This is a genomic window from Rhizobiaceae bacterium, from assembly GCA_023953845.1.
In the GTDB taxonomy this organism is placed as follows: domain Bacteria; phylum Pseudomonadota; class Alphaproteobacteria; order Rhizobiales; family Rhizobiaceae; genus Arvimicrobium.
The window spans coordinates 3121582-3179252 of record JAMLJC010000001.1; the positions used below are offsets into that span (position 1 = coordinate 3121582).

General features: G+C 63.7%; 51 protein-coding genes. 30 read left to right on the forward strand and 21 right to left on the reverse strand.

Going from position 1 to position 57671, the window contains the following annotated elements:
• Positions 1-252 precede the first annotated feature (252 nt).
• Entirely contained in the window at positions 253-930 is a 678-nt protein-coding gene (locus tag M9955_15160; GenBank protein MCO5082980.1) for a GntR family transcriptional regulator, read from the forward strand.
• A gap of 97 nt (positions 931-1027) precedes the next feature.
• Here M9955_15160 and M9955_15165 read toward each other — a convergent pair whose 3' ends face one another.
• The 5 genes from M9955_15165 to M9955_15185 form a co-directional block, all read right to left on the reverse strand.
• On the reverse strand, positions 1028-2620 hold the full coding sequence (locus tag M9955_15165) for a GMC family oxidoreductase N-terminal domain-containing protein (protein MCO5082981.1): 1593 nt from the start codon (positions 2618-2620) through the stop codon (positions 1028-1030).
• A gap of 73 nt (positions 2621-2693) precedes the next feature.
• Positions 2694-3842, reverse strand: a complete 1149-nt coding sequence (locus M9955_15170; GenBank protein MCO5082982.1) for an extracellular solute-binding protein — start codon at positions 3840-3842, stop codon at positions 2694-2696.
• Positions 3843-3987: 145 nt separating this feature from the next.
• The gene (locus M9955_15175; protein ID MCO5082983.1) at positions 3988-5103 is read right to left on the reverse strand and encodes an ABC transporter ATP-binding protein; all 1116 of its coding nucleotides are present in this window, start codon (positions 5101-5103) and stop codon (positions 3988-3990) included.
• A 10-nt stretch (positions 5104-5113) separates the two neighbouring features.
• Complete coding sequence (locus M9955_15180; protein ID MCO5082984.1) at positions 5114-5902, reverse strand: ABC transporter permease; 789 nt, start codon at positions 5900-5902, stop codon at positions 5114-5116.
• A 3-nt stretch (positions 5903-5905) separates the two neighbouring features.
• Complete coding sequence (locus M9955_15185) at positions 5906-6784, reverse strand: ABC transporter permease (protein MCO5082985.1); 879 nt, start codon at positions 6782-6784, stop codon at positions 5906-5908.
• 589 nt (positions 6785-7373) lie between these two features.
• Here M9955_15185 and M9955_15190 point away from each other — a divergent pair.
• The 5 genes from M9955_15190 to M9955_15210 all read left to right on the forward strand — a co-directional run bounded on the left by M9955_15190 (position 7374) and on the right by M9955_15210 (position 13769).
• The gene (locus tag M9955_15190; GenBank protein MCO5082986.1) at positions 7374-9176 is read left to right on the forward strand and encodes a thiamine pyrophosphate-binding protein; all 1803 of its coding nucleotides are present in this window, start codon (positions 7374-7376) and stop codon (positions 9174-9176) included.
• Between the two features lie 80 nt (positions 9177-9256).
• A complete protein-coding gene (gene hisD, locus M9955_15195; protein MCO5082987.1) occupies positions 9257-10567 on the forward strand; it encodes a histidinol dehydrogenase in 1311 nt (436 codons plus the stop codon).
• A 34-nt stretch (positions 10568-10601) separates the two neighbouring features.
• Positions 10602-12107: a GMC family oxidoreductase gene (locus M9955_15200; protein ID MCO5082988.1), complete on the forward strand. Its 1506-nt coding sequence runs from the start codon at positions 10602-10604 to the stop codon at positions 12105-12107.
• Positions 12108-12177: 70 nt separating this feature from the next.
• The gene (locus tag M9955_15205; protein MCO5082989.1) at positions 12178-12882 is read left to right on the forward strand and encodes a hypothetical protein; all 705 of its coding nucleotides are present in this window, start codon (positions 12178-12180) and stop codon (positions 12880-12882) included.
• Positions 12883-12905: 23 nt separating this feature from the next.
• The gene (locus tag M9955_15210; GenBank protein ID MCO5082990.1) at positions 12906-13769 is read left to right on the forward strand and encodes a sugar phosphate isomerase/epimerase; all 864 of its coding nucleotides are present in this window, start codon (positions 12906-12908) and stop codon (positions 13767-13769) included.
• A 121-nt stretch (positions 13770-13890) separates the two neighbouring features.
• Here the strand turns inward: M9955_15210 and M9955_15215 are convergent, their stop codons facing one another.
• A complete protein-coding gene (locus M9955_15215; GenBank protein ID MCO5082991.1) occupies positions 13891-14772 on the reverse strand; it encodes a sugar phosphate isomerase/epimerase in 882 nt (293 codons plus the stop codon).
• Between the two features lie 72 nt (positions 14773-14844).
• Positions 14845-15804, reverse strand: coding sequence for a Gfo/Idh/MocA family oxidoreductase (locus M9955_15220; protein ID MCO5082992.1), 960 nt, complete (start codon positions 15802-15804; stop codon positions 14845-14847).
• 170 nt (positions 15805-15974) lie between these two features.
• Between M9955_15220 and M9955_15225 the strand changes: the two genes are divergently transcribed.
• From M9955_15225 to M9955_15245, 5 genes are all read left to right on the forward strand, one after another.
• Positions 15975-16799 carry a helix-turn-helix domain-containing protein gene (locus M9955_15225; GenBank protein ID MCO5082993.1) on the forward strand — a complete coding sequence of 275 codons (825 nt, stop codon included), beginning with the start codon at positions 15975-15977 and terminating at the stop codon, positions 16797-16799.
• Positions 16800-17031: 232 nt separating this feature from the next.
• Complete coding sequence (locus tag M9955_15230) at positions 17032-18627, forward strand: GMC family oxidoreductase N-terminal domain-containing protein (GenBank protein ID MCO5082994.1); 1596 nt, start codon at positions 17032-17034, stop codon at positions 18625-18627.
• Between the two features lie 298 nt (positions 18628-18925).
• Positions 18926-20011 (forward strand): HlyD family efflux transporter periplasmic adaptor subunit, encoded by a 1086-nt coding sequence (locus M9955_15235; protein ID MCO5082995.1) that lies wholly within the window; start codon positions 18926-18928, stop codon positions 20009-20011.
• A complete protein-coding gene (gene rbbA, locus M9955_15240; GenBank protein ID MCO5082996.1) occupies positions 20008-22791 on the forward strand; it encodes a ribosome-associated ATPase/putative transporter RbbA in 2784 nt (927 codons plus the stop codon). Before M9955_15235 ends, rbbA begins: the two co-directional genes overlap by 4 nt.
• A gap of 2 nt (positions 22792-22793) precedes the next feature.
• Entirely contained in the window at positions 22794-23906 is a 1113-nt protein-coding gene (locus M9955_15245) for an ABC transporter permease (GenBank protein MCO5082997.1), read from the forward strand.
• 24 nt (positions 23907-23930) lie between these two features.
• Here the strand turns inward: M9955_15245 and M9955_15250 are convergent, their stop codons facing one another.
• Both M9955_15250 and M9955_15255 read right to left on the reverse strand, forming a co-directional pair.
• Positions 23931-24512 carry a UbiX family flavin prenyltransferase gene (locus M9955_15250; protein ID MCO5082998.1) on the reverse strand — a complete coding sequence of 194 codons (582 nt, stop codon included), beginning with the start codon at positions 24510-24512 and terminating at the stop codon, positions 23931-23933.
• Positions 24513-24516: 4 nt separating this feature from the next.
• Entirely contained in the window at positions 24517-26022 is a 1506-nt protein-coding gene (locus tag M9955_15255) for a UbiD family decarboxylase (GenBank protein MCO5082999.1), read from the reverse strand.
• Positions 26023-26216: 194 nt separating this feature from the next.
• Between M9955_15255 and M9955_15260 the strand changes: the two genes are divergently transcribed.
• From M9955_15260 to M9955_15270, 3 genes are read left to right on the forward strand one after another with little or no spacing between them, the layout of a single operon-like run.
• Positions 26217-26759, forward strand: a complete 543-nt coding sequence (locus tag M9955_15260; protein ID MCO5083000.1) for an SCP2 sterol-binding domain-containing protein — start codon at positions 26217-26219, stop codon at positions 26757-26759.
• Positions 26760-26773: 14 nt separating this feature from the next.
• Positions 26774-27757: a U32 family peptidase gene (locus M9955_15265; protein ID MCO5083001.1), complete on the forward strand. Its 984-nt coding sequence runs from the start codon at positions 26774-26776 to the stop codon at positions 27755-27757.
• Between the two features lie 4 nt (positions 27758-27761).
• Positions 27762-28664 (forward strand): U32 family peptidase, encoded by a 903-nt coding sequence (locus M9955_15270; GenBank protein ID MCO5083002.1) that lies wholly within the window; start codon positions 27762-27764, stop codon positions 28662-28664.
• A 46-nt stretch (positions 28665-28710) separates the two neighbouring features.
• Here the strand turns inward: M9955_15270 and M9955_15275 are convergent, their stop codons facing one another.
• The gene (locus tag M9955_15275; protein ID MCO5083003.1) at positions 28711-29454 is read right to left on the reverse strand and encodes a cyclic nucleotide-binding domain-containing protein; all 744 of its coding nucleotides are present in this window, start codon (positions 29452-29454) and stop codon (positions 28711-28713) included.
• A gap of 170 nt (positions 29455-29624) precedes the next feature.
• Between M9955_15275 and M9955_15280 the strand changes: the two genes are divergently transcribed.
• From M9955_15280 to M9955_15315, 8 genes are read left to right on the forward strand one after another with little or no spacing between them, the layout of a single operon-like run.
• Positions 29625-29789, forward strand: a complete 165-nt coding sequence (locus M9955_15280; protein ID MCO5083004.1) for a hypothetical protein — start codon at positions 29625-29627, stop codon at positions 29787-29789.
• Between the two features lie 21 nt (positions 29790-29810).
• A complete protein-coding gene (locus M9955_15285; GenBank protein ID MCO5083005.1) occupies positions 29811-30344 on the forward strand; it encodes a hypothetical protein in 534 nt (177 codons plus the stop codon).
• 12 nt (positions 30345-30356) lie between these two features.
• On the forward strand, positions 30357-32084 hold the full coding sequence (locus M9955_15290; protein MCO5083006.1) for a cbb3-type cytochrome c oxidase subunit I: 1728 nt from the start codon (positions 30357-30359) through the stop codon (positions 32082-32084).
• A gap of 19 nt (positions 32085-32103) precedes the next feature.
• Complete coding sequence (gene cyoE / locus M9955_15295; protein ID MCO5083007.1) at positions 32104-32967, forward strand: heme o synthase; 864 nt, start codon at positions 32104-32106, stop codon at positions 32965-32967.
• A gap of 5 nt (positions 32968-32972) precedes the next feature.
• Positions 32973-33773, forward strand: coding sequence for an SCO family protein (locus M9955_15300; protein MCO5083008.1), 801 nt, complete (start codon positions 32973-32975; stop codon positions 33771-33773).
• A 13-nt stretch (positions 33774-33786) separates the two neighbouring features.
• The gene (locus tag M9955_15305; GenBank protein ID MCO5083009.1) at positions 33787-35397 is read left to right on the forward strand and encodes a cytochrome b N-terminal domain-containing protein; all 1611 of its coding nucleotides are present in this window, start codon (positions 33787-33789) and stop codon (positions 35395-35397) included.
• Complete coding sequence (locus tag M9955_15310) at positions 35394-35894, forward strand: hypothetical protein (GenBank protein MCO5083010.1); 501 nt, start codon at positions 35394-35396, stop codon at positions 35892-35894. Before M9955_15305 ends, M9955_15310 begins: the two co-directional genes overlap by 4 nt.
• A gap of 16 nt (positions 35895-35910) precedes the next feature.
• The gene (locus M9955_15315) at positions 35911-36318 is read left to right on the forward strand and encodes a bacteriohemerythrin (GenBank protein ID MCO5083011.1); all 408 of its coding nucleotides are present in this window, start codon (positions 35911-35913) and stop codon (positions 36316-36318) included.
• Positions 36319-36370: 52 nt separating this feature from the next.
• Here the strand turns inward: M9955_15315 and ehuA are convergent, their stop codons facing one another.
• The 4 genes from ehuA to ehuB (M9955_15335) are packed head-to-tail and all read right to left on the reverse strand — an operon-like array spanning position 36371 to position 39438.
• The gene (ehuA, locus tag M9955_15320; GenBank protein ID MCO5083012.1) at positions 36371-37135 is read right to left on the reverse strand and encodes an ectoine/hydroxyectoine ABC transporter ATP-binding protein EhuA; all 765 of its coding nucleotides are present in this window, start codon (positions 37133-37135) and stop codon (positions 36371-36373) included.
• 11 nt (positions 37136-37146) lie between these two features.
• Positions 37147-37803, reverse strand: coding sequence for an ectoine/hydroxyectoine ABC transporter permease subunit EhuD (gene ehuD / locus M9955_15325; protein ID MCO5083013.1), 657 nt, complete (start codon positions 37801-37803; stop codon positions 37147-37149).
• Positions 37804-38532 carry an ectoine/hydroxyectoine ABC transporter permease subunit EhuC gene (gene ehuC / locus M9955_15330; GenBank protein MCO5083014.1) on the reverse strand — a complete coding sequence of 243 codons (729 nt, stop codon included), beginning with the start codon at positions 38530-38532 and terminating at the stop codon, positions 37804-37806.
• 54 nt (positions 38533-38586) lie between these two features.
• Entirely contained in the window at positions 38587-39438 is an 852-nt protein-coding gene (gene ehuB, locus M9955_15335; GenBank protein ID MCO5083015.1) for an ectoine/hydroxyectoine ABC transporter substrate-binding protein EhuB, read from the reverse strand.
• Positions 39439-39770: 332 nt separating this feature from the next.
• On the opposite strand from ehuB (M9955_15335), the gene M9955_15340 reads away from it, so the two are divergent.
• The 5 genes from M9955_15340 (at position 39771) to M9955_15360 (ending at position 45518) form a co-directional block, all read left to right on the forward strand.
• The gene (locus tag M9955_15340; protein MCO5083016.1) at positions 39771-40487 is read left to right on the forward strand and encodes a GntR family transcriptional regulator; all 717 of its coding nucleotides are present in this window, start codon (positions 39771-39773) and stop codon (positions 40485-40487) included.
• A gap of 141 nt (positions 40488-40628) precedes the next feature.
• Complete coding sequence (gene ehuB / locus M9955_15345) at positions 40629-41474, forward strand: ectoine/hydroxyectoine ABC transporter substrate-binding protein EhuB (protein MCO5083017.1); 846 nt, start codon at positions 40629-40631, stop codon at positions 41472-41474.
• Positions 41475-41501: 27 nt separating this feature from the next.
• Positions 41502-42161 carry an amino acid ABC transporter permease gene (locus M9955_15350; GenBank protein ID MCO5083018.1) on the forward strand — a complete coding sequence of 220 codons (660 nt, stop codon included), beginning with the start codon at positions 41502-41504 and terminating at the stop codon, positions 42159-42161.
• Entirely contained in the window at positions 42158-42898 is a 741-nt protein-coding gene (ehuD, locus tag M9955_15355; GenBank protein MCO5083019.1) for an ectoine/hydroxyectoine ABC transporter permease subunit EhuD, read from the forward strand. The genes M9955_15350 and ehuD (M9955_15355) overlap by 4 nt, the downstream gene beginning before the upstream one ends.
• A gap of 154 nt (positions 42899-43052) precedes the next feature.
• On the forward strand, positions 43053-45518 hold the full coding sequence (locus M9955_15360; GenBank protein MCO5083020.1) for an FAD-dependent oxidoreductase: 2466 nt from the start codon (positions 43053-43055) through the stop codon (positions 45516-45518).
• 180 nt (positions 45519-45698) lie between these two features.
• Here M9955_15360 and M9955_15365 read toward each other — a convergent pair whose 3' ends face one another.
• From M9955_15365 to M9955_15395, 7 genes are all read right to left on the reverse strand, one after another.
• A complete protein-coding gene (locus M9955_15365) occupies positions 45699-46499 on the reverse strand; it encodes a FadR family transcriptional regulator (protein ID MCO5083021.1) in 801 nt (266 codons plus the stop codon).
• Between the two features lie 115 nt (positions 46500-46614).
• Positions 46615-48108 (reverse strand): aldehyde dehydrogenase family protein, encoded by a 1494-nt coding sequence (locus M9955_15370; protein ID MCO5083022.1) that lies wholly within the window; start codon positions 48106-48108, stop codon positions 46615-46617.
• Between the two features lie 12 nt (positions 48109-48120).
• Complete coding sequence (locus M9955_15375) at positions 48121-49344, reverse strand: beta-lactamase family protein (GenBank protein ID MCO5083023.1); 1224 nt, start codon at positions 49342-49344, stop codon at positions 48121-48123.
• A 21-nt stretch (positions 49345-49365) separates the two neighbouring features.
• Complete coding sequence (locus M9955_15380) at positions 49366-50997, reverse strand: ABC transporter ATP-binding protein (protein ID MCO5083024.1); 1632 nt, start codon at positions 50995-50997, stop codon at positions 49366-49368.
• Complete coding sequence (locus tag M9955_15385; protein MCO5083025.1) at positions 50994-51845, reverse strand: ABC transporter permease; 852 nt, start codon at positions 51843-51845, stop codon at positions 50994-50996. Before M9955_15385 ends, M9955_15380 begins: the two co-directional genes overlap by 4 nt.
• A complete protein-coding gene (locus M9955_15390; protein MCO5083026.1) occupies positions 51842-52786 on the reverse strand; it encodes an ABC transporter permease in 945 nt (314 codons plus the stop codon). Before M9955_15390 ends, M9955_15385 begins: the two co-directional genes overlap by 4 nt.
• Positions 52787-52873: 87 nt before the next feature.
• The gene (locus M9955_15395) at positions 52874-54367 is read right to left on the reverse strand and encodes an ABC transporter substrate-binding protein (GenBank protein ID MCO5083027.1); all 1494 of its coding nucleotides are present in this window, start codon (positions 54365-54367) and stop codon (positions 52874-52876) included.
• 219 nt (positions 54368-54586) lie between these two features.
• Here M9955_15395 and M9955_15400 point away from each other — a divergent pair, with 219 nt between their 5' ends.
• The 3 genes from M9955_15400 (at position 54587) to M9955_15410 (ending at position 57325) form a co-directional block, all read left to right on the forward strand.
• On the forward strand, positions 54587-55981 hold the full coding sequence (locus M9955_15400) for an amidase (protein ID MCO5083028.1): 1395 nt from the start codon (positions 54587-54589) through the stop codon (positions 55979-55981).
• Positions 55982-55986: 5 nt separating this feature from the next.
• Positions 55987-56256, forward strand: a complete 270-nt coding sequence (locus M9955_15405) for a hypothetical protein (protein MCO5083029.1) — start codon at positions 55987-55989, stop codon at positions 56254-56256.
• Between the two features lie 181 nt (positions 56257-56437).
• Positions 56438-57325 (forward strand): NAD(P)-dependent oxidoreductase, encoded by an 888-nt coding sequence (locus M9955_15410; protein ID MCO5083030.1) that lies wholly within the window; start codon positions 56438-56440, stop codon positions 57323-57325.
• Positions 57326-57671: the final 346 nt, after the last annotated feature.

Consider the following 57671-nt stretch of genomic DNA (forward strand, 5'->3'; position numbering starts at 1 on the left):
AGGCAAAAACTCCGGCAAGCAAAGACAGCTTCCGAATCGTCTGCGTAAATTTCATGAGAGTCCTCCCAGACATCCTGTCGACGCATGACGACGGCGCCCACCACGGAGGCCGTCGCCACGCTCACGATTGAAACCTGCACACTTTTGATCAAAGATCAATAGAATTTCCCACGTCGCGTTGATTGACGGGAGGAATTCGACGCGTCATTTCCTGAGCGGGCACAGAGGGTTCGGAGCGAGGAGACAGGTTGCATGGCGGGGGGCGCATTCAAGGCTGAAGACCTCGCTGCTCTCGCGCTGTCGAAGGACACGCTGCAGGAGCGCGTCTACAATCACGTCCGTGAGCTCATACTCGACGGCAGCATCGTGCCGGGCCAGATGGTCACCGTGCAGAGCCTGGCGAACGTGTTCGGCGTTAGCGCGATGCCGGTGCGCGAGGCGTTGCGCCGCCTGTCCGCCGCAAACGCCCTGACTGTGGTTTCAGGAAGATCCATCGGCATTCCGCCGCTGACCCGGGACCGTCTCGTCGACCTCCGCAACGTCCGCTACGAGATAGAGCCGATCGCCGCGGCATGGGCGGCGGATCGCCGTGAACAGGAAGACATAGAAATCTGTTCGGCAGCGCTACAGCGCCTTCACGACGCCGAGCTTCGCGGTGACAGCAAAGGCTATGTGAAGGCCAACTACGCCTTTCACTTCGCGGTATATCGTGCCGCCCGCTCGAAGAACATTCTCGGCATCATCGAGAATCTGTGGCTTCAGATCAGCCCTTATTTCAACATGCTCCACGGCTCCGGCAACTACACGACGTCGAACGAATGGCACAGGAAGATGCTGGAGGCGTTGATCAAACGGGACAAGCAGGGCCTGACAACCGCTCTCAGGGCGGATATCGACGCCGCCTATGTCGCGCTGGACAAGATTCTCTGACGGATCGGTTGCGCGGAACGCGAGACGGGAATGGTGCCGCCCGAAGCGCCTCTCTTCGCGGCTGACCCTATATCAAGCGCCGCTTCTCTCGGTCGGGCTAGTCGTTGCGGCGCGAGCGGATGAAGTCGGCCGCCCGCTCGCCGACCATGATGGCCGGCGCGTTGGTGTTTCCGGACGGCAGCGACGGCATGATCGACGCGTCGGCGACGCGCAGGCCGGAAAGTCCGTGGACGCGAAGCTGGCTGTCGACGACGGCCATGTCGTCATTGCCGATGCGGCACGTCCCGATCGGATGTATCGCGCCTTGCGCTTCCTGGCGCACATAGTCGCGGTAGTCGTCCTTCGTCTTCAACGGCCGGCCGGGGAGGTGCTCCCGTCTTATCAGCGGCCGCAGCGCCGGCTGGGACATGATCTCCTGTCCGAACCGCACGCCCTCGGCCATCGTGTCGAGATCGTACTGCTCCGCAAGATAGTTGGGTACGATGCGCGGCGGCGCCGCAGGATCGGCCGAGCGAAGCTCCACATAGCCGCGCGAGCGCGGACGGGTCTGGCAGGCGTTCAGCGTGCAGCCGAAACCGCTCGGAACCGGCGTCACGCCTTCCTCGACGCCGGATCCCGCAAGAAATGCATACTGGATGTCGGGATTGGGATCGCCGCCGTTGGCGCGCCAGAATGCGCCCGCCTCGATGACGTTGGAGCAGACCGGTCCGCTGCGGAACAGCGCATATTGCACGCCGGCCCAGGCTTTCCAGCGAAGCGCCTTGTAACGATCATAGCCATGGGGACCTGCAAGCTCGTAGACGAGATAGACGTCCATGTGGTCCTGCAGATTCCGGCCGACGCCGGGCAGGTCGTGCACGACGGGGAAGCCGACCTTTCTCAGATGATCGGCAGGGCCGATGCCGGACAGCATCAGAAGGCGCGGCGAGTTGATGGCGCCAGCCGAGACGACGATTTCGCGCTCGGCCCGGACGGTGACAAGCTTGCCGTCGCGCAGGTATTCGACGCCTGCGGCACGTCCGTTCTCGACCAGAATGCGCACGACGCGGCAGCCGGTCATGACCGTCAGGTTCTTCCGCCGTCTGGCGGGCTTCAGATAGCAGACGGCGGCGCTCGAGCGCCTGCCGTCGCGGAGCGTCATCTGGTAGTAGCCGCAGCCGGACTGGTCGCCGGCGTTGAAATCGGTGACGTAGGGGAGGCCGGCTTCCTGCGCGGCCTTCAGCCATGTCTTCGTCAGCGGGCTGATATGTTCGGGGCTGGAAACGCGCAGCGGTCCGCCGGTCCCATGCGCCTCGCCAGACAGAGTGTCATTGTCCTCGGCGCGCTTGAAGAATGGCAGCACGTCCCGGTAGGCCCAACCCTCCGCGCCGGCCTCGGCCCAGCCGTCGTAGTCGGCCGGGATGCCGCGAACATAGAGCATGGCGTTGACGGAGCTGCCGCCGCCGAGCACGCGCGCCTGCACCATGACCGGCGGCTTCGGCTTGGGGATGCCGGGCGTCGGCTCCTGCTCGAAGCGTTGCAGGAGATTTCCCGTCGCGGTCTTGTAGACCATCACCGGCAGGTGGATCGCGATGCTGCTGTCGCGCGGGCCTTCCTCGAGAAGGAGCACGGAAACGCCGGAATCTTCCGACAGGCGCGAGGCGACGACACAACCGGCGGACCCACCGCCTATGATGATGTAATCCGGCATGGTGGCACCTTCGCAAGAGGACGGCAGCAGCCGGAGGATGTGCTGCCGCCGCCAGGGTCAGGGTTGTTCAGCCTCAGCCGGCCTTGAACTCGTTCCAGGCCGCGACCCAGTCCGCATAGGTCGCGAACTCCGTCGATTCGAGCGGCGGGATGCCGAGCAGCGGAGCCGCCTTGAAGATGCCTTCCACGTCCGCATAGTTGAACAGCGCCTTGGTCTCGGCCGGGAGGAGATCAACCGCCTTGGAAGAGACGACACCGGCCGCGTTGCGGGTGATGACGGCGGCTTGAACCTCGGGCGAGATCGCCATGTTCATGAACTCGTAGGCGGTGTCCTCGTTGTCGACGCCGTTTGGCATGAACCACGCATCGCTCCACGTCGCCGCGCCTTCCTTCGGGATGGTGTAGATCGTCTCGACGCCTTGCTTGGCCGTCTCGGTCGGGATGCCCGTCCAGCCGGCAAAGCAGGCGGCTACCTCGCCCGACACCATCAGCGACACCACGTCGCCATAGGTAAGGCTGATGAGCCGGGCCTGGTCGCGGTAGAGCTTCAGATGCTCGAAGGTCTGCGCCATCTCTTCCTTGGTGAGATTCGGGAAGGTGTTGAAGCCGGCGAGCGTGGCGGCGACCGGCCAGGTGACCAGCGTGTCGTCGACGAGCACGATCTTCCCCTTGAGCTCGGGCTTGAGCAGGTCGGTATAGGAGGTCGGCTTCTCCATCATCTTCGGATTGTAGACGATGGTGTTCAGGCCCCAGGCATACGGAACGCCGTGCAACTGACCGTTGCGGAACCAGGTCGGCTTGTCGAAGAACACGTCGAACAGGTTGTCCTTGTTGTAGTTCGGCAGCTTGGCCAGATCGAGCGGCTTGGTGATCTTGAGCACGTCGATATAGAGATCCGCGTAGCCCTGATTGTATTCGGCCGCGTCGAACGGCGGCGGGCTCGGCGTGTTGAACTTGGTGGTCACGTCGTCCTGGTTGCCCATGGCGCTGACCTCGATGTTGACGCCGTTCTTCTCGCGCCACTCCTTCAGTTCGTCGACGAGTTCCCAGCCCTCCCAGGCCATGATCTGTATGTCGCCGCCGACCGCAGCGCGGGCGGTGTTCGGGAGGAAGGGCGCTGAAAACACCCCGGCTGCGGCAGCCGCCGTGGAGCCGGCCAGGAAGGAGCGGCGACTCATCGTCATCGCATTGAGGATTTCGTCGGTGGACCAGATCTTTTTCATGGCAGAGTTCCCTTTATGAGTTTGCCCCGTCTTGCATCGGTGATTTTCGACGGGAGGGCTGTGGTTACAATTTCGCATCGTATGAATTGACGGCGCGGGCGGATGTTAGGTGTGCGTCACCTTGCGAAGGGTGCGCTTCGGTGCGTCAGGCGGAGGGCAGGACGACGACATTGTCGGCCTCCCAGAAAAGCTGCGTTTCCTCTCCGGTGTGGGGCAGCGCGGCGCGTGCGTTGCGCTGGACCTGAATCCGGGCCTTCGCGCCATCCGCCATGGTGAGGCTGTAGAAGGAACGGCTGCCGATGAAGACGACATCGTCCACCCGCGCCCTCGCGGATTGCGAAGGGGCGTCACTGCTCTCATGGAAGGAGAAGGACTCCGGGCGGATGGAAACGACGACCTTGTCGCCTTGCCGGTTGGCGACGCGCTCGCTGCTGGCGAAGCGCTGGCCCGACGACGTGACGACCACGGTTCCGGCGGCGCCGGTCTCGCCGACGACCCCTTCAAACAGGTTGGTTTCACCGAGGAATTTCGCGGCGAACAGTGTGCGCGGCTTCGCGTACATGTCTTCCGGCCGGTCAATCTGGACGATGTGGCCCTTTTCCATCAGCACCACGCGATCCGACAGGATCATGGCTTCGTCCTGATCGTGCGTGACGTAGACGAAGGTCGCGCCCGTCTCCACATGGATGCGCTTCATCTCCGAGAGCATGTGCTGGCGGATTTTGAGATCGAGTGCGGCCAGCGGCTCGTCCAGCAGAAGGACCTTCGGCTCGTTCACCAGCGCGCGCGCCAGCGCCACGCGCTGGCTTTGCCCGCCCGACAATTCGTCGATGTAGCGATTGGCGAAGCTGTCGAGCTGGACGATGTGCAGCATCCGGTTGACGCGCTGCTTGATCTCGTCGCGCCTCATGCCCTTCACCTTGAGGCCGAAGGCGACATTCTCGAAGACGTCGAGATGCGGAAACAGGGCGTAGCGCTGGAACACCATATTGACCGGGCGCTTTTCCGGCGGCAGGCCGGCGACGTCGGCGCCGTCGATGCGCACCGTGCCGGCGGTCAGCGTCTCGAAGCCGGCGATGAGCCGCATCAGGGTCGTCTTGCCGCACCCGGAAGGCCCGAGCAGCGTCACGATCTCGCCTTCCCGGATCGACAGGTCGATATCGTTCAGCGCGGTGAAGGTGCCGAAAGTCTTCCGGCCGCCGCTTATCTCGATGATGGGCTTGCCCGAAGCGGTCTGGCCGTGGGTCGTGTGTGTGTCCATGGGGCGGCTCCTAGGATGGCGTGCGGTTCGCGACCGCAGAGCGGCGGCGGGCCTGACCGACGATCCAGGCACCGATCAGGATCGCGACGGAGAAGAAGAGGGCGAGCGTCGAGATGGCGTTCACCAGCGGTGTCACCGTGCGGCGCATCATCGACCAGATGTACATCGGCAATGTCGTTTCGGTGCCAGCCACGAAGGACGTCACGACGAATTCGTCGAAGGAAACGGTGAAGGCGAGGATCGCGGACGCGATCAGCGTCGGCATGATCAGCGGCAGGGTCACCCGCCGGAACGTCTGCAACTGCGAGGCGCCGAGATCGCGCGCGGCTTCCTCGAGCGATGGGTCGAATAGCGCGAGGCGCGCGCGCATCGCCACCACGAGGATCGGAATGGCCAGAACGACATGCGCGATGACGATCGTCACGGTGGAAAGCTGGACGCCTGCCTGCGCAAAGAGCGTGAGCAGCGATACGCCGACGAAGAGACCGGGGAGGGCGATTGGCGTCAGGCAGACGGCCTCGATGATGCCGCGCCCGAGCGATTCCAGCCGCAGCCAGGCGAGCGCCACCGCCGCGCCGAGCAGCAGCGTCGCGATCGCGGTGAACAAGGCGATCCATACGCTCTTCAGAACGGCCGCCCCGAGCTGTGCGTTGGAGAAGATCTCCGCGTACCAGCGCAGGCTGAAGCCGGCGAAGGGGAAGGTGAGGGACGTCGACGCGTGGAAGCTGAACAGCACGATGATCACGAGCGGCATGACGAGGAAGGCAAGGATCATCCAGACGGCGATGCGCAACAGCATGACCTAAACCTCCGCTTTCTTGGCTTTGCGACGCTTCGGCACGAGGCCCGTCGCCCGTCCGACGCCGATGACGGCGAGATAGATGGCGAGCGACACCGCGAACATGATGAAGGCCTGCGCCGCGCCGAGGGGCCAGTTTCCGGTCTTGCGGAACTGGTCGGCAATGAGCAGGCCGGTCGTCTGGCCGGACGAGCCGCCCAGCATCTGGGGCGTCACATAATCGCCGGCGACCAGGATGAAGGTCAGCATGAAGGCGCCGACCAGACCGTTCGCGGCGTTCGGCGCGATCACCTTGAAGAAGGCGCCCACCGCCGACGTGCCGAGGTCCCGGGACGCGTCGATCAGCTCGCGCTTGATCTCGGCAAGCGCGGAGACGACCAGCAGGATGCAGAACGGCAGATAGATGTGCACCAGCGTGATCGTCACCGCGAAGGGACTGAAGAGAAACGCGCCGACCGGATGGTCGATGATGCCGAGCTGCAGGAGCACGGTGTTCAGCACGCCGTTGGTGCCGAGCAGCGTGCGCCACGCGTAGATGCGGACGAGGTAGCTGGAGAACCAGGTGATCAGGATCAGATAGAGGATGGTCTGCGAGCGACTGACATAAACGAGATAGTAGCCGACCGGGATCGCCAGTATGAGCGTGATCACCGCTGTCGACAGGCCGATGGTGATCGCGTTCAGCGTCACCTTCAGGAACACAGGCGACGTGATCGAACCGATGTAGTTCGTGAACACGAAGTCGGGCACGATCCTGTAGGAAGCCGATGTCCAGAACGAGTAGACGAACAGGGTCAGCGCCGGCACGATGAAGAAGATCGTCATATAGACGACGGCCGGAGCGGCAAGCAGTCCGCCAGTCACCGTTTTCGACCGTGTCATCGGTTCGCTCCACTGTTGAGCCGATCGAAAGATGCTGGCGCAGCGCCCGGTCAAAGCTTCGCCGGACGGCGGCCCGAGCGGGCCGTCGAACGAGGCGCTGAAGCCAGCGCCCGGTCAGCGAAACGATGCGAGGTTCGGCACACCGTCGATCGGTGGATTGTTCCCTTCAGCACGTTCGAAACGTGTCTTGGACCCTTGCATGCTCGACCCGAAACTATCTATGAAAGCTGTGGACGCTCAATTGCGCAGCGCACAGTTTCACGAAGCGACATTGCGCATTGCATGCGAAGGTCTGCGTCAGATTTTCGCGCGATAGTGGGCTGGCGAACAAATGCGCCTTGCGCTTGTGCCTGCATCGGCCGTCAGCATTTTGCAGGCATTTGTAGAAAAGACCGGCGAAAAAACCCGGCAGCCAACGGTATCCGTTCTCGGCTTCTGCGTGAATGTTCGCATGCCATGCGTCATTCTGCGTCAGCATTCAACATGCTGCGCAATTGTCGCGAGGGCTGCTCTCTTGTGAAGATTTGGGCATCGGCACACCGGCCCGTGGATCGGCGGTGAGCAATCGCAATTTGAGGAGAGTCGGATCATGAAGTTGACCGGTGGGCAGATCGTTGCGCGCGCGCTGAAGGAATATGGCGTCGAATATGTCGCCGGCGTCCCGGGACATGGCATATGGTCGCTGTTCGATGCCTTTCTCGAAAAGGGGTCGGAAATCCCGTTCATACAGGTGATGCACGAACAGAGCGCCGTGCACATGGCCGACGGCTATTTCCGCGCCAGCGGCAAGCCGATGGCGTGCTCGACCTCCATCGGACCCGGCGCCACCAACACGATCATCGGCCTCGCCACCTGCTACACCGACTCCATCCCGGCCTTCTACGTTTCCGGCGGGCCGGCGACGCACATGAAGGGCCATGGCGTTATGCAGGAGCTGGAGCGCCAGCAGGAGAATGCCTTCCCGCGCATCACCGAACAGGTGACGAAGCGCGCCTACAAGGTCGGCCGCGTCGACGAGCTGCCGTTCATCATGCACCGCGCCTTCAACACCATGCTCTCGGGTCGTCCGGGGCCGGTGCATGTCGAGGTGCCGATGGATCTGCAGACCGAGGCCGCCGACGTGACCATCCACCCGCTGGCCTCGCGCATGGCGGTCGGCGTCGCCTATCCGGACCCGGTCGCCGTCGAGAAGGCCGTCGCGCTGCTTCTCAACGCGGAGCGCCCGGTCATCATCGCCGGCGGCGGCGCCATCACCGCCAATGCGTCGGAGGCGCTCACCGCCCTTGCCGAGAAGGTGGGCGCGGCGGTGTCCTCCACCTGGAACGGCAAGGGCGCGATCTCCGAGGACCATCCACTGTCCATCGGCGCCGTCGGCCAGACCGGCACCTCCTGCGGCAACAAGGTCACTGCATCGGCCGATGTGGTGATGTCCGTCGGCTGCCGCTTCACCGACTGGTCGGCATCGAGCTACCGCAAGGGTGCGAGCTTCTCGATCCCGCCCGGCAAGCTGATCCATATCGATCTCGACCACCACGAGATCGGCAAGAACTATCCGACCGAGGTCGGCATCGTCGCCGACGCCCGCGCGACGCTGGAGGCGATGCTGGCCCTGATCTCCGATCAGCAGTCGGCCCGCGCGCTCGCCAGGCGCGACCGCTTCCACGCCGACGTTCGCGCCGCCAAGGAGGAATGGGAGGCGATGCTGGCGCCGCGCCGCGACAGTCATGAAAGCCCGTTCACCTCGCAGCGGCCGCTTGGCGCCCTGCGCAAGATGATGGACCGCAGCGGCATCATCCTTGCCGGCTCCGGCAACACGCAAGGCGCTGTCAAGCAGACCTTTCCGGTCTACGAGCCGCGCACGCACATCACGTCCGGATCGTTCTCGCCGATGGGCTGGGCGGTGCCGGCCGCCCTCGGCGCCAAGCTCGCGCAGCCGGACCGTCAGGTTGTCGCCGTCGTGGGCGACGGCGATTTCATGATGAGCCTGCCGGAGATGGGCACGGCTGTCATGAACGACATACCGGCGGTCTTCCTCGTGCAGAACAATCGCGGCTACATGTCGATCCGCGGCGGCCAGCGCAAGTTCATGGGCCGGCATATCGCCTCGGAATTCAACCACCACAAGGGGAATGGCGAACCCTACACGGCCAACATCTCGGAGGTCGCGAAGAATTTCGGCATGGAATCGTGGAAGGTGGAGGACTCCGCCGATCTCGAGAAAACGCTGAAGGCGGCGCTCGACAGCAAGGCCCCGGCTCTTGTCGAGGTCACCACGTCCCGCGACGCGGCAGGGCCTTTCGTTACCGGCTGGTGGGACTTCCCGTCGCCGGCCTATTACGAGAAGGAACAGGCCGAATATGCCGAGGGGCGCAAGCTCGAACAGCATATGTAGTTCCACTTCGAGATCATCATCCAGTCCGTAGAAAAGGCGGCCTGCCCTGATGGCAGGCCGAAGCGGCGAGGTTCGCGAGCATGATTAGGCATCTGAAGACCGCGAAGCCGGCGGCAGGCATTTCCCAGAATCAATCCCTCAGCAATGCGGTGACCGATCTGCTTTCGGCGGTGGAAAAGGGCGGTGATCGCGTCGTGCGCGAACTTTCGATCAAGTTCGACAAGCTCGACCGCGAATCGTACCTGCTGACGCCTCAGGAAATCCAGGCCTGCCTGGACAGGCTGACGAAACAGCAGCGGGCCGATATCGAGTTCGCGCAGGAGCAGGTGCGCAATTTCGCACAGGCACAGAAGGCAGCGTTGCTCGATATCGAGGTGGAGACGCTGCCCGGAGTCGTTCTGGGCCACCGCAACATCCCCGTCGCCAATGTCGGCTGCTACGTTCCGGGCGGGCAGTATCCGCTGCTTGCCTCGGCGCATATGTCGGTCCTGACCGCCAGGGTGGCGGGCTGCGGCCGGGTGATCACCTGCGCGCCGCCCTTCAAGGGGGGGCTCGCGCCGCTGATCGTCGCGGCGCAGCATCTTGCCGGCGCCGACGAGATCTACTGCCTCGGCGGCGTGCAGGCGATCGCGGCAATGGCCTACGGGACGGAGACGATCCAGCCCGTCGACATGGTGGCAGGTCCGGGCAACGCCTATGTGGCGGAAGCCAAGCGCCTCCTGTTCGGCAAGGTCGGCATCGACCTCTTCGCCGGACCGACGGAAACGCTCCTCATCGCCGACGACTCGGTGGACGGCGAACTTTGCGCCACCGACCTGCTCGGTCAGGCCGAGCACGGCGTCAATTCGCCGGCCGTCCTGATCACCAACTCCGAAAAGCTGGCGAAGGACACGCAGCGCGAGATCGAGCGCCTGCTCAAGATCCTGCCGACGGCGGCTATCGCCGGCAAGGCATGGGAAGAGTGCGGCGAGATCATCCTGTGCGACACGCTCGACGAGATGGTCGCCGAAGCCGACCGGGTCGCGTCGGAGCACGTCCATGTCATGACGGCCGATCCCGACTATTTCCTGGAGCGGATGACCAATTATGGCGCGCTCTTCCTCGGTGCGCGGACCACGGTCGCGTATGGGGACAAGGTCATCGGCACCAACCATACGCTGCCGACCAAGCGTGCGGCCCGCTATACGGGCGGCCTGTGGGTGGGCAAGTTCCTGAAAACCTGCACCTACCAGCGCATCCTGACCGACGAGGCCTCCGCCGCCATCGGGGAGCACTGCTCGCGGCTCTGCATCATGGAAGGTTTCGCCGGACATGCCGAGCAGGCGAACGTGCGGGTGCGCCGTTACGCGCATCGCAATGTCGACTATGCTCAGGCGGTCGAGCCGCTTTGACGGGCAGGCATTCCTGGACCCCTCGGAACACGCCATGGACCAGACTGCAGACATCGTCATCATCGGTTCAGGCATAGGCGGCGCCACCGCGGCCTATGTGCTGGCGCCCACCGGAGCGCGCATCCTGATCATCGAGCGCGGCGAGCGGCTGGTCGATTCGCCGGAGGCGCGCGATGACCGCGCCATCTTCCAGCGCGGCTTCTACCGGACGAAGGAACTCTGGCAGGACGGCGCGGGCGTGCCGTTCAATCCCGGCAATTTCTACAATGTCGGCGGCAACTCGAAATTCTACGGCGCGATCATGTACCGCTATCGCGCCGAGGATTTTTCGCCGATCGAACACATGGAAGGCACGACGCCGGGCTGGCCGATCACCTATGAGGAGATGGAGCCCTGGTATTCGGAAGCCGAGCAGCTTTTTCAGGTGCGCGGCGCAATCGGCGAGGACCCGACGGAGCCGCAGCATTCGAAGCCCTATGCCTATCGTGCCGTTCCCGACGAGCCGTCGGTCGCACACTTGCGCGAGCGCATCCTCAAGACCGGCATACACGCCAGCTCGCTGCCGATCGCCATCGATCATGTCGCCTGGCTGAAGCGCGCCAGGACGACCTGGGACGCCTTTCCGGACACTTTTACAGGCAAGATCGATGCCGAGACGGGACCGCTGACGCTGGCGCTCAGGCACAAGAACGTCTCCCTGATGACGGGTGCGGAAGTTCTGCGGCTGGAAACTGATGGAGCCGGCAAGACGATAACGCACGCCGTGGTTCGCAAGGACGGCGCGGAGGTCCGCATCGCCGCCGGCCGCTTCATCCTCGCCGCGGGTGCGGTGAACTCTGCCGCGTTGCTGCTGCGCTCGGCCGGCGGCGCGCACAAGAAAGGGCTCGCCAACGGCTCCGATCAGGTCGGCCGCAATTTCATGAACCACAATTGCAGCGCGATGATCGCGATCGATCCGCTCATGCGCAACACGTCGGTCCACCAGAAGACGTTCGGATTCAACGATTTCTATCTGCGCGACGACCGCAGCGGATACCCGCTCGGCAATGTGCAGCTGCTTGGCAAGATCACCGGGCCGATCTTCAAGGCCAACATGAAATACGCGCCGGAGTTCGCGACTGCGCTGCTCGCCCGCTACTCTTTCGACTGGTACGTGATGAGCGAGGACCTGCCCGATCCCGACAGCCGCGTGACCGTGAACGACGGCATGATCCGGCTCGACTGGCAGCGGTCGAACCTCGCCTGCCACCGCGCGCTGTCGGAGAGGACGAAGGAAGTGTTCAAGGCGGCGGGATTCCCGATCGTGCTGTCACGCGCCTTCGACCGCCGCACTCCCTCCCATCAATGCGGCACCGCACGGCTTGGCGCCGACGCTGCAACGTCGGTCGTCGATCCGTTCTGCCGGGCGCATGACGTCGGCAACCTCTACATCATGGACGCCAGCGTGCTGCCGACCTCGGCTGCGGTCAATCCCGCGCTGACGGTGGCCGCCGTGGTGCTGCGGGCAGCAGGCCGATTGAAGCGTGAACTGTCAGCATGAACGCGCGGATCACATCAACCATCCGGGCCGCACCGAATTTCGTGACGATTTGACAACAGGATCAACCGACATGGCCGCCACCCACAACACCAGCCGTCGCCTGTCCTTCGCGGACGATTTCATCGAAGCCGTACTGGTCGAGAATGTCCGCGATCTCACGGTCGACAACGGAGTCGTCGTCAACCTGTCGCCGCAGCGCATGATCGTCGGCGGCGACGTCCCGGGCATCGTCCTGCCTTGGAAGTCGACGGCATTGCGCGGCGGGGTCGTCACCAGCGCAGAGAGGGTGGCGGTCCTGACGATGAAGAAGATCACCAATCTGGGTGGTGTCGGCCTGCGCGGCTGGGATTGGCTCGGCAATCGCATCCGCAGCTTCCCGCGCGACACGCCGCTCTACATCTCGTCGCAGGACACGGTCGGCGAGGTGGAAGTCGATCCGCTGGCCTTCACCAACGAGAGCCCGGCCGGCGAGGCCCGCCAGCGTTTCACGCTGAAGCTCAATCTGTGGTGGTCGCCAGGCGAGACGGACTGCTTCATTCACAACGAGCATCCGTTTCTCGAGGTCCACACGCAGATCCACGGACTGGGTCGCATGCAGAAGTTCCGGCAGCGCGACGAGGCGACCGTCTACGAGGATGTGCTGATGCCGGTCGGCTATACGCATGATCCGTTCTGCCGCGTCGCCGGCAAGAACCAGTGGGAATATCCGTGGCATCGATATTACGCGGACACGGATTCCATCTGGCTGGCAATCGAACTGCACCCGCAGGCGTAAGACGGAAAACGAGGAGGCGAAAAATGGCCGGTCGCGTCAACAGCACCATGATGCCATTTTCCAATGTGGCGCATCTGCCGCTCGACGAGAAGCTGCGCGCCACGAGGCTCGCGGGCTTCTCGCAGCTTTCGCTGATGCCGCTTGAGGTTGAAAAGCTGCTCGCCTCGGGCCTGAGCGCGAAGGATATCTCCGCGCGGGCGTCCGACGCAGGCGTGGAGATCACGCGCCTCGATCCGCTGAACACCTGGCCGCGCATCTGGCGGCCGGACAATATGGACGAAGTCTATATCGCCAGCGTCAACACGGAGCCTGATCGCTTCTTCGAGCTCTGCGCGGCGCTGGGGTGCACCTATGCCAGCCTCAACGCAACGTTCCCGCTGAATTCCATGTCCATCGGCGAGATCACCGAGCACTACGCCAATATCTGCAAGCGCGCGGCCGAGCACGGCATGTTCTGCGACCTGGAATTCATTCCGCTCTGGGGCGTGCCGACGCTTTCGATGGCATGGGAGATCGTGTCCGGCGCAGGCGCGAAGAACGGCGGTCTCGTCTTCGACGTATGGCATTTTGTCAGAAGCCACTCCGACATCGAGGTGTTGAAGACTATTCCCGGCGAGATGATCCATTGCGTGCAGCTGAATGACGGGCCGCTGGAGCTCCCGCAGGGCGTGTCCATCAAGGACGATTGCTACGACCGCAAGTTCCCCGGAGACGGCGAGTTCCCCAACACGGAAATCATCTCCGTGCTCGCGCGGAGCGGAGGATTGAACCAGGTCGGACCAGAGGTCTTTTCGCCGATGCTCGCCACGATGAGCGCGGAAGAAGTGGCGGACGTATCGGCTCGCTCGACCCGCGAGGCTCTGGAAAAAGCCGGCATCGCCCTCTGACCGGGGTCGGTTCGAGCGCGGTCCCGGTTCTGCCGCGTTCAACACGGAGAGCGCTGCTGCCAACGAAAAAAGCCGCCCCCGCGAATGCAAAGGGCGGCTTTTCGTTGCGTCCTCGTCGGTGTCAGCCGTTGATCAGCCGGTTCATCAGATCGTGGATTCCCCGGGCGACCTCGTAGCTGTTCTCCTGATGCTGCTTGCGCGAGAACATCTCGCAGCTCCACCAGCCGACATAGCCGGTCGCCTTCACGGCGTCGGTCCACGCCTTGAGATCGATCACGCCGCTGCCGGTCGGAACGTCGCGCAGCACGGCCTCAACGGGAACGCCGCCGTCATGCCGCAGCGAATCGCAGAAATGCACGCCGTAGAGGATGTTCTTGTCGATTTTTGCCACGACGTCCGGCGTATCTCCGGCCACATAGCAGTGCCAGTAGTCGATGAGCAGCCTGACATTGTCGCGGCCGGCGCGGTCGATGATTTCGAGCTGGTCGGCGAGCGTGTTTAGCGGTGTCCAGCCGAGCGCTTCCAGATAAAGCAGAAGGCCCTCTTCCGCGGCGCGATCGGCCAGTTTTGCGAGGTTCTTCGCCGTGATCCTGATCTGCTCGTCGCGCGGCAGGCCGAGCACGCCCTTGTAGAGGGAGGTGCTTCCGGAACTGGTGTAGTCGATCAGCGCCTGTACGTTTGCCGGGCCGGTGAGCACCTGCACCGCCTTCGCGCCGACAAGCTTCGCGAGATGGAAGAATTCTTCCGCGTCGGCCATCAGCGCAGGCTCGTCGGCGCCGGTGCGTTCGATGTCGACCAGAAAACCGAGGCCGGGAATATCGAAGCCGCGCAGGCGATCGCGCAGTTCAGCCTCGGTGAAGCCCGCCTCGAGAAAGGCCTTGAGCTTCAGCTTAGACGCCTCGATGCCGTCGAAACCCACCGTTCTGGCAAGCTCCAGGTCCATGACCAGCGGCTGGAACTTGGCGACCAGCGAGTGGAGGATCAGTCTCTGTTTTTCTTGCATCGAGGAAACTCTCCGTTGGGTTCATAGTCTCGGATGGCCGCCGGTGATGGCCGGCAAGACCGTCTCGGCGGTTCAGGTCGCGACGACGCGGCCCCTCTTTGCCGATTTCATCACCGCCTCGGCGGCGGCCAGCGCCGCATAACCGTCCGCGCCATTCGCGAGCGGCGGCGATCTGCCCTCGACCGCGTCGATGAACTGTTCGAGCGTCGCGAGATATGCGTCGCGCTCGCGGATCGGGATAAACTCGTTGCGGCCTTCGAGGCGCCGCACCAGAGTGCCGGAGCCGCGATGTCCAAGCGTGCCGCTGGCGATGAGGATACCGTCCGAACCGGCGGCGACCACGATGCTCTCCATGTCGGCGGTGGAATAGCTCTCATGCGCCTGGAAGAGCGTTTCGCCCATCCGCAGCACATAGGCCAGATGGTCAGGCATACCCTGGGTCGGGTTGCGGTCGGCGATGGCGAGCGCTTCTCCGGGTTCCTCTCCGGTCAGGAAGCGGGCGAGGTCGATGTCCTCGACGCACATTTCGAGAAAGATGTCAGGGCGATCGACCGGCCGGCTGCTCCACCGTGTCGGTTCCGGGTGATAAGGTCCGCCGCGAAGAATGGTGAGCGACCGCAACGCGCCGATGGCGCCATCGGCGACAAGGCGCTCCATCGTCTGATGCACCGCAGAGGCGCGGGCACGCTGGCTTATCGCCAGCACCACGCCGGCGGCTTCGCATATTCGCGCCAGCTCGGCCGCCGTCCTTGCCGTCGCGGCGATCGGGCCGTCGCAGACGATGTGTTTTCCTGCCGATGCTGCGGCTCGGATGTAAAAGGGCCGCCGTTCGACAGCCGCGGCGATGTAGACGAAGGCGACATGGGGATCGTCGATCGCCCGGTGAGGATCGGTGGTCGACCGCGGAATATCGGCATCCCGGGCGAAGTGGTTGGCGCGGGTCTCGCTGCGGCTCGCCACCCAGAGCGGCGAATGGCCAAGCGCGCGAATGGCCGAAACCATCTGCTCGGCGGCCACGGTGCCTGTGCCCATGACGGCCCAACCGCTTTTCTTTACCGTATCCGGAGGCATGCGTATCTCGTCGCCGATTTGACCGCGATCTTCGACGATCGCTGGCGTGCCGACAATTTCGCAGCCAGTTGAAGGCTTTCGCAATATGAAGTAGATTTCGCGCCACAACGCGCAATAGTCGGGCGGAGCCAATGGATCAGCACACAGGCAGCAACGCGGCCTTCGCGGCCAATTTGCGCACCCTGTGCGACCAGCAGGGCTCCATCGCCGGTCTCTGCCGCAAGATCAACGTGAATCGCCAGCAGTTCAATAAATATCTGTCAGGCGCGCACGTCCCATCATCCTCGAATCTGAGGATGATCGCAAATCACTTCGGCCTGAGCGTACCGATCCTTTTCTCCGACCCGGACGAATTCCGGACGCTTGTCGACGGCAATTTCTTCCATGCGATGACGACCGCCAAGCAGCTGCCCGAATTGTCCGCTTTCATCTCAAGCGTCATTGTCGGCAACGATGCCCAGGAGAGCGAAATCGTCGGCGTCTACGACCGCTATCAGTTCTCTTCCATCTACAAGGGTTTCGTGCTGCGCTCCGCCCTTTGCATCTACCGGAACAGGGAGTTCCTGCAGCACTATTACGTCGAGCGCTTTCCGAGCTACGACGATCCCAAGAAGACCGAATATGTCTTCAAATATTACGGCTTCTGCTTTCCTGTCGCGGACCGCCTGTTCACCGCTGATTTCGAGGGCATCCAGCGCAACGAACTGACATTCGGCGTCTTCGCGCAGGTCCGGCGCAACTCGAAGAAGTTCATGTTCGGCATCGCAAGCGGCATTGCCGCGACTATGTTCCGTCAGCCTTACGCGACCAAGGTCGCGCTGCACTATCGCGGACCGGGGCTGCTGAAGCGCGAGCACCTCGAGACCATTACCGTGATGGATCGCAACGATCCTTCGATCCCGCGCGAGGCGTTGCAGTATCTCGGCGACGGTTCGGACATGATCCGCGTCGGCTGACGACAAAGGGCCTGTCGCCCTGCCACCCTCCACTCATGCAATCTGGCGCACTCTTCAGCGCAAGCCGCTTCGACCTGCTTCGCGCACGTGTGGCCTGCGAAATTGCACGATGGGCCGGAATTCCGGACTTTACCGTCCCGGAGTCGCCGGCCGGCCGGCATGCTGGAGCGAAGGCCTTCCGGCTGCGCCCGCGCTTTGCCGCGCCGGCTTTCCGCGCATGGAGATCGGCAAGATGGATACTGCGGATTACATCGTCGTCGGCGGCGGCTCGACCGGTTGCGTCATCGCCTCGCGCCTGTCCGAGGATGCCGACGTATCGGTCGTGCTGCTCGAGGAGGGGCCGCGTGATCGCAATCCCTACATCCATATTCCGGGAGCCTATTACAAGACGGCGCAGGGGCCGCTGCTGAAGCGCATGCCGTGGGAGCCGACTTCCGAGCAGGAGCGGAACGAGACGCCGACCATGGTGCAGGCAAGCGTGCTTGGCGGCGGCAGCTCCGTGAATGCGATGATCTACATCCGCGGCAATCCGCAGGACTATGCGAGCTGGGAAGAACTCGGAGCGGCGGGTTGGGGCTATGACGACGTGCTGCCCTATTTCCGTAAGGCAGAGGACAACAATCGCTTCTGCAACGAGGCTCATGCGGTCGACGGGCCGCTTGGCGTCTCGGACATCGACCACATCCACCCGCTGACGAGGGCCTGGCTGAAGGCATGCCAGCAGGCGGGCCTGCCATACAATCCGGACTTCAATTCCGGCAATCAGGCGGGGTGCGGCCTTTACCAGATCACTGCCCGCGACAACCGGCGCAGCAGCGCTGCCGTCGCCTACATAAAGCCCGCGCGCAAGCGGCGGAACCTCCGCGTCGCGACGGGCGCGCGCGCGACGCGGATCGTGATCGAGAAGGGCAGGGCGGTCGGCGTCGAATATGTGAGCGGAGGCAGGAGCCATATGCTGCGCGCCACCCGCGAAGTGATCCTTTCGGCGGGCGCGATCAATTCGCCCAAGCTGCTGATGCTGTCCGGCATCGGTGCCGCCGACGAACTGGCCGGGCATGGTATCAAGGCCGTGGCGGACCTTCGCGGCGTCGGGCGGAACCTGCAGGATCACATAGAAATTTCGCTGATCTATCAGCTGAACGGTCCGCACAGCTACGACAAGTACAAGAAGCTGCACTGGAAGGCGGCGGCCGGTCTCAACTATGCGCTCTTCAGGGGCGGCCCCGCCTCCTCCAACCTTATCGAGGGGGGCGCCTTCTGGTGGGGCAACAGGGGCGAGGTGACGCCCGACATGCAGTATATCTTCGTGGTCGGCGCGGGCATCGAAGAAGGAATCGAAGCCGTGCCGGGCGGCAATGGCTGCACGCTGAATCTCGGCCAGATCCGTCCGCGCTCGCGTGGCGAAGTACGGCTGGCGAGCAACGATCCCGCCGCCTTTCCCCGTATCGTCCCGCGCTATTTCAGTGACCCCTACGATCTGGAAACGGTGACAGACGGAGGCATGCTCGCCATGGAGATCATGGAACAGGCGCCGATCAGCCGCTATATCGAAAGACGCCACGTCCCCTTCGGCAAAACCATATCGCGCGCCGAATTCCGCGCTTTCTGCCAGAGGGATGCACATGCGGCGCTGCATCCATCCGGCACGTGCCGGATGGGATCGGACGAGATGGCGGTCGTCGATCCCGAACTGCGGGTGCGTGGGGTGGACGGGCTGCGGGTCGCGGATGCGTCGATCATGCCGACACTGATCTCTGGCAACCCGAACGCCGTGTGCATCATGATCGGCGAAAAAGTTTCCGATCAGATCAGGCGGCATCGCCGATAAAAGCGTTTGATTCGATAGCCCTGACAATCGCCGCGCCGATCGCGGCAGATGCAGCCTGGCCGCCGGCCCAGCCTTGTCTGTCCGAAGGCACTCGACCCGTCCGGCATTATTGAGCAAGATCAAGGCTGGCTCGACACATCCTCGACAGTATGCGGCCCGAATGTCTGACGTGCGCTTTGGCGAGTCGGATACGATGCTGGTTCGCGTAGCGTCGACGCCTTGAAGATTCGATCAGGACGGAAGGATTGCAGTTTGTTCCACGACCGTCATCGTTGCCGGTTGCCGCGAAGTGTCGGCCATGTCTGACCGGCTGAAAGCACTGTTCGGCAGCCGGTGGTTCTGGATACTGGCCGTTGTCGCGGTTGCCGTTCTCGGCTGGTATCTGACGCAGCGACTGGCCAAACCCGCCGTGCCCGAGGGGATCGCCTCCGGCAATGGCCGCATCGAGGCCGTGTCGATCGACATATCTGCGCGCACGGGCGGGCGGGTAAGGGACATCATCGTGCATGAGGGCGAGATGGTGTCGCTCGGACAGGTCCTCGCCCGGATGGATACGCAGCAGCTCGAAGCGCAACTGCGCGAGGCGCGTGCGCAGTTGCAGCGGGGCCGCATCGGCAGGGATGTCGCCGAAAGCGGCGTGGCGCAGGCCGAGGCCGAGCATTCCGCGGCACTTGCCGTCGCCGCCCAGCGGCAGACCGAGCTCGACGCGGCGGAGCGCAGGCTCGGACGCTCGGAGCAGCTCGCCCGCAACAACGCCATCTCGCAGCAGGTGCTGGACGACGACCGTTCCCGTGTCGACGGGGCACGCGCCGCGCTTGATGCCGCGCGGGCGCAAGTCGCTGCGGTCACCGCCGGGATCGCGACAGCCCGGGCGCAGATCATCGACGCGGAGGCCATCATCGAGGCGGCCGAGGCCACCATCGAGCGCATCCAGGCGGATATCGACGACAGCGCGCTCCGCTCGCCACGCGACGGACGGGTGCAGTATCTCGTGGCGCAGCCGGGCGAGGTCGTTGCCGGCGGCGGCCGGGTCCTCAACCTGATAGATCTCAACGACGTCTACATGACCTTCTTCCTGCCGACCATGGAGGCCGGCCGCGTCGCGATGGGCGCCGAAGCGCGCATCGTGCTGGATACCGCGCCGGGCGTCGTGGTCCCGGCGGAAGTGTCGTTCATCTCCGACGTCGCGCAGTTCACCCCGCGTACGGTGGAAACGACCGACGAGCGGCAGGGCCTGATGTTTCGCATTCGCGTGAGGGTGCCGATCGATCTCCTGCAACGGCACTCCGAATATGTGAAACCGGGCCTGCCGGGCGTCGCCTATGTCAGGATCGATCCGACGACGGAGTGGCCGGAGAGCCTGCGGACCGGACTGCTGGAATGAAGGGAGAGGTCCTAAACGATTCCAGGCCGTTCGCCGCGCGCGTCCGCAACGTCAGCCATGTTTTCAGGAAGACCCGCGCGCTCGATGACGTCACGCTCGACTTTCCGGCGGGCCGCATGCTCGGTCTCATCGGACCTGACGGAGTGGGGAAGTCGACGCTGCTTTCCATCATCGCCGGCGCGCGCAAGCTGCAGCATGGCGAGGTCGAGGCGCTGGGCGCCGACATGCGCGATCAGCGTCAACGCAGCAAGGTCGGCCCGCGCATCGCCTACATGCCGCAAGGTCTCGGCAAGAACCTCTATCCGACGCTTTCGGTGTTCGAGAATGTGGACTTCTTCGGCCGCCTTTTCGGCCATGCCCGCGACGAGCGCGAGCGGCGCATTCACGAACTGCTCGTCGCAACCGGTCTCGATCCCTTTCCCGACCGGCCCGCCGGAAAACTGTCTGGCGGCATGAAGCAGAAGCTCGGCCTCTGCTGCGCGCTGATCCACGATCCGGACCTCCTGATTCTCGATGAGCCGACCACCGGCGTCGATCCGCTAGCGCGACGCCAGTTCTGGGATCTGATCAATGCGATCCGCAAGAACCGGCCGGAAATGGGCGTCATCGTCGCCACCGCCTACATGGAAGAGGCGGCGGGCTTCGACTGGCTGGTCGCGATGGATGCAGGCCGCGTGCTTGCCACGGGCACGCCTAGCGAGCTTCTTGAACAGACCGGAGCGGCGTCCCTCGACGAGGCCTTCATTGCTTTGATGCCCGAGGAGAAGCGCCGGCAATATCGCGCCGTCGAGATCTTGCCGCGTCCCCCTGATGGCGACGGCGATGCAGCGATCGAGGCGGAGGGTCTGACCATACGTTTCGGCGATTTCACCGCCGTGGACAATGTGAGCTTCCGCATCCCGCGCGGCGAGATCTTCGGCTTCCTCGGCTCCAACGGCTGCGGCAAGACCACGACCATGAAGATGCTGGCCGGGCTTCTGCCTGCGAGCGAAGGCGTGGCGCGCCTGTTCGGACACGAGGTGAATCCGCACGACATCGGCACGCGGCGGCGTGTCGGCTACATGTCGCAGTCCTTCTCGCTCTATTCAGAACTCACCGTGCGGCAGAACCTCGACCTGCATGCCCGCCTTTTTCATCTGCCGGCCGACAAAATCCCGGCGCGCATCGATGAGATGGCGCAGCGTTTCGGTCTCGCCGGCGTCATGGACACGCTGCCGGATTCGCTGCCGCTCGGCGTCACCCAGCGCCTGTCGCTCGCTGTGGCGATGATCCATGCGCCGGAAATGCTGATCCTCGACGAGCCGACTTCCGGCGTCGATCCGATCGCACGCGATGCGCTGTGGCAGAGCTTCGCCGATCTGTCGCGCAAGGACGGCGTCACCATCTTCATATCCACGCATTTCATGAATGAGGCTGAGCGCTGCGACCGCATCTCGCTGATGCACGCCGGCAAGGTGCTCGTCAGCGATACGCCGGCTGCGATCGTCGAGAAGCGCGGCAGCGCCGATCTGGAAGAGGCCTTTGTCAGCTATCTGGAGGAAGCGATCGCGGACGAGGAGGGCACGCAGGCCCCGGGGCCGCAAGCAGGACTGCCCGCTCCCGGCATGATGCAGGCCATCGCCTCGCACCATCAAGTCGGGCGGCGCAGGCGTTTTCTCGATCCCCGCCGCATCGCAAGCTACACAAGACGCGAGGCTCTGGAGCTGCGCCGCGATCCGATCCGCGCCTCTTTCGCCTTCATCGGCAGCCTCCTCCTGCTGTTCGTCATCGGCTATGGCATAAACATGGATGTCGAGGACCTGCCCTACGCGGTGCTCGACCACGACCAGACCACGTTCAGCCGCGACTACACGCTCGATATCTCCGGATCGCGCTTCTTCTCCGAGCAGCCGCCGATCCTCAGTGCAACGGAACTGGATCGACGGATGCGAAGCGGCGAGCTGAGTCTCGCCATCGAGATACCGCCCGGTTTCGCGCGCGAGGCGGCGGCCGGACGGAACGTGGAAATCGGCGCCTGGATCGACGGCGCCATGCCGTCGCGCGCCGAAACGGCAAGGGGCTATGTCGAGGGGCTGCATGCGCACTGGCTGATGCAGCGGGCGCGCGAGACGATTGGCGGGCAGGCGCTGGCCGGTGATTTCCAGATCGAGACACGCTTCCGTTACAATCCGACGCTCGAAAGTCTTGTCGCCATGGTGCCGGCGGTCATCGCCATGGTGTTGCTTTTCATCCCGACCATGCTCGCGACGCTCTCGATCGTGCGGGAAAAGGACCTCGGCTCGATCGTCAATCTCTACGTCACGCCGGTCTCGCGGCTCGAATTCCTGCTCGGCAAGCAGCTGCCGTATGTGGCGCTTTCCATGGCGAATTTCGTCACGCTGACGGTGTTTGCGATCCTCGTGCAGGGCGTGCCGTTCACCGGCAGTCTGATCGCCTTCGCAACCGGCGGTCTGCTCTACGCGATCGCGGCGACCGGGCTTGGGCTGCTCATATCCAGCTTCATGAACAGCCAGATCGCGGCGATCTTTCTGACGACCCTCGTCACCATGCTGCTTGCAGTGCAATATTCCGGAATGCTCGATCCGGTCGCCTCGATGGAGGGGTCGGCCGCAGTGATCGGCGCCGTCAATCCCGCGACCCATTTCATCACGATCGCGCGCGGCACCTTCTCCAAGGCGCTCGGTTTCGAGGAATTGCAGGCATCCTTCCTGCCTCTGCTGATCGCCGGACCCGTCTTTCTCGGCCTCAGCGTGTTCTTCCTGAAGAAGCAGGCCAGCTGACCATGCATATTTCCAATATCTGGCGGCTGGGCATCAAGGAGCTGTGGGGTCTCATACGCAGCCCGGCCTTGCTGGCGCTGATCGTGGCAGCCTTCTCCGTGCAGATCTACGCGGCTGCGACGGCCATGCCCGAAACGCTCAACAAGGCGCCGATCTCCATCGTCGACGAGGACGTCTCGCCCCTGTCGGCCCGCATCGCGTCAGCCTTCTATCGACCTCATTTCAACCCACCGCAGACCATCTCGCTGTCCGAGATGGACCGGCGCATGGACGCCGGCATCGATACCTTCGCGCTCGTCATCCCGGCGAATTTCCAGCGCGACCTTCTGGCCGGAAGCGCGCCGGCCATGCAGCTCAACGTCGACGCGACGCGCATGACCCAGGCCTTCACCGGCGCCGGCTACGTTCAGGCGATCGTGTCGGGCGAGGTTGGCGAGTTCACACAGCGCTACCGGACGGCCGAGGCCACACCGATCAATCTCGTCCTGCGCGCCCGGTTCAATCCGGGGCTTGATCCCGGCTGGTACGGGGCGATGATGGAGGTGATCAACAACGTCTCGCTGCTTTCGGTCATCCTGGCCGGCGCTTTCCTCATCCGCGAGCGCGAACGCGGCACGATCGAGCATCTGCTCGTCATGCCGGTAACGCCGGCCGAGATCGTGATCGGCAAGATCTGGCCGACGGCGCTGGTCGTTTTCGCCGCCGCGATCTTCGCCATCACCGTCGTGGTGCAAATCTGGCTGGCGATACCGGTGGCGGGTTCGCTCTGGCTGCTGATGCTGGGTCTCCTTCTCCAGCTCTTCGCCACCACCTCGCTCGGCATCCTGCTGGCCACGATCGCAGGCTCCATGCCGCAGTTCGGCCTGCTCCTGATGCTCGTCCTCTTCCCCCTGCAGGTGCTGGCGGGCGGAACGACGCCTGTCGAAAACATGCCCGGCTTCATCAGGACGTTCATGACGGCCGCGCCCGACACCCATTTCGTGGCGCTCGCCCGTGCGGTTCTTTTCCGGGGCGCCGGGATCGATACCATATGGCCGCAGATCCTTGCGCTGGCCGTGATCGGCACGGCCTTCTTCTCCCTGTCGCTGTGGCGGTTCAGGACATCGCTGCGATAGCCAACTGCAAATCTCGCGACCTGTTTAGCGGAGAGGCGGCGGCGTCTCTCCCCAACGCGTCATGTGTTCGCCAGGATCGATGCCGGCCCAGTTGACCAACCGTGCCGCGATCTCGCCGATCATCGCCTCGATTGTCGCGGGGCGCGTGTAGAAGGGCGGCACCGGCGGCGCGATCACCGCGCCCATCCGCGCCAGCCTGAGCATGGCGTCGAGATGGCCCTCGTGCAGCGGCGCCTCGCGTGGCGCGACCACCAGCCGGCGTTTCTCCTTCAGCGTGACGTCGGCGGCGCGGGTGAGCAGATTGTCGCCCAGCCCATGCGCGATCGCCGCCAGCGAACGCATGGAGCAGGGAACCACGATCATGCCACCGGCGGAAAATGAGCCGCTGGCGATCGGCGCGGCAAGATTGTCCGGCGCGTGGACGCGCGCAGCCGCTGCCTCAAGAAGAGAGAGACCGGTCTCGCCCAGTTCGTGGCGGATGCTGGCGTGAGCCCCGCGTGAGACGACGAGGTGGGTCTCGACGGCCGCGTCGGAAAGCTGACGCAGAACCTCCAGAGCCAGCGCGGAGCCCGAAGCCCCCGTCACGCCTACGATCAGACGGCTCATCGCTTCATCCCCGCTCCGCACCCGCCGTTGGAAAGAACTCATGCCAGCGGCGCGAAACTTGCCGCTTGATCTCGTCCGTCATCTTCAGCTCGGCGCCCCACTCCCGGTCGGTCTCGCTCCCGATCTTACGGGTGGCGTCGAAGCCGACCTTGCCGCCCAACCCGGGCAGCGGCGAAGCGAAGTCGAGTTGGTCGACCGGGGTGCGCTCGAGGAGCATCAGGTCGCGGGAGGGGTCCATGCGCGTAGCGAGCGCCCATGCCACGTCAGGCCAGGAGCGAATGTCGATGTCGGCGTCGACCACGACCACGAGCTTGGTCATCGAGAATTGCGGCAGCAGCGACCAGAAACCCATCATCACCCGCCTTGCCTGCCCGGCATAGCGTTTGGCGATTGCGATCACGGCGATACGATAGGAGCACGCTTCCGGCGGCAGCCATATGTCGACGACCTCGGGCAGTTGCTGGCGCAGCAGGGGGCTGAACAGCGTCGTCAGAACCTCTCCCAGAACCGAGGGCTCGTCCGGCGCACGGGCGGTGAAGGTCGTCAGATAGTGCGCATCCTCGCGGATGAAGATGCGCTTCAGCGTGAAGACCGGGTACGGCGCGGGCGCGTTATAGTAGCCGGTATGGTCCCCGAACGGGCCTTCGATGGCGGTCTCGTGCGGCGACACCGTGCCCTCGAGCACGATCTCCGCGCTGGCCGGCACGTGAAGGGGAATGCTCGCGCAGGGCGCGAGCGCTGCGCGCCTGCCGCCGATCATTCCCGCCAGCGCCAGTTCCGTGACGCTTTCGGGCGCAGGCATCACCGCCGCGAGCAGCGTGGCCGGGTCGGCCCCGACGACGACCGCGACGGGCATTTCCTCGTTTCGCGCCTGCCACTGGCGATGATGCGCCGCGCCGCCGCGCATCGGCAGCCAGCGCACGATCGCCTGGTCGCGGCCGATCACCTGCATACGATAGACGCCGAGATTGTAGCCGGCGGGGTCATCCTCGCCCGGCGGGCGGGTGACCACCACCGGCCAGGTGATCAGCGGTCCGGCATCGCCCGGCCAGCAGCGCTGCACGGGAAGGATGGAGAAGTCCGGGTCGGCCTCGCCCCATCTGCGCGGCCGCCCCGCGATTCCCGGCCGCGCCAGCAGCGCGCCGCGCGCGGCCGGTAGCAGCGACCGCGCCTCGCGCAAGGTCTGCGGCGGGCGAGGCGACCGCATCCACGCGAGCAGTTCGCCGAGCGACTTCAGCCCGTCCATGTCGGTGCCGAGACCACGGGCGACGCGCTCCGCCGTGCCGAAAAGATTGGCAACGACAGGAAAGCGCGCCGCCCCGCCCCGGTCATCGAGCGGTCTCGACAGGCGCAGCACGGGTCCCCGTGCGGCAATGACCCGCCGATGGAGCTCGGTGATCTCCAGCCGCATCGACACCGGGGCGCCGATCTCATGGATCATTCCCTCCTTCTTGAGGTGGGAGAGAAACGAGCCGAGATCGGGAAAGAGTGGCAGACGACGCTGGTGCATAAAACGGCCCGGAACGCAAAATCGATGGCACGGCGCTGCGGAGAGTTCTTTGCGAAATCGCAAAGAGGCGCGTTTCGGGGTGCGTTAAAAATATGACGATGCAGGGAGGCGGTGTCGGTACGGATGATCGGCAAAACCATCGGACTTGGCACAGCACGGTTGCCACTGCTCGCGGCCGGCCGGGCGGGCGCGAAATGACGGCGGGCTTTGTGGAGGCCAGGTTGCCGGATTTCGTCAACCGCCTGCTCCCTGCATTCGCGGGACTGCCGCTCGGCCCGATGCTGACGCTCTCGCTGCGCGCCCTGGCAAGGCGCCGGCCGGCTCTGTTCGAACGGCTGGGCGAGCACCGCCGCGAACGTTACTTCATCGATCCCGTCGATCTCGCCTTCGCCTTCACGGTCGTCCCCGACGGGGAACAGGCGATTGTGCAGGCCGCCCGCAAGAGCGAGGCGTCCACCTGCGGCGTCGTCATCCGCGGTCCGCTGCTCACCCTGCTGGCGCTGCTGGATGGCACGTTCGACGGCGACGCGCTGTTCTTCAACCGGGTCATCTCGATCAGCGGCCGCACCGAGGCTGTGCTGGCGCTGCGCAACGCCATCGAGGACGCCGAGTTGCGTCCGTCCGATCTCGTCGGAGTCCGCGGGACACTGGCGCGGCTGCTTGATGCCGGCATACTCGGCGGGCTCGACACGGCGCGCCGTTTCGCGGCCTCGGCGCCTGCGAGGCGAGAGTCGTGACCGGCGGATCGCCTATGGAACTCGTCTGCCCCGCCGGCACGCCGGTGGCGCTGCGGGCGGCCGTTCAGGCGGGCGCCGGCGCCGTCTATTGCGGCTTCCGCGACGGGACAAATGCAAGGAACTTCCCCGGCCTCAACTTTTCAGTCGCCGAAATGGCCGAAGGCGTCCGCTTCGCCCACGCTCACGGCGCCAGGGTGCTGGTCGCCATCAACACCTTCGCGCGCGTCGGGGAGGTCGACCTCTGGCTGGGGGCGGTCGACGCGGCGGCGGCGTGCGGCGCTGACGCCATCATCGCCAGCGACGTCGCCGTACTCGACCATGTCGCCAGCAACCATCCGGAAGTTAACCTCCATCTGTCGGTGCAAGCTGCCGCTGCGACGCCCGAGGCGATCGGGTTCTACGCGAAGACCTTCGGCGTGCGGCGCGTCGTGCTGCCGCGTGTGCTCTCCGTGCAGGAAATCGCAGCGCTGAACAGGAACGTCGACGTCGAAACGGAGGCGTTCGTGTTCGGCGGCCTCTGTGTCATGATCGAAGGGCGCTGCCATCTCTCCTCCTATGCCACTGGAAGGTCGCCCAACCTCAACGGCGTCTGCTCGCCGCCCGAGGCGGTGAGCTACGACGAGGATCGCCACGGCGTGGCGGCGAGGCTTTCCGGCTTCACGATCGACCGCTACGCGCAGGGCGAGCCGACCGGCTATCCCACGCTCTGCAAGGGGCGATTCAGGGCCGGCGACAAGACCGGCTACCTGTTCGAAGATCCCGTCAGCCTCAACGCCGGTTCGCTGATCGCCGGACTGAAGGCCGCCGGCGTCACCGCGCTCAAGATCGAGGGGCGCCAGCGCGGCAAGGCCTATGTCGGCGAGGTGGTGCGCGCCTTCCGCAGGGCGCTCGACGCGGTCGAAATGGGAAGCGACGCGGTGGAAATCGATCGCATCCTCGCCGGCCAGTCCGAGGGCGGCAGGCAGACCACCGGCGCCTACAAGAAGACATGGAGGTGAGTCCATGTCCGCGATCGCGCTGACGCTCGGGCCGGTCTTCTTCCACTGGCCGGCCGAACGGCTCGCCGATTTCTACCGCCGTATCGCCGACGAGGCTCCGGTCCAACGGGTCCATGTCGGCGAGGTCGTATGCGGCAAGCGCATGCCGTTCTCCGACCCGTGCTGGCCCGAAATCATCGAGCGTCTGGAGCGCGCCGGCAAGGAGGTCGTCCTCGCCACGCTCGCCGCGCCCGCCACGGTGCGCGAGCGCCGCAGCATAGCGGAGCTGTGCGGCGACGGGAGGCTCGTGGAAGTCAACGACTTCACCGCGCTTCCGGCCCGCTCCGGCAGGCCTTTCGTGGCCGGGCCGTTCCTCAATGTCTACAACGAGGCGGCCGCGCGGTTCCTGGCGGGGCAGGGCGCGCGCGCCATCTGCCCGCCGGTGGAACTGTCGCTCGCCGCCGTCGGCGGCATGGCCGGGGCCTGCCCCGGCGTCGAGTTCGAAATGTTCGCCTTTGGCCGGCTGCCGCTGGCCATTTCGGGACGATGCTATCACGCCCGGCTCCACGGTCTGCACAAGGATTCCTGCCAGTTCACCTGCGAGAGGGACGCGGACGGGCTGGCCGTCGACACGCTCGACGGTCAGGCCTTCCTCGCCATCAACGGCGTGCAGACGCTTTCCAGTCAGGTGCATGCATTCTGTCCGTCACCCGACGAGTTGGCCGGGCACGGAATCCGCCGTCTGCGCCTGTCGCCTCAGAGTTGCGACATGATCGAGGTGTCGAAGACCTACCGCGCTCTTCTCGACGGACAGGAAGAACTGGACAGCGCCCGCTTCATACTTTCCTGCCTCGACCTGCCGGGGAAGATGGTCGACGGCTATGCCCGCGCCAGACCGGGATGGCATGCAGTGGCCGCGGTCGACTGAAAGGCAATGTCCGCTATCGCCTTTGCGCAAGACGGCGCCTCCGGAGTCAGCCGGGACGACAGCCCGTGCGAAGCAGTGGGCACCTGACAGCCATCAGACGCTCGCGTCCGGCAAACTCGGCCAACCGGCTCATGTCGTTCACCACGACGGTGCCCTGCTCGATGCGCACGCCGACCGCCCGCAACCGCTGGAACGAGCGCGACAGGCTCTCCGGCTTCATGCCGAGCCGGCCTGCGATGAGGAGCTTCTCGTAGGGGAGGGCGATGGTGCAGGGCCCCTCCGCCACCGGCGCCAGCCCGATCAGGAAATTGGCGAGCCGCTGCGGGCCGGTGTGAGCCTTCAACTCCTCTATCTGGTCGACCAGGCCCTTGAGGTGCAGTGACGTGGATGCCAGCATTGCCAGGCCGATCTGCGGGTTGGATCGCGTCACTTCCACGATGCCGTGCGTCGGCACCGCCAGCAGGCGCGCGTCGGTTACCGTCTCGCCGCTCACCGGATAGGCGCCGCCGGTCAGGCAGGGCACTTCGGCAATGCAATCGCCGCGCGCGAACACGCCGACGACCACCTCGTCGCCTCCCACCGTCATGCGAAAGAGTTTCACCCAGCCGTCCAGCACGAGATAAAACGCCGTCGCCGGCTCGTCCTGCTCGAACAGGGTCGTGCGCCGCGGCCGCAGTTGCAGGTCCGACTGCGCCAGCAGGGCATCGAGCGCCTCCGGCGGCAGCGCTGAAAACATCGGCGCGGTACGGATCGCCTTGCGGTCATGCGGATCGATGTATCGCTCGTTCATCGTTCCGTTCTCCCCATTTCAACCGACCACATCCGCCGGCGCGGAACTTTGCGCAAACGCAAGCAACGGAACGATTCCGCTGCGCGGCGGACTGCTTGACTTCGGTCAAGTGTTCCGCGCGAGCGCCTCTGTTACGTCAGAACGCAGATCGGTTTCTTCAGGAGGACACGATGAGCGATCGCCCGGAAGCGGAGGCGAAGCCGGAGAAAATACCGGCGATGCAGCAGCTTCTCGACAATCCGTTCCTGCTGCTTTTCATCGGGATCACCATTCCGACCGTGCTGTACATCGTGTGGGGCGTGATGGAAGTCGCGTCCATCCCGATCGCTCCCTGATCGCCGCCGGAGGATACGGACATGGCCATCTCGCCTCCCGAAAACAGACTCTGGTGGAAGGAGCCGATCGAGCGTGTCGAGATCGGCTGGATCGTCGTCGCCTTCCTCTGGGGGCTGTTCATGTTCTTCTTCATGATTGCCTGGCATTTCATCGGCGGACAGAACCTGTCGACGGAGACCTACCGCATCAAGCCGGAGGCTTATGAGGAAAAGGTTCTCGCCTTCGCCGAGCAGTTCCAGGTCGGCGAAGACGTGGGCGTGCCGGTGGTGCGCCCGCCTGCCGGCGAGGACGTCTACCTGCTTGCGCGGCTCTGGGAATGGTGGCCGATCCTCGAGCTCAAGAAGGGGCAGAGCTATCGCATCCATCTTTCGACGCTGGACTGGCAGCACGGCTTCTCGCTGCAGCCGGTCAACATCAACATCTCCGTTCATCCCGGCTACGAGCAGATCATCACGCTGACGCCGACCGAGGCTGGCGAGTTCGGCATCGCCTGCAACGAATATTGCGGCATCGGACATCACCTGATGACCGGCCGCATCCGCGTCGTCGAATAGGCGGAGGGGACCATGACAGCCATAGACGCATCCTACGCCGGCGCGCCGGCATCCGCGGCGGCCTTCCGCACCTGCCGCTTCACGGGCCTGAAGGTCGACATCGCCGCGCAGCGCCTCATCAAGGCCAATGCGGTGGCGGCGATCGTCTTCCTCGCGATCGGCGGCCTGATGGGCCTGCTGGTCGCGCTCACCCGTTGGCCGGCGATACAGTTGCTGCCGTCGGAGTGGTTCTACCTCATCCTCACGGGGCACGGTGCCAATGTGCTTCTGTTCTGGATCATTTTCTTCGAGATCGCGCTCCTCTACTTCGCCTCCGCCGTCCTGCTCGGCTCCAGGCTCGCCGCGCCGCGTTTCGGCTGGGCCGCCTTCGTGCTGATGGTGCTGGGAGCGATCATGACGAACGTGGCGGTATTCCAGGGCGATTCGAGCGTGATGTTCACCTCCTATCCGCCGATGCAGGCCGCGCCGCACTTCTATCTCGGCCTGATCGTCTTCGCGGTCGGGGCGCTCATCGGCGTCTTCGTCTTCTTCGGCACGCTGGTCGTCGCGCACGCCGAGCGCACCTATGAGGGCTCGATACCGCTGGTCACCTTCGGCGCGCTGACGGCGGCCATCATCGCCGTCTTCACGCTGGCCTCTGGCGCCATCATCCTGATCCCGACCTTCCTGTGGTCGCTGGGGCTGATCGCAGAGATCGACCCGCTGATGTACAAGGTCATCTGGTGGGGGATGGGCCATTCCTCGCAGCAGATCAACGTGGCCGCGCATGTGTCGGTCTGGTATGCGATCGGCGCGCTCACCATCGGCGCCAAGCCGCTGTCGGAGAAGGTCAGCCGCACCGCCTTCCTGCTCTACATCCTGTTCCTGCAACTCGCCTCGGCGCACCATCTGCTCGCCGATCCGGGTATGAGCGCCACGTGGAAGATCGTCAACACCAGCTACATGCTGTACCTGGCCGTGCTCGGGTCGCTGATCCACGGACTTACGGTTCCCGGTGCGCTGGAGGCGGCGCAGCGCCGCAACGGCTACACCAAGGGCGCGTTCGAGTGGCTGCGCAAGGCTCCGTGGGGCAATCCGGCCTTCGCGGGCATGTTCCTGTCGCTGGTCATGTTCGGCTTCATCGGCGGCATCTCCGGCGTCGTGCTCGGCACCGAGCAGCTCAACCTCCTGATGCACAACACCATCTACGTGCCGGGACACTTCCACGGCACGGTGGTGGCCGGCACCACGCTCGCCTTCATGGCGATGACCTACTACGTGCTGCCGCTGGTCTTCCAGCGCGACATCATCTGGCCGAAGCTGGCGCGCTGGCAGCCCTACCTGTTCGGGCTGGGGGCGGCCGGCATCTCGCTGTTCATGATGGGCGCCGGCACGCTGGGGGTTCCGCGCCGCCACTGGGACATCTCTCTCACCGACGCCATCCATCCCTTCGAGCTGCCTTCTGGCGGGTTCCTGATGATGGGCCTCAACGGGTTGTCGGCGGTCGTCGCCTCGATCGGCGGCATCCTCTTCGTCCTCATCGCGGTCGGCACCGTGCTGTGGGGCAAGCGCCTCGATCGGGGCGACGCGCCGCTGACGTTCCCGCTGCACAAGAAGGCGGCCGTCGTCGCCGAGTATGGCAGCCACGCGACGATCAAGCTGCCGGGGACGATCATCCTGGTCACGATCTTCTTCGTGTCCTTCGTCCTCTACTACTTCGTCAACTGGAAGTACCTGTCAGAAATCTGGCTGCTGCGCTGAACGATCGGGAGGCACAGTCATGCTCGATGCGGCAAAGATCGTCATCACGCTCCTGAAGCTCAGGATCGGCGTTGCTATCGCGGCAAGCGCACTGGCGGGCCTCGCCATCACGCGCGGCGATACGCCCACGGCCGGCGCGATCGCCGCTCTGGGGCTCGCCGTCCTCGGCGCATCGGGCGCGGCGGGTGCGTTCAACCACTATCATGAGCGCGTCTGCGACCGGCGGATGGCGCGTACGGCGTCGCGTCCCTTCGCCAGCGGGCAGCTCAAGGAGGGGCCGATATGGCCGGTGACGTTCGCGGCGCTTCTCGCCGCCTCCGTCGGGCTCGCCTGGGCGGCGGCCGGCACGGTCTCGGCCCTCTACGTCTTCCTCGGCGCGGTCACCTACGGCCTCATCTACACCGTCTGGCTGAAGCCTCGCACCTCGTCCAACATCGTGGTCGGCGGGCTGGCGGGCTCCTTCGCCGTGCTCGCCGGCGCGGCCGCCGTCGATCCCCAGCCGCAATGGGCCTCCAGCATCCTCGCCGTCGTCCTGTTCCTGTGGACGCCGCCGCATTTCTGGAGCCTCGCCGCGGCCAAGGCGGACGACTATTCGGCCGCCGGCATACCGATGCTGCCGGTCATCGCTTCCGAGCGTGAATGGACGCTGACGATCCTGATCTATACGGCAACGCTGGTCGCCCTATCGCTGACGCCGTTGTGGTTCGGCATGGGCTGGATCTACGGCCTCTTCGCCGGGGCCGGCGGTGGCTGGTTCCTGTGGAAGAGCTGGAGCCTCTACCGCGCGCCGTCGCGCCGCGCGGCGATGGCGAACTTCCTCGCCTCGCTGGTTCAACTCCTGCTGCTCGTCGCCGGCATCTTCCTGACGGCGCTCATCGGATGACGGCGATGAAGATGCGCTCTCTCGCCGCGGCCGGGCTTCTTCTCGCCTGCCTCTGGGGCGGGTCGCCGGCCGCAGCGGCCCGCATCGACGCGGAGGAGGCGCTGGAAAGGAGCGAGGCCGCGATCGGAAGCGCGACGGGCGATCACCGCCTCGTCCGCTCGGACGGCGCGCCGCTGAGCCTGTTCGAACTGAGGGGGCGGCCGCTGATCGTCAGCCTGGTCTACACGAGCTGCAGCACCGTATGCCCGGTCGGGACGGAGACGCTAAAGTCCTCCGTCGCGCAGGCGCGCAGGGCGCTGGGCGCGGCCTCGTTCGAAGTCCTGACCCTGGGCTTCGACGCCCGCAACGACACGCCGCGCCGGATGGCGGCGTTCGCCCTCGACCATGACATCGCCGGCGATCCGCTCTGGCATGTGGCGAGCGCCTCCCCGGCCGTGCTCAAGGCGCTGCTGGGGGAGGTAGGCTTCACCTATGCCGGGGCCGCCGGCGGCTTCGAGCATGTGGCGCAGACGACGATCCTCGATGCCGATGGCCGCGTCTACCGCCAGATCTACGGCGACCAGTATCCGCTGCAGGTGCTCGTCGAGCCGCTCAAGGAACTGGTGTTCGGCGTCACGACGACCTCGTTCACGCCGGCCGCATTCGCCGACAGGCTGCGCTTCCTGTGCACCGTCTACGACCCCAAGACCGGCCGCTACAAGGTCGATTACACGATCTTCTTCGAGATCGGTGTCGGGGGTCTGTCGCTCGCGCTGATGGGGTGGATGATCGTGCGCATGTGGCGCGGCAGCCGCCGTCCCGCCTGAGCAGGGCCTGATCGTGACTGCCAGCAAGCCCGGAAACCCGGCCCAGGACTGGCCGCCACTGCGCCATGCCAAGGCCGGCCTGCGCCGCATCTTCGATATTCTGGAGCGCGGGGCCGAGAGGCTGTTCACGCCGGCGCTCAACCCGCTGGCGCAGATCGGCGCGCTCTCCTTCTTCCTGTTCTGGATCGTGGCGGTCAGCGGCATCTATCTCTTCATCTTTTTCGACACCGGCATCGTCAACGCCTATTCGTCCGTCGAATGGATCAGCGATCCGCACTGGTATCATGCCGGCGTGATGCGCAGCTTCCACCGCTACGCCTCCGATCTCATGGTGGTCACCGTGGCCGTCCATCTGCTGCGGGAATTCTCTCTCGACCGCTATCGGGGCACCCGCTGGTTCTCCTGGTTCACCGGTATCCCGCTGATCTGGTTCCTCTACATTTCCGGCATCACCGGCTACTGGCTGGTATGGGACAAGCTGGCGCAATACGTCGCGCTGGTCTCGGCGGCGCTGCTCGACGTGATGCCGATCTTCGGCGAGCCGCTGGCGCGCAACTTCCTGACGCCGGAACATCTGAGCAGCCGGTTTTTCACTCTGCTCGTGTTCCTGCACATCGCCGTGCCGCTGATCCTGCTGCTCGGTATGTGGATTCACATCCAGCGCATCTCGCGGCCGAAGGTGAACCCGCCACGGCTGCTCGCCGTCCTTATGCTTGCCGCGCTGCTGGCGGTGGCGCTCTGGAAGCCGGCGGTGAGCCAGGGACCGGCGGATCTGACGAAAGTTCCCGCCGAGGTTGGCCTCGACTGGTTCTTTTTACCGCTTTATCCGCTTGCCGAGGCATGGGGTGGATGGGGCCTGTGGGCGCTGCTGTTCGGCGTCTCGACAATGCTGGCTGCCATGCCCTGGCTGCCGCCCTTGCGCCGGGCGCCCGCCGCTGAAGTGGATCTGCCCAACTGCAATGGTTGCAACCGCTGCGTGGAGGATTGTCCCTACGAGGCGATCAGGCTGGTGCCGCGCACCGACGACGAACCGTTCCCGTATCAGGCCGAGGTTTCTCCCGACCTGTGCGTTTCCTGCGGCATCTGCATGGGCTCATGCCCGTCCTCGACGCCGTTCCGGCGCCAACAGGACCTGAAGACCGGGATAGACCTCCCGGGGCAGCCCCTGCGCGCGGTGCGCGAGAGCGTCGCCGCCGCCTCGACCGAGCTTCGCGGCGAAGGCCGCGCGATGGTGCTCGCCTGCGCGCACGGCGCCGGCGGCGCCGATATGGTCGGTGTCGTCACCTTCCCCTGCGTCGCGATGATCCCGCCATCGCTGATCGACTATATCCTGAGCAAGGACCTTGCCGACGGCGTCGTGGTTGCGGGCTGCGGCGAAAGCACCGCCTACAACCGGCTCGGCATCGACTGGACGAAGCAGCGCTTCGCCGGCAAGCGCGATCCCTATCTGCGCAAGCGCGTGCCTCAGGAGCGGCTTCTCACCCTCTGGGCGTCGCCATTCGAGACCGCGCGCTACGACGCCGGGAAGGCGGCATTCGCCGAAAGCCTGAGGGGAATGACGAAGCCTTCGCGGACGGCCGCCCGGCAGGAGGCGTCTGGCGAAAACGCGGAGGATCAGTCATGAGCGCGCTCCCGTGGATGCTTGCGCGCTTCGCGGTTCTGACCTTGATCTTCATGGGCGCAGCCGCCCTGTCGGACTGGCCGCCCCACCGCAGCCTCCCCGAAGGCGTCGGCGTGCTGACCTTGTCATTCGGCCACGGCGCCGACCGCAGCGCGAATTGCCGCCCAGCGACGCCGGAGGAACTTGAGAAACTGCCGCCGAACATGCGTCGGCCGGAGATCTGTCCGCGCGAACGGCCGCCGATCAGGGTCGAGCTCGACATAGATGGCGCGCCGGCGTTCGCGGCCGACGTGCCTCCCTCCGGTATCGGCCGGGACGGGCCGTCCCGCGTCCATCAGCGTTTCGTGCTGCCAGCAGGCGACTATGGGATCGCCGTGCGAATGCGGGACCGTCCCGGCGAGGAGTTCAGCTGGCGCGGCACACAGACCATCCACATCGATCCCGCCGATCACCGCGTCATCGATTTTCGCGCCAGCGCCGGCGGGTTTGTCTTTCACTGACTGGAAGGAATATCGCATGGCCCTGATCACATGGAAGGACAGCTACAGCGTCGGCATCAAGGCGGTCGACCACGAGCACCGGGAACTGATCGACCTCATCAACGAACTTCACGAAAGCCTGCTGACAGACAACGGAAAGCCCGATGTGACCGCCTTCCTCGGGGAGATCTTCCGCGGCATCTCAGCGCATTTCGCGCTCGAGGAGCGGTTCATGCGCGCGCACCGCTACGACCAGTTCGACCAGCACAAGCAGGCGCATGAGGAGCTTCTGGAGGAAATACGCGACATCATGGACGGCTACGAGGCAAACCCCGAAGGCGCATCGAAGCTGCTTTCAAACCGGCTGGACCTCTGGTTCACCGGTCACTTCAGCACGCACGACGCACGGCTCCATCACCGCCTCGGGTCCCACGACCACGGATAACGGTTCCCGCCTGCTGCGCGGCGCCGATTACCACAGACGGGCGCCCTAGCGATCAACCCGCTTCGAGGACCGCATTCAGAAACTGGCGCGTGCGCTCGTTCTTCGGCGCGCCAAACAGATCTTGCGGCGGACCCTGTTCACAGATCTTGCCGTCATAGAAGAAGCAAACGCGATCCGAGAATTCCCGGGCAAAACCCATCTGGTGGGTGACCATCACCATGGTCAGTTCGTGCTCGCGGCCGATCCTTCTGATGACCGCGAGAACCTCGCCGACAAGCTCGGGGTCCAGTGCGGACGTCACTTCGTCGAACAGCATGATTTTCGGTCGCATGGCGAGCGCCCGTGCGATAGCTACCCGCTGCTGCTGTCCGCCCGAAAGCTGGGCCGGATAGTGATCCCTTTTCGAACCGAGGCCGACCATGTCGAGCAATTCGGCGGCGCGCGCCTGTGCATCGGCTCTTTTCATGCCGAGCACCGTCATCGGCGCTTCGATGCAGTTGCCGAGCGCAGTCATGTGAGGGAACAGATTGAACGACTGGAATACCATGCCGATCTTGGCGCGAACCCGTCGCAAATGCGCCGCGTTTGCGGGGACCAGCACGCCGCCGCGATACATATGGGTAAGCGGTTCACCATCTACCCAGATGACGCCGTCGTTGATCGTTTCCAACGTCATCAGCATGCGCAACACTGTCGTCTTTCCCGAACCGGAAGGGCCGATGATCGACACCTTCTCGCCGCGCGAGATCTCGAGATCGAGCCCGTCGAGGACGGCCAGCGGGCCATAGCGCTTGGAAACATTCTCAAAACGGATCATGGCCGACGAGCTCATTGCGGATATCTGCTCTTCAGGAGGCGTTCGATCATGAGTATCAGCGCCGCGGAGAAGAGGCTCATGATCAGGAAGAAGCCGCCGACTATTGTAATCGGCTCGTTGTAGCGGAATGTCGTGGAGCCTATGATCTTCGCCGTCTGCATCAGTTCCAGGACGGCTATCGCAGAGAGGAGCGGCGTTTCCTTGAACAAGGCGACGAGATAGTTGCCCAGGGCAGGGACGACAGGCGGAATCGCCTGCGGTATGATCACGTCCTTCAGCGTCGTCCAGGGCGAGAGATTGAGGGCGATCGAGGCTTCCCACTGGCCACGCGGCACATTGTCAAAGCCTGCCCGGTAGACCTCGGAGCAGTATGCCGCGTAATGGATGCCGATCGCCAAGACCCCGGCGGCGAACGCATCCAGCACGACGCCGAACTTCGGAAAAACGAAATAGACGAAGAAAATCTGGATCAGCAGCGGCGTTGAGCGCACCAGTTCCACGAAGAGCGAGATCGCGAATCCGCTTTTCGGCGCGGCCACCCTGAGAAGCGCAAGCGCCAGCCCGAGCGTTGCCGCGACGGCGAAGCCGATCAGCGTTGCCTGGATGGTGATCAGCGCCGCGCTCGCGAGCTTCGGGAGGATTTCGAGCGCGAAGTTCCAATCCCACATCTAGCTGACCCTCCCGCGCGCAAGTCCGCGTGAAAACCGGCCTTCCAGGAGGCGCATACCGATGGTGATCACCAGCGCCATGGCAAGGTAGAAGAGGAGCACGAGCGTGAAGATCGGCAATGTCTGCAAGGTCGCCTGATTGAGCTGCTGCGCCTTGAAGGCCAGATCGGCGAGGGTGATCAGCGAAACGAGGGCGGTCGATTTCAGCAATTCGATGAAGAGGTTGCCCCAGGGAGGAATCATGGCAATGAACGCCTGCGGCAGTACGATCCTGCGCAACATCTGGAGGCGGCCCATGTTGAGCGCCGTGGCAGCCTCCCACTGACCGCGAGGCACCGCCAGAATCGCACCACGGACGACCTCGGAACCATAGGCGCCGATATTCAGGCCGAGCGCTATGACCGCCACGGCAAAGGCATCGAGATAGACGCCAAACTGCGGCAGGACGAAGAAAAGCCAGAACAGCTGCACCAGAGCGGACGTTCCGCGAAACAGCTGGACATAGGCCGTCGCGATCCAACTGAGCGGCCTGCCGCCATACATTCTGGCGAGCGCGGAGAGGATGGCCATGCCCACAGCCAGCGCGGAGCCCAGCACGGTTATTTCCGCCGTCAATCGCGCTCCCGCGAGAAGCGCGGGAAAGAAAAGCTGGTACTTTTCCTGCGCAGCCAATGCGCTGATGGTCACAAGCGTGACCATCAGCAGGACGATGAGTGCACGAACTCCCATCATCTCACTCGCTGGAACAAGCGATGGTCGGTTCCAGGCGTGCCGGGCTCCGCGTCACCCGCCGCACAGTTCGGCGGTCGTCTTCTGCGGAAGATAGGATTCGTCCAGTCCAAACTGCTCAACCACCTTCAGGTGCTCGGGCGTTCCGATGAAATTCTTCAGTTCGGCGTTGAACGCATCGACGAGGCTCGTATCCTCCTTGCGGAAGGCGAAGCCGCCATGCGCCTTGATCGGCTTGCCGGCGATCTCGCTGAACGGCGCGGTCGATTCGACGCCTTCCGCTTTCTTCGCCATATCCGCGATCGAGAGCGCCGCGAGGCCAGCCGCGTCGGCACGCCCGGACTGTACCGCCGCGATCAGGCTCGACGTGTCCGGCAGGACGAGGAGCTGTGCCTCCGGCACACCTGCCGCCGCCGCGTAGTCCACATTGATCGAGCCGGCCATGATCGCGAGCTTCAGATCGGCGTTCTCGACGAAAGTAGAATAGTCCTTGACGCCCTTCGGATTGCCCGTCTGCACCAGCATCGCCTCGCCAATGCCGTAGGAGGGCTCGGAGAAGGCGACTTCCTGGCAGCGCTTGGGCGTGATGAACATGCCGGCGGCGATGATGTCGAAGCGATGGGCTTTCAGTCCGGGTATAAGAGCGCCGAATTCCGTCAGGACACCGTCGACGCTTGGAATCCCGAGCCGGGCGAGAATGATCTTCGCGATCTCCGGGGACTCGCCTGTCAGCACACCTTCGGGCGTCGCATAACCGAAGGGCGCTTCGTTGGCGAAACCCACACGGATGAAGCCCTGCTTGCGTGCGTCCTCCAGCGTCGATTGCGCGTAAACCGGCGATAGGTTGAGCATCGATGCGGCGATAAGCGATACGCCTGCCATGAAGGTCGCGCGGCGTGTAAACATCGTTCCGAACATACAGTTCCCCATTGGTTATCTTAGGTGGTCGATCAGGACTGCTCGTGACCGAAGCGGCTTCTGGAAACCGCGTCGACGTTCTCTCTCCCATCGGCAGCCAGTTGTTTTTGGCGCACCTCGACTGGTGGTCCTCCGGCTTCAACCCGAGTGCCATCCAGAGCATGGATTTGGATCACACTTTGTATACTGAGTGCAAAACGGTGGCTCGTCAATAGGCCGGCTCTCGTCCGATCGCTTCGACGATCAAGCGGCGGTCTTCTCGCGGTGCCGCGATTGCTTGCGCGCCAGTGGGTTCGTTGTTAATTGGGAGGCCAGGAACGGTGGCGGACATTAAAACGTTGAAGAATTCGCTTCTCAAATCGGAGGACGAGTCGTTCTTCGAGAGATTTAGAAAGAATGAGCCGACAATAGTCGTGGACGACATTGGCCAATTTCTCGAAGACAAGATCGTCTTTGGTGAAATCCCGCCGGGCTCTCATCTTCCGGAAGAAAGTATTTCTCAGCGCTATAACGTGCACAGGCATCTTGTTCGCGAAGCGCTTCGATCGCTCGAGCATGAAGGCCTTGCTGTTTGGGAGTCGCGGCGCGGCGTCTGGGTTACGCAAATGAGTCTCGAGGGCCTGGACGACGTCTACACTTGCCGGCGCTCACTCGAAGCCCTTGCCGCCGAACTCGCGGCGCAAAGGCGCACGAAAGAAGATCTTGAGGGCATCGTTCATGCGCTGAATGAACTGGAGAGTGCGGTTGCCACCCTCAATCCTCGTAACTTCTTTCGCCTGAATCTGGCCCTTTCTGCGAAAGTGCATGCCGCAGCGCACAATAAGACGCTTCTGAGATTGATCATAGCAATCGGAAAGCAATCCTACAGATACCGTTTTCTCGCTTATTTGCAGAGGCCTGAGATGATGGAGGCGTCCGTCCAAGGACATAAGGCGGTTGTCGATGCCATCAGATCGGGAGACAGCCGGAAAGCGAAGAAGATGATCGAGGATATGGTTGATGCATCCTGGGTCTTCCTGAGAACAATACTCTCCTGAGCGCGATTAATAAATCTCATAGATTGTGATATTCTTAGAATATCATGATCTGTGCGATGGTGCGCGGCGTATCATATCGGCTTGACAGGTCGTCTCTTGTATACAAAAATGTGAAAAATTCACAACAAGGGAACGATCACAATGTGGAGCATCCTCAAGCGTATCGCGCTCGGAATTGCAATTGTGTCGGCAGGCATAGGCCACGCGACTGCCGAAACGACGTTGGAAAAGGTCAAGGCAGCCGGCTTCATACGTGTCGGTTTCCCGAACCAGGTGCCTTACGCCTACGCGGACGACAAGGGCCAGCTTACCGGCGTCGATGCCGATATCGCTCGTCGGGTCGTCGAGCGTATGGGAATCCCCCAGATGGACGGCGTGCTCACGGAATTCAGCTCGCTGATCCCGGGATTGAAGGCGGGCCGGTTCGATATGGTGTTGGCCATGTTCGTCAATCCGACGCGCTGTGCGGAGGTGGCATTCTCTGAACCGGCCTATTCGGTCGGCCAGGGACTTATCGTCGCCAGCGGCAACCCGAAACAGATCAAGAGCTATGACGATCTGGTCAGCGGCGAGGTCCAGATCGCCGTGATGGCCGGGGCCGTCCAGGCGAACAATCTGAAGACGCTCGGCGTCCCGGAAGCGAGAATCCAGAGTTACCCCGATATGACTGGCAGTGTTGCTGCCGTCACGTCCGGTCGCGCCGATGTATTTGCCATCAGCGCGCTCGCGGCGAGGCGGTTGATCGGTATGGAAGGCATGAGTTCGGTGGCGCTTGTCGAAGGGTTCCCTGACCCGGTCGTCAATGGCAAGCCCGCGCGCGGCTACGACGCCTTCGCCATGCGCAAGGATGACGCGGATTTGCTGGAGGCGTTCAACAAGGCGCTGGCCGAGGTGATGGGCGAGCCGGATTTTGTTGACGTTCTCACATCCTATGGGCTGACCAAGGACGATATTCCGAACAAGAAGACCGCGGAGCTTTGCCAGTAGGAGGCTTGCCGAGCCAGGCAGCGTGCCATGAATCCGGATAGCTTCCTGCTCATTCTGTCCGGTGCGGCCACGACGCTCGACATTGCCGCCAGGTCTATCGTCTGCAGTCTGGTGATTGCCGTCGTCGTGGGCACCGCGACCGCCCTTGGCGGGAGCCTTGTCCGCTTTCTGCTCACTGTTTATGTCGAGTTGTTCCGGGGCACGTCGCTCGTCGTCCAGCTGTTCTGGATGTACTTCGTGCTTCCCCAGTTCGGGATCGTCCTCAGCGAGCACACTGTCGCCGTCACGGCGATCTCGTTGAACTATGGCGCGTATGGTGCAGTCATCGTGCGCGGGGCCATTGTCGCGATCGACAAGAGCCAATGGGAGGCGGCGTCATCCCTGGGACTGCGCCGCCTGCCCACGCTGCGATACGTAGTGTTTCCGCAAGCGAGCGTCTTTCTTATCAAGCCGCTCGGCGTGCTTTTCGTGCAATTGGTCAAGGCGACTTCGCTCGTCTCCTTGATCACGATCCCCGACCTTACCTACCGCGCCTACCAGTTGAACCAGCTTTCCATGCAGATCGTGCCTATTTTCGGCACCGTGCTGATCATCTACTACCTGATGACGAAGCTGGTCGCGGGAAGTTCCAGCCTTCTCGACGGGTATCTGGGTACGTGGCGGCGTCCCGGCGCGGTGAAGCCATGAGCGGCCTCGACTGGAACAGCGCGTTTGCTCTTGAGATCCTGCCCCGCCTTCTCCAGGGCACGATGTGGACGCTGATCACGACGCTTGCGTCGTTTGCTGTGGCCGCGGTGCTGGGCATCGTCTTCGCCGTGCTGTGCGACGCGCCTCGCGCAATCGCCCGATGGCCCGCCCGCGCGCTGGTGGATTTCATCCGCGGAACGCCGATCCTGATCCAGCTTTATCTGCTCTACTTCTCGCTGCCGGCCATCGGGCTGACCCTTCCGGCGTTGCTTGTCGGCATTCTGACGCTGTCAATCCACTACGCCTGCTACATGTGTGACACGTATCGTGCCGGTCTTTCTGCTGTACCCAAGGGCCAAAGGGAAGCCGCACATTCTCTCGGCCTGCGTCGCCGGCAGACCTTCTTCATGATCGTCCTGCCCCAGGCGATCCGTCCCATCATTCCGATGCTCGGCAATTATCTGATCTTCCTGTTCAAGGAGACGCCGCTCCTGTCCGCCGTCGCGATCATCGAGCTCCTGCAAACGGCAAAGCTGATCGGTTCAGAGACGTTCCGGTACACGGAGCCATTTACACTGGTCGGCCTGATCTTTCTGGTGCTGAGTCTCGCGGCCTCCTGGGTGCTTCGCAAGCTGGAAGCACGATATGCGACCGGACGGTATGGCCGATCAACCTCCCCCGGCACTGCGAACGAAGGACCACGCGCTCCTACCAGGAATGCTCAGCCTCAGGCCTGAGCCGATCCCCCGGCGGAGCAGCTACCCACCCATGTCCGGGCCATATCTCGCATCAGACGGCAGCGGATAACCGCTTGACACCCGTTTGGGGATCGTCAATATCTGCATCCAACGTTTTATGTATACAAAAATCATTAAAGTAACGGAGCCTTGAATGACGGTCGCTTCCTCACCCGAGAGTACCGCCACGCATCTCTCGCGGCCGCCGACCGCTCCATCGTCGGCACGCGTAGTCATCATCGGCGGCGGTGCGGCCGGCACGAGTGTCGCCTATCACCTGAGTAAACGCGGAATGACGGACATCGTGCTTTTGGAGAAGGGGCTTCTGAGCTCCGGTACGACCTGGCATTCCGCCGGCGACATACCGCTGATGAAGCCTACGGGGCTGATCGGACTCGTGCGCTATGGCGCCCAACTCTATGCGCAGCTCGAAGAGGAAACCGGTCAGTCCGTAGGCTGGCGCAACTGCGGCTACATCAAGGTCGCACGGACGCGGGCCCGCTTCGAGGACTACAAGCGCTCCGTTTCAACCTTCAACGCGCTCGGCGGGGCTGCCGAAGTCATCAGCAACGAACGCGTCAAGGAGATATGGCCGCTAGCGACCGTGGACGACCTCAAGGGCGCGGTCTGGGAACCCGGAAGCGGGCGGTTGGACCCGACGGGCCTTGTCCAGGCCTACGCAAAGGGTGCGCGGTCCCGCGGCGTCACGATCATCGAAAACTGCGCCGTCCTGGGAATCGAGCAAAACAAGGGCGTGGTTGCCGGTGTGGTGACCAGCCACGGTACGATCAAATGCGAGACGGTGGTCAATTGCGCAGGTCTATGGTCGCGACGTATCGGAGAAATGGCGGGCGTGAATGTCCCGCTGCATGCGACTGAACATTTCTACATGCTGACCAAGCCCATCGAGGGCATCCACCGTAACCTTCCCATCCTCAACGATCCCGATGGCAACGTCTACATGCGGGAAGACCTCGGTGGCCTGCTGGTCGGTTGTTTCGAGCCCGGCGCAAAGTCGTTGCCGCTCGAAAAGATCCCCGAGGAATTCTCGTTCGGTCGGCTGGAGGAGGACTGGGACCACGTCGGACCTTACATGCAGAATGCGATGCAGCGCGTACCTGCGATCGAAACGGCGGAAATCCGCTACCTGATGAACGGCCCGGAGAGTTTTACCCCGGATGGCAATCTGCTTGTCGGCGAGGCGCCGGAGCTGCGCTCGTTCTACGTGCTCGCGGGATTCAACTCCGGCGGCGTGGCGATGTCGGCGGGCATGGGCAGGATGATCAGCGAGTGGATCGTCGACGGCGGGCCGAGCGTCGACATGACCCGCTACGATATCCGCCGTTTCGGCGATATTCACAACAACACCAGATGGCTGGGCGTGCGCGTGACCGAGATCGTCGGCAGGCACATGGCCGTTCCGACGCCGGGAAAGGATTATGCGACCGGCAGACCGCAACGTCTCTCGCCCTTCCACGCCTTCATGGCGGAGCGTGGGGCGCAATTCGGTTCTCTGATGGGCTGGGAGCGGCCTCTGTGGTTTGGCGATGCTGAACCTGTTCAGGAGAACCCGTTCGGTCGCCCGTGGTGGCTGGATTGCTCGTCCATGGAGCACAAGGCTGCGCGCGAAGCCGTCGCGCTTTTCGACCTTTCTTCCTTCGCCAAGTTTCTGCTGTCAGGCGCGGACGCACTTGAAGCCGCCCAGAACATTTTCGCCAGCAACATGGATGTCCCGGTCGGCCGCGTCGTCTACACGACCATGCTCAATGATCGCGGCGGCATCGAGTCCGACCTGACGGTCATCCGGCGCGGTGAACAGGAATTTCTGATCGTCACCGGCGCGGGGCAGGCGACACGCGACATGCATTGGATAAGGCAGGCGATCGACCCAGCGCTGCGGGCGACGGTTACGGACTTGACGTCCAGCTACGGTGTCCTCGGTGTCATGGGGCCGAGATCACGGGAGCTTCTGTCGCGCGTCTGCGACGAGGAAATGTCGAACGCGGCCTTTCCTTTCAGAACAGCTCGGATGGTCTCGATCGGCGGCGCGCGGGTGCTGGCATCCAGAATTTCCTATGCCGGCGAACTCGGCTGGGAACTCTATATCCCACCTGAAGTTGCCCTGTCGGTTGTCGCACGCATCTGGGACGAAGGGGCCGATCTCGGGCTTAGATGCGCGGGATATAATGCCTTGGGCTCCCTGCGCATGGAAAAGGGCTACCGTTCGTGGGGGCGCGATGTCGTCGCAGACGTCACGCCGCATGAAGCGGGGCTCGCGTTCACGCTCAGCGGCAAGAAGGATTTTATTGGCGCTGCTGCCGTACGCTCCCAGTCCCACGGCGCATCAACGCGCCAACTGGTGCAACTCGCAGTCGATACCGAAGACGAATGGCTTTATGGGGACGAGCCGGTGTTTCTGAATGGAACATATGTCGGCATGGTTTCTTCGGCAGCCTATGGGCATACGGTCGGCACATTGATTGCCTTTGCGATGCTCAGCAGACGCGATGGCGTGTCGACGCCGCATCAATACGAGATCGAGATTGCAGGGCGCAGGTTTGCAGCGCGTGCTCTGGATGCACCACTCTACGACCCCGGGAGCATCCGCATGACAGGGTGATAAGGCGCCGGTCGAGGCGCTATCGCCGATCGCACTTCGACTTCGTGATCTGACGACAGGACGCTCCATCGGTCCGAAATGACGCCAATACGTCGAAAGATTTAAAAGCTATCTGCTGCGGCCTGATATCTGGATCGAGCAATGAAATGGCAGGACGGGCGAGGCGCAGTCTGGTCTTTGTTATCCTGTATGCTCAAGTTGGGCGGAGCCTTCCCAATTCATCTTTTTGAGAAAGTCAGTCAGTCGTTGCCGGCTGGACGATATGTGATGCGCCATTGCATCGCGCGCTGCGCCGGCGTCCCGCTGCCGTATCAGATCCAGTACCAGCGCGTGTTCGCGAATGACCTCAGTGCCTTGTGCTCCAGGCTGGAAGTGCACGAGTTGCCGCATCAAAAGACGTTCGTCGTCTTGCGAAAACTCGACCGCGCGTGCGGCCTCTACGAACCTTGGGTTCGTGGTGGAAATGGCGATCGCATCGTGGAAAAGATAGTCGTAGTGATGGCTGATATGGCCTGACGCGAAAGCGTCTTCTAGCTGACACAAGGCGGCAGTCATTTTTGCAAGATCGTCGGGGCTGCGCCGCTTGGCGGCGAAATAGGCCGCCTGCGGTTCGAAGATCAGGCGAAACTCAAGGTCGTCCAGCATCGCCTTGGCGTGAACCGGCGAGTTGACCAGCACGCTTCTGGCTGAAGTAACAAGATGATCGAGACCGGCTACATAGCTGCCGGAACCACGCATGGACTCGATCAGGCCGTCGCTTCGGATTTTGTCGAGCGCCTGGCGCACGACGGGCCTCGACACGCCGTATGTCGTCGCGAGTTCCGGCTCCGACGGCAGTTTCGCGCCCTTCGCAAATCGGCCGGATACGATCGCGTGGAGCAGGCTGCGGTAGACGCGCTCATGCAGACCGCCGGGCCGATCCGTTCCGAACAGACCGACGTCGCGGGTGGTTTCGGATGTCATATCTTTGGCGCGGGCCATCCAGGTCTCAAGCTACTTTCCTTCACAAGACCGGATGCATCGCCCGACATGAGCATCTTGCGCAACCCCGGCTCGCGATTCAGCTTTGTCTAAACACAGAAATACCGCGGAGCGCTCAATCCGTGCGGATGAATACGCCCTTCGTATTGAGATATTCGTGCAAGTGCTCGATACCGCCCTCGCGGCCGTATCCGCTCATCTTATAGCCGCCAAACGGCATGGCTGGGTCGATGGCGTGATAGGTGTTGATCCAGACCGAGCCCGCTTTCAGGCTCGCCGACAGCCGATGCGCGGTCGCCAGGTCGCGGGTCATGACGCCGGCTGCGAGACCATACGGCGTGTCGTTGGCGCGTCTCACGACCTCTTCCAGCGTGTCGAACGGCATCGCGGAAATGACCGGCCCGAAGATTTCTTCGCGCGCGATGGTCATCTTGTCGGTCACATCGGCGAAGACGGTGGGAGCGACAAAATGGCCGTCGAGGAACGCGCCATCCTGCAGCCGTTCGCCGCCGACGACCAGACGTGCGCCTTCTGTAGGCCCCGAATTCATAAAGCCGGTCACCTTTTCCAGCTGGCGCTGCGAAATCAGCGGACCGATTTCCGTCTGGGGATCGATGCCGTTGCCGATCCGCAAGGCAGCGGCGAAGCGGCCGAGCCGCTCGACGAACTCGTCATGGATCGACCGCGCCACGAAAAGCCGCGAGCCGGCGATGCAGATCTGTCCGGAATTGGCGAAGACCGACATGGCCGCGACCGGAACGGCCCGTTCCAGATCGGCATCGGCGCAGACGATGACCGGTGATTTGCCGCCAAGTTCCACCGAGACGCGTTTCAGGTTCCCGGCGGATGCCCGGACGATGCTCTGGCCGGTCGCCGTCGATCCGGTGAAGACGATCTTGTCGACATCCGGATGCTCTGCCAGAGGTGCGCCCGCCTCACGCCCGGCACCCGTCACGACATTCACCACGCCGTCCGGCACGCCTGCCTCCGTCATCAGTTCGGCGATGAGCAGCGGCGTCAGCGGAGCTTCTTCGGACGGTTTCAGGACGACAGTGCAGCCGGTAGCCAGCGCCGGTCCGATCTTCCAGATCGATGCGGCCGTCGGAGCATTCCAGGGGATGATCGCGCCGACGACGCCGACCGGCTCCTTGCGCGTGTAGGAGACGATCTCACCCGGCAGCGAGTTTTCGATCGTCTCGCCGTGGATCGACGTCGCCATGCCTGCATAGAAGCGCAGCATGCCGACGACACGATTGCGGTTCGCGCGCGTGCGGACGATCGGCATGCCCATGTCGAGCGTGTCGGACAGGCTGATCTCGTCCCAGTGCTTGTCGAAGAGATCCGCGATCTTCAGGAGCAGCACCTGCCGTTCATAAGGCTTGAACCTGCTCCAGGGTCCCTCGAATGCGGTTCTGGCAGCGGCTACCGCACGGTCGATATCGGCTTTTGCGGCAGCTGGCACCGTCGCAAGCACTGCTCCGGTTGCCGGGTTCCGCGTCTCGAAAGTCTCGCCGGAAAGCGCATCGACCCATTGTCCCCCAATGAACATCTGCCGGTGCGAGCCGTCGAGCGTCCGTCGCAACCCAGCCGGGTTTGTCTGTGCTGTCATGTCTCAGCTCCCTTACGCCAGCGCCTTCATCGCCGCCTTGATGAAATCGAGGCGCATTTCAGAACCACAGTGGGATGAATCGCGGTGCAACGCCACTTCTTCGGGCGTCATGTAGACATGCCGCGGCACGGCTCCGAGGATGACCGCGACCGTGTTGTTCTTCGGGCTGACGTAGATCCACTGGCCGTAGCTGCCGAGCGCCTGGTAGTCGCCGCCTTCCCGCACCCACCACAGATAGCCGTAGCCCTTGTAGGCCGAATCGGCGCCGCCGGCGACGCCGCGCTCGCCGCCGAAATCGAAGGCGAAGTTCGGCGCGGTCGGGCTGGTCGAAGCCTTGACCCAGCCCTCCGGCACGACGCGCTTGCCGTCGATGACGCCGTCGTTGAGCATGAACAGGCCCCAGCGCGCATAGTCGCGCAGGGAGGCGCCGCAGCAACTGCCGACGACTTCGTGCCCGTCGTCGGAATCGAGGATGAAGAAGCCGTCCTGCTCGAAACCCATCGGCGCCCAAAGCTTCTCCGAGCAGTATTCGGAGACGTTCTTGCCTGTCGCGCGACTGAGGATATGGCTGAGCAGGAAGGTGTCGCCGGTGTTGTAGTAGAACTGCGTGCCGCGCGGGTTCGCGCGCGGGCGTGTCTTCAGGTAATTCAGGATGTAGTCTGGTTTACGCGCCGCGATCACCTTGATGTAGTGCTCGGCGACGTCCGTCTTGAGATCGTCGGTGTTCTCGACCCATTCGACGCCCGACGCCATGTGCAGCAGGTCTTCGATGGTGACGCCGTCATAGGCGGAACCCTTGAACTCCGGCAGGTAGTCGGTGATCGGCTGGTGAACCGACTTGATCGCGCCGTCCTGTACCGCCGCGCCGATCAGGATAGCCGCAAGCGACTTAACCATGGATGACGACTGCCAGCAGCGTTCCGGATTCAAACCCTGCGCATAGCGCTCCAGTTTGATCTCTCCGTCTTTGACGATCAGCAGGCCGCTGACGAACTCCCACCGCATCAGATCGTCGATGCTGAGCGATTTGCCCTTGCTCTCGAAAGTGATGTCGAGCGGCGTTTCGGCGACGGCGAGCGGCTTAGGCGTGCCCTTCGCGATGGTGCGCGTTGCCCAGATGCGGTCCCAGTTGAGGAACGCCTCGCCCTGTATGTTCGGGGACCAGAGGAGAAAGTCGCCAGCCATGTGACGGCGGATGAACTGGTCGGTCGGCTCTCCGTCTACCGTTTTCTGCATCTCGTTCTCCTCTGTCGGCTGTCAGGCTTGAGGTTCGGGCCGCAGCCCGTAGCGGCGCGGCTGGTCTATGCGCGGCTCGGCATCGATGAGCCTGCGCGTGTACGGAGCCTGCGGGTTACGGAACACCTCGCGGGCGCTGCCGGTTTCGACGAAGCGGCCCTTGTTCATGACGCCCACCCTGTCCGAGATGGATTCCACTACGGCGAGGCTGTGGCTGATAAACAGGAAGGCGATGCCCTGCCGGTCGCGCAATTCGCGGATCAGGTCGAGCACCTGCGCCTGCACTGACAGATCGAGCGCCGACACCGGTTCGTCGGCGACCACCAGTTTTGGCCGGCAGATCAAAGCCCGCGCAATCGCGATGCGCTGGCGCTGTCCGCCCGAGAACTGGTGCGGATATTTTTTTGCGTCGTCGGGCTCCAGGCCGACGCTTGCAAGCGCTTCCGCCACCAATGCCGCGCGTGCCGCGCCGCGCGGTGCGTTCGGATCGAGGTAGAGCGGTTCGGTGATGATCTGGTCGACGCGCTGGCGTGGATCGAGCGAGCCCTGCGGATCCTGGAACACCATCTGGAAGCCGCGCCGCGCCAACCGCAGGTCGCGCGCCGACTTCTCGAACAAGCCTGTGCCTTCGAACAGCACCTCGCCGCTGGTCGGCCGGTCGAGACCCATGACGATACGCGATAGCGTGGACTTGCCGCAGCCGCTCTCGCCGACAATGCCGAAAATCGTGCCCTTCTCGACTTTGAAGCTGACGCCGTCGACCGCCTTGGTCAGCACATGCCCCGACAGCGAGCGGTACTCGCGCTCGAGATTCCTGACCTCCAGCACCGGCGGCTCACCGGGGCGTTCTCCGAGGCCATCTGCGGAGTCCTGGTCCCTGCGCGGTATGGCGGCGATCAGCCGGCGCGTGTAGTCCTGACCGGGATTGCGCAGCACGCGTTCCGTTTCGCCGTCTTCGACATGCCTGCCGGAGCGCATTACCATCGTGCGCTCGCAGATGCTGGCGATGACGCCGAGATCGTGGCTGATCATCAGCAGCGACATCTTCAGATCGGTGATCAGGTCGCCGAGCAGCGCCAGAACCTCAGCCTGTACGGTCACGTCGAGCGCGGTCGTCGGCTCATCGGCGATAAGGATCGACGGGCCGGGGCTTACGGCGATGGCGATGCCGACGCGCTGCCGCTGACCGCCCGAGAGTTCATGCGGGAAGCTGTCGATGCGCCGCTGCGCCTCGGGCATTCGCACCCGGTCCAGGAGTTTCAGCGCCTCGTTTCGGGCAGCGGTGTAGGAGATGGCCTTGTGGGCCATGATTCCTTCGGCGATCTGGTCGCCGATGCGCATCGCGGGGTTCAGCGCGGTCATCGGTTCCTGGAAGATCATGCCGATCTTCGCACCGCGCACCGTGCGCATCGCAGCAGGGGGAAGCCGCAGCAGATCGGTCCCGCCGAGATCGATGCGGCCGCTCGCCTTCAGCCCGCGCGGCAGCAATCCCATGATCGCCAGCGTGGTGAGCGACTTGCCCGACCCTGATTCGCCGACGATGCCGAGCGTCGAGCCCTGCGGTAGCGAAAACGAAATGTCCTCCACCAGCGACTGGCCCGTACCCGGCCATTTCGAGAGCTTGATGGAATCGAGCGCAACCGTGAGGTTCATGCGCCACCTGCCGTTCGCGGATCGAATCTATCTCGCAACCCGTCGCCCAGGAGATTGAAGCCGAGTACCGCGACTGCTACGGTGAGGCCCGGCGCGATCGCCATCCACGGCGCCTGGCTAAGATAGGTCTGCGCGTCGGACAGCATGCGCCCCCAGGAGGGAGCAGGCGGTGCGAGACTGAGGCCGAGGAAGCTCAGACCGGCCTCGACCAGAATGGCGAGCCCGACTTGTATCGTTGCCTGGATCGCCACGCCGCCGGCGATGTTGGGCAGGATATGATCGACGGTGATGCGGAAGCCGCCTTTGCCCGCGGCCTGAGCGGCGAGGCAGAAGTCGTTCGCCCAGACCCTTTGGGCCAGCCCGCGCGAAACGCGGATGAAGACCGGCACATTGAACAGGGCAATCGCGATGATCGCCGTCTTCGCACCCGAACCGATCAGCGCGGCGATCATGATCGCCGAAATCAGCGCGGGAAACGCGAAGACCACGTCCGCGAAACGCATGATGGCCTCTTCGACGAAGCCGCGCCGTGCCGCCGCCGCAGTGCCGAGTGCAACGCCAACGATCATGCCGAACAGGACGGCGAGGATGGCGATCGACAGCGAATTCCAGGCGCCGAGCATGAGTTGCGAGAAGATGTCCCGCCCGAGCGCATCGGTGCCTGCAATGCCAGCCTCCAGCGGTGGCTTCAGCTTCATGGCGATCCGCATGCGCGTCGCTGGAAAAGGCGTCCACACCAGCGACAGGAGCGCCATCGCCACCACGGCGGCGGTGATCGCTGCGCCCAGCACGAGCCGGACATGCCCTCCGAACCACGGGCGCGCCGGAACGTCGGCCAGGGCACTCATCGCCGCCCCCGCAGTCTGGGGTCAAGCCAGAGATAAGAGAGGTCTACGAGGAAATTCACCAGGATGACGAGACCGGCGAAGAACATGGCGACGCTGCGGATGACGACGAGATCGCGCTGCGACAGGGCCTGATAGGCGAGCCGCCCTATACCGGGCAGGTTGAACACGTTCTCGACGAGAACCGCGCCGGCGATCAGGAACGAGAACTGCAGACCGATGATGGTCACGATAGGCACGAGCGCGTTGCGCACGGCGTGCCGCCAGAGGATACGGCCTTCGCCAAGGCCCTTGGCCTGAGCGGTCCGGATGAAATCCTCGCCGGAGACATCGAGCACCGCCGCGCGCGTCACGCGGGTGAGGATCGCCGCCTGCGGCAGCGCCAGGGCGATTGCCGGCAGAAGCAGCGATTTCAGCGCGGCGAGGGGGGCTGACCACCCAGGAAATCCGCCGGCCGAGAACCAGTTGAGCGATGTCGAGAACACCAGGATCAGGAGCAGGCCGAACCAGAAATCCGGCACCGCGATGCCGACCTGGGAGAACAGCGACGCCGCCCGGTCCGGCCCCTGCCGCCAGCGCGCGGCAGCCGCCACGCCGAGCGGCACGCCGATCGCCACCGCAATGGCCAGCGCCATCGCCGCCAGCGGCATGGTGACGACCAGCCGCTCGGCGATCAGGCCGCCGACCGGCACACCATAGGATGCCGACTGGCCGAGATCGCCGGTGAACGCGCCGGTGATCCAGGTGAAATAGCGGACATAGGCGGGCTGATCGAGGCCCAGTTGCGTTTCGAGCGCGGCGATGGTGTCGGGCCGCGCGGCGGTTCCGAGCAGGATCGCCGCGGCGTTGCCGGGAAGCAGATCCATGCTGGCGAAGACGAGCAATGACGCGACGATCAAGGTAAGCCCGAATGAACCGAGCCGTCGCAGCAATATGGCTGGCATCAGAAGCGGTTCCGGGGCTGGCAGCAGCTTCGCATGAAATGGAATGTCCGCGCGTGGCCCCACGCGCGGACACGGTAGACCTGCCGGCTATTCGGCCCAGTAGGCGTCACGAACGTAGACCTGGGAGATCGGCTCGTTCTCCCAGAGGCCCTGGACCTTGGCGTCCCAGATATTAAGACGCGGCAGGTCGAAGAGGTAGAGAGCCGGCACTTCCTCGGCGAGGATTTTCTGCGCATCGCCGTAGAGTGCGCTGCGCTGCGCCTCGTCGGCGTTGACGGAAGCCTTGGCGATGAGGTCGTTGAACGCGTCGTTCTTGTACTGGAAGTAGTAGGTGGGACGCGAATAGATATCGATGTCCATTGGCTCCGCGTGGTCGACGATTGTCATGTCGAAATTGTGCTTGATGAAGACGTCGTCGATCCACTTGGCGGGGAACTCGCTCGCCTCGATGTTCATGGTGATGCCGACTTCGCCAAGCAGAGCCTGCAAGACTTCGCAGGCGCGCGTCGTGTAGCTCATCTGCGGGCACTTCATGCTGACGGTGAACCCGTCGGGATAACCTGCTTCCGTCAGCATCTGCTTCGCCTTTTCCGGGTCGTAGGGCCAGGTGCCGGTGAGGTCGATATAGCCCGGATCGGTCGGCGCGAAATGGCTGCCTATGGGGACGCCGTAACCGGAGAACGCGCCCTCGATTACGGCCTGGCGGTCGATAGCGCTCATCATCGCCTGGCGCACTTTCACATTGTCCAGCGGCGCCTTGGAGTTGTTAAATCCAGCGACAAGTTTGCGGGGCGTTGCGCCGATGACGGTCTTGAAGCGTGCGTCCTGCTCGAACTCGCCGAACAGTTCCGGTGCGGTGAAGTTCGGGAAGCCGTCGATGTCGCCGGCGCGCAGCGCCGCGGCCTGAGCGGGAGCGTCGCCGATGAAGCGGAACGTCACGGCTGACAGCTTCGGCACCCCCTTGTCCCAGTACTCTTCGTTCTTGACCAGGTCCACGCGGTTGCCACGCTGCCAGGACTTGAACTTGAAGGGTCCGGTACCGACCGGTTCCGTCTTGTTCGTCTCGACCGTCTTGGGGTCGATCATCACCGCATCGCCCCATCCAAGATGATAGACGAACAGGCCCGTCGGCTGCTTGAGCTTGACGACCGCGGTAAGCGGATCGGGCGTTTCAACGTTCTCGATCGGCTCGAAGAACTGCTTCTGCGCATTTGTGGAATCGGGAGCCCGAGCGCGGTCGAGCGAGAATTTCACGATCGAGGAATCGAAGGCCGTGCCGTTGTGGAACTTGACGTCCGGGCGAAGCTTGAACGTGTAGGTAAGGCCGTCGTCGGAGACCGTCCATTCGGTTGCGAGCAGCGGCTTGATCTTGCCGTCCTTGTCGATCGTGACGAGACCCTCGTAGACGTTGCCCCATGTCACCTCGCGAATGGCGACGGGTGCGGAGATCGTCGGGTCAAGCCCGGTCGGCTCGATCGGAAGCCCGAGCGTCAGCGTGTCCTTTGCGGACGACAGCGCGACACTCGACAAGAGTGCAAGCGCGGTCACCGCCGATTTGATACCTATCCGCAGTCCTAGCATGAATTTCTGTCCTCTCTGACGGTCACCTGGATTGGCTGAAACGGCGAGCTTTCGGCGTCTTGCCGAAGTCCGTCTGCTGCGGCCGCTCGTTCAAACCATACCCAAGCGTAAGAGGCCGTCATCAAAGTTGTCAAATTATTTTATTGCTTTGGGCAGACTGTAATGAAATTAATGAAAAGGCCGTCGAGCCCGGAGAGTTCGACCAAGCGAGGGGAAGGCATGAGCGCACTGCATTACTGGTCGATTGAACAGCTCTCCGAAGCGATACGGACAGGCGAGATTTCGCCCGTCGAGATAGTCCGCACCATGCTCGACCGCATCGAAGTGCATGACGGTCGCCTGCACTCCTACATCACCGTCATGCGCGAGCAGGCTCTGGCCCGCGCGCGGATCGCGGAAGACGAACTCTCACGTGGCCTGTGGCGCGGGCCTCTTCACGGCGTGCCGCTCGCCGTGAAGGATCTCTTCGCCACCCGCGATGCAGTGACCACCGCGGGCATGAGCATCTACAAGGATCATGTTCCCCAATATGACGCGACAGTCGTTAAGCGGCTCTATGCCGCCGGCGCGATCCTGCTCGGCAAGTTGACATTGACCGAAGGCGCCTACACCAATAACCATCCGATCTTCCCCGTGCCGCTGAACCCGTGGAACGAGGATTATTGGGCCGGCACATCGTCGAACGGGTCCGGGGTCGCGACTGCCGCTGGCCTGACCTACGGAGCACTTTCGACCGACACGGGCGGCTCTATCCGCTTCCCGTCGGCATGCAATAACGTGACAGGTATCAAGCCGACCTGGGGGCGGGTCAGCCGCTACGGCTGTTTTACGCTCTCGCATTCGCTCGACCATGTCGGCCCGTTCGCCCGCAGCGCCGCGGATGCAGCCCTCATCCTGCAGGCGATCGCTGGTCCGGACGATCGCGATCCGACAGCGCTTCGCGCCGACGTGCCCAACTATCGCGAGGCCGCGAAACGAGGCCTGAGCGGCCTGCGCATCGGTTTTGACGAAAGCTTCGTGTCGACGCGCACTCATCCGGAAGTTGTCGCAGCGGTCGAGGCAGCACGTTCGGTCCTCGCATCTCTCGGCGCGCGCATCCGCCCCGTCTCGTTTCCTTCGCCCTACGAGGCGCTGCGCGGCTGGTTCCACATCTGTGGATCGGAAACCGCCAAGGTGCACGCCGAAACCTACCCCTCCCGCGCTCAAGACTACCACTCGGGCATGGCTGGCCTGATCGAACATGGCCGTACCGTCTCCGGCGAGACAGTCGCAAAGGCATGGGTCGACCGCCTCGAATTCTCCGGCCAACTGGCGGCAGCATTCGAGGATGTCGACCTGATGCTGATCCCGACCATGACGACGCCCACTCCGACCCTGCCAGAACTCGAAGCGTTCGGCGCCGATGACGACGTGCTGCTGCAAATGATCCGCTACACCGCCCCGTTCGATCTGGCGGGCAACCCGACCATCGTGCTGCCCGCGGGCTTCTCCTCCGCGAATGTACCGATCTCGTTGCAACTCGTTGGCAAGCACGTCCGCGAGGACCTGCTGGTCAACGCCGGCATCGGTTTCCAGAGCGCGACCGACTGGCACCTGCGCCGCCCGTTCGAGTGAGGCGCATGGAGGAAGACGCGCGTTCCAACCGGCCGGCTGCCTTGCCTGCCGAACTGTGCTTTGACATCCGCGGCGCCGATCTGTTCGACGTGCTGTGCCGAACGCTCGATCAGGTCCGTCGCATGGGCATCCGGCTCAACTCGGTCTCGGCGGCAGCCGAGACTGAGAGCATCGAGCTTCGGGTCTTCGAACCTGAACGACAATTGTCGCAGACGTTGGCCGAGCGCATCGGCCAGATGAGCAGCGTGACATCGGTCGCTATTCGTACCGCCTGACAATCTTCGCGAGGACAGATAGTGGCAAAGCTCTTTCTGCTGGGTGGCCACGACATGGACGACAAAATCGCCGAGAAGTTCATCGCATTCGCATGACGAGTGCAGACAAGCATCGGCGTCTGGCTTGATCCGCTTCCGGCCGGACTGCCGGGCCAGACCCTCTCACAACGGGACAAGATATATGGCGCAGCGTATTGGGATGATCGGCATAGGCCTGATGGGCCATGGGATCGCCAGGAACATCGTCGGCAAAGGTTGGAGCTTCGGCTATCTGCGGCATCCCGGAAATCAGCCGACGGACGATCTCGATGCCGCCGGGACGCGCTCCTTTGAAACGGCACAAGAGTTGGCGGCCGGCTCTGACATCATATTACTGTGCGTCAGCGGCACGCCTCAGGTCGAGGATGTCCTGCTGGGGTCAGGCGACGTGCTCCGGCTGCTGCGCCCGGGAATGGTCGTCGTCGACTGCTCGACCGCGAACCCGACCTCGACTGTCAAACTCGCTGCCGCAGTGGCGGAGAAGGGTGCGTCGTTCGTGGATGCGGCCATGACCCGAACCCCGAAAGAAGCGGAGGAAGGACGGCTCAATCTTCTGGTAGGCGGAGAACCAGAAGTGGTGCAGTCGGTGATGCCGCTTCTCTCGGCCTTCGCTGAGAACATCTTCCAGGCGGGCGGCGTCGGTGCCGGCCATCAGTTGAAGCTGCTGCACAACTACGTCTCTCTGGGCTCCGTGATGTTGGTTGCCGAGGCGATCGCCTGTGCGAGCAAGGGCGGGGTCTCGATGAATGCGCTGGTCGAATGTCTGGCCAAAGGTGGCGGCGGCGGCGTCGCGCTCGAACGTCTCATGCCGTACGTGACGGATGGTGAAACGGGGCAGCTGAAATTCACGATCGCGAATGCAGCCAAGGACCTTTTCTACTACCGGCAGTTGGCGGAGTATCTCGGCGCCGCAGACATGGTTGCAGCCGGGGTAGGGGATACGCTGGACCGTCTCGTGCAGTCCGGCAAAGGTAGCGCTTTTGTACCCGAAGCGATCGCTTTCTTGCAGACAACCAACTTCGCAGACTGATCCCCGGCAACGCTGGGCATCTATCGCATCGTAGGCTGCCCAATAGGGAGGTCCACACCGAGACCGCGAATGGGATAACGCTGCTCCGAAGTGAGTAGCGGCGCAATCTGTGAGCTCGGACCTGCATGTTGTCGAAACAACAGGCTGCGGCGACGTGCTCTTGGGTGATCTCGCCGGAGTGAGTCACCCCATGCTCATCGAGGATGCCGCGAAAAATCCCCACCAGCACCCGAACGTCAGACGCGGTATCCTCTTCCCACTCATTCTTCTTGTTCGAGATGAGATTTTCGAGTTCTGCGTCGAAACCCGATAGCGGAAGGTCCTTCCGCGCTGTCTTTGGCTTGGC

Coding starts and splice junctions, on each gene's coding strand:
- M9955_15160 (MCO5082980.1), top strand. CDS start 253: ATGGCGGGGGGCGCATTCAAGGCTGAAGACCTCGCTGCTCTCGCGCTG.
- M9955_15165 (MCO5082981.1), bottom strand. CDS start 2,620: ATGCCGGATTACATCATCATAGGCGGTGGGTCCGCCGGTTGTGTCGTC.
- M9955_15170 (MCO5082982.1), bottom strand. CDS start 3,842: ATGAAAAAGATCTGGTCCACCGACGAAATCCTCAATGCGATGACGATG.
- M9955_15175 (MCO5082983.1), bottom strand. CDS start 5,103: ATGGACACACACACGACCCACGGCCAGACCGCTTCGGGCAAGCCCATC.
- M9955_15180 (MCO5082984.1), bottom strand. CDS start 5,902: ATGCTGTTGCGCATCGCCGTCTGGATGATCCTTGCCTTCCTCGTCATG.
- M9955_15185 (MCO5082985.1), bottom strand. CDS start 6,784: ATGACACGGTCGAAAACGGTGACTGGCGGACTGCTTGCCGCTCCGGCC.
- M9955_15190 (MCO5082986.1), top strand. CDS start 7,374: ATGAAGTTGACCGGTGGGCAGATCGTTGCGCGCGCGCTGAAGGAATAT.
- hisD (MCO5082987.1), top strand. CDS start 9,257: ATGATTAGGCATCTGAAGACCGCGAAGCCGGCGGCAGGCATTTCCCAG.
- M9955_15200 (MCO5082988.1), top strand. CDS start 10,602: ATGGACCAGACTGCAGACATCGTCATCATCGGTTCAGGCATAGGCGGC.
- M9955_15205 (MCO5082989.1), top strand. CDS start 12,178: ATGGCCGCCACCCACAACACCAGCCGTCGCCTGTCCTTCGCGGACGAT.
- M9955_15210 (MCO5082990.1), top strand. CDS start 12,906: ATGGCCGGTCGCGTCAACAGCACCATGATGCCATTTTCCAATGTGGCG.
- M9955_15215 (MCO5082991.1), bottom strand. CDS start 14,772: ATGCAAGAAAAACAGAGACTGATCCTCCACTCGCTGGTCGCCAAGTTC.
- M9955_15220 (MCO5082992.1), bottom strand. CDS start 15,804: ATGGGCACAGGCACCGTGGCCGCCGAGCAGATGGTTTCGGCCATTCGC.
- M9955_15225 (MCO5082993.1), top strand. CDS start 15,975: ATGGATCAGCACACAGGCAGCAACGCGGCCTTCGCGGCCAATTTGCGC.
- M9955_15230 (MCO5082994.1), top strand. CDS start 17,032: ATGGATACTGCGGATTACATCGTCGTCGGCGGCGGCTCGACCGGTTGC.
- M9955_15235 (MCO5082995.1), top strand. CDS start 18,926: ATGTCTGACCGGCTGAAAGCACTGTTCGGCAGCCGGTGGTTCTGGATA.
- rbbA (MCO5082996.1), top strand. CDS start 20,008: ATGAAGGGAGAGGTCCTAAACGATTCCAGGCCGTTCGCCGCGCGCGTC.
- M9955_15245 (MCO5082997.1), top strand. CDS start 22,794: ATGCATATTTCCAATATCTGGCGGCTGGGCATCAAGGAGCTGTGGGGT.
- M9955_15250 (MCO5082998.1), bottom strand. CDS start 24,512: ATGAGCCGTCTGATCGTAGGCGTGACGGGGGCTTCGGGCTCCGCGCTG.
- M9955_15255 (MCO5082999.1), bottom strand. CDS start 26,022: ATGCACCAGCGTCGTCTGCCACTCTTTCCCGATCTCGGCTCGTTTCTC.
- M9955_15260 (MCO5083000.1), top strand. CDS start 26,217: ATGACGGCGGGCTTTGTGGAGGCCAGGTTGCCGGATTTCGTCAACCGC.
- M9955_15265 (MCO5083001.1), top strand. CDS start 26,774: ATGGAACTCGTCTGCCCCGCCGGCACGCCGGTGGCGCTGCGGGCGGCC.
- M9955_15270 (MCO5083002.1), top strand. CDS start 27,762: ATGTCCGCGATCGCGCTGACGCTCGGGCCGGTCTTCTTCCACTGGCCG.
- M9955_15275 (MCO5083003.1), bottom strand. CDS start 29,454: ATGAACGAGCGATACATCGATCCGCATGACCGCAAGGCGATCCGTACC.
- M9955_15280 (MCO5083004.1), top strand. CDS start 29,625: ATGAGCGATCGCCCGGAAGCGGAGGCGAAGCCGGAGAAAATACCGGCG.
- M9955_15285 (MCO5083005.1), top strand. CDS start 29,811: ATGGCCATCTCGCCTCCCGAAAACAGACTCTGGTGGAAGGAGCCGATC.
- M9955_15290 (MCO5083006.1), top strand. CDS start 30,357: ATGACAGCCATAGACGCATCCTACGCCGGCGCGCCGGCATCCGCGGCG.
- cyoE (MCO5083007.1), top strand. CDS start 32,104: ATGCTCGATGCGGCAAAGATCGTCATCACGCTCCTGAAGCTCAGGATC.
- M9955_15300 (MCO5083008.1), top strand. CDS start 32,973: ATGAAGATGCGCTCTCTCGCCGCGGCCGGGCTTCTTCTCGCCTGCCTC.
- M9955_15310 (MCO5083010.1), top strand. CDS start 35,394: ATGAGCGCGCTCCCGTGGATGCTTGCGCGCTTCGCGGTTCTGACCTTG.
- M9955_15315 (MCO5083011.1), top strand. CDS start 35,911: ATGGCCCTGATCACATGGAAGGACAGCTACAGCGTCGGCATCAAGGCG.
- ehuA (MCO5083012.1), bottom strand. CDS start 37,135: ATGATCCGTTTTGAGAATGTTTCCAAGCGCTATGGCCCGCTGGCCGTC.
- ehuD (MCO5083013.1), bottom strand. CDS start 37,803: ATGTGGGATTGGAACTTCGCGCTCGAAATCCTCCCGAAGCTCGCGAGC.
- ehuC (MCO5083014.1), bottom strand. CDS start 38,532: ATGGGAGTTCGTGCACTCATCGTCCTGCTGATGGTCACGCTTGTGACC.
- ehuB (MCO5083015.1), bottom strand. CDS start 39,438: ATGTTTACACGCCGCGCGACCTTCATGGCAGGCGTATCGCTTATCGCC.
- ehuB (MCO5083017.1), top strand. CDS start 40,629: ATGTGGAGCATCCTCAAGCGTATCGCGCTCGGAATTGCAATTGTGTCG.
- M9955_15350 (MCO5083018.1), top strand. CDS start 41,502: ATGAATCCGGATAGCTTCCTGCTCATTCTGTCCGGTGCGGCCACGACG.
- ehuD (MCO5083019.1), top strand. CDS start 42,158: ATGAGCGGCCTCGACTGGAACAGCGCGTTTGCTCTTGAGATCCTGCCC.
- M9955_15360 (MCO5083020.1), top strand. CDS start 43,053: ATGACGGTCGCTTCCTCACCCGAGAGTACCGCCACGCATCTCTCGCGG.
- M9955_15365 (MCO5083021.1), bottom strand. CDS start 46,499: ATGGCCCGCGCCAAAGATATGACATCCGAAACCACCCGCGACGTCGGT.
- M9955_15370 (MCO5083022.1), bottom strand. CDS start 48,108: ATGACAGCACAGACAAACCCGGCTGGGTTGCGACGGACGCTCGACGGC.
- M9955_15375 (MCO5083023.1), bottom strand. CDS start 49,344: ATGCAGAAAACGGTAGACGGAGAGCCGACCGACCAGTTCATCCGCCGT.
- M9955_15380 (MCO5083024.1), bottom strand. CDS start 50,997: ATGAACCTCACGGTTGCGCTCGATTCCATCAAGCTCTCGAAATGGCCG.
- M9955_15385 (MCO5083025.1), bottom strand. CDS start 51,845: ATGAGTGCCCTGGCCGACGTTCCGGCGCGCCCGTGGTTCGGAGGGCAT.
- M9955_15390 (MCO5083026.1), bottom strand. CDS start 52,786: ATGCCAGCCATATTGCTGCGACGGCTCGGTTCATTCGGGCTTACCTTG.
- M9955_15395 (MCO5083027.1), bottom strand. CDS start 54,367: ATGCTAGGACTGCGGATAGGTATCAAATCGGCGGTGACCGCGCTTGCA.
- M9955_15400 (MCO5083028.1), top strand. CDS start 54,587: ATGAGCGCACTGCATTACTGGTCGATTGAACAGCTCTCCGAAGCGATA.
- M9955_15405 (MCO5083029.1), top strand. CDS start 55,987: ATGGAGGAAGACGCGCGTTCCAACCGGCCGGCTGCCTTGCCTGCCGAA.
- M9955_15410 (MCO5083030.1), top strand. CDS start 56,438: ATGGCGCAGCGTATTGGGATGATCGGCATAGGCCTGATGGGCCATGGG.